Annotated in this window: 53 protein-coding genes, 1 other RNA gene and 1 riboswitch (1 of these 55 running past the window's edge); of the genes, 25 read left to right on the top strand and 29 right to left on the bottom strand. The window is 67.1% G+C overall.

The features are described 5' to 3' along the window. The 4 genes from hemW to pepQ all read left to right on the top strand — a co-directional run. Nucleotides 1-1,006, top strand: partial view of a radical SAM family heme chaperone HemW gene (gene hemW, locus V3B41_RS17865; RefSeq protein ID WP_295549838.1) — the 3' portion only. 221 nt of this gene lie to the left of the window's left edge; only the last 1,006 of its 1,227 coding nucleotides appear in the window; its start codon lies off the left edge, out of view; it ends in the stop codon at nucleotides 1,004-1,006. Between the two features lie 120 nt (nucleotides 1,007-1,126). Next, nucleotides 1,127-3,403: a DUF1631 family protein gene (locus tag V3B41_RS17860; RefSeq protein ID WP_049426695.1), complete on the top strand. Its 2,277-nt coding sequence runs from the start codon at nucleotides 1,127-1,129 to the stop codon at nucleotides 3,401-3,403. Then, nucleotides 3,400-3,774 carry a PilZ domain-containing protein gene (locus V3B41_RS17855; protein WP_049426705.1) on the top strand — a complete coding sequence of 125 codons (375 nt, stop codon included), beginning with the start codon at nucleotides 3,400-3,402 and terminating at the stop codon, nucleotides 3,772-3,774. The genes V3B41_RS17860 and V3B41_RS17855 overlap by 4 nt, the downstream gene beginning before the upstream one ends. 75 nt (nucleotides 3,775-3,849) lie before the next feature. Next, a complete protein-coding gene (gene pepQ, locus V3B41_RS17850) occupies nucleotides 3,850-5,181 on the top strand; it encodes a Xaa-Pro dipeptidase (protein ID WP_100443673.1) in 1,332 nt (443 codons plus the stop codon). Nucleotides 5,182-5,755: 574 nt separating this feature from the next. Here pepQ and V3B41_RS17845 read toward each other — a convergent pair. Both V3B41_RS17845 and V3B41_RS17840 read right to left on the bottom strand, forming a co-directional pair. Then, nucleotides 5,756-7,078 (bottom strand): aminopeptidase P N-terminal domain-containing protein, encoded by a 1,323-nt coding sequence (locus V3B41_RS17845; RefSeq protein ID WP_197620185.1) that lies wholly within the window; start codon nucleotides 7,076-7,078, stop codon nucleotides 5,756-5,758. 5 nt (nucleotides 7,079-7,083) lie between these two features. Further along, complete coding sequence (locus V3B41_RS17840; RefSeq protein WP_197632758.1) at nucleotides 7,084-7,632, bottom strand: UPF0149 family protein; 549 nt, start codon at nucleotides 7,630-7,632, stop codon at nucleotides 7,084-7,086. Nucleotides 7,633-7,786: 154 nt separating this feature from the next. Here V3B41_RS17840 and V3B41_RS17835 point away from each other — a divergent pair, with 154 nt between their 5' ends. The 8 genes from V3B41_RS17835 (at nucleotide 7,787) to V3B41_RS17800 (ending at nucleotide 11,857) form a co-directional block, all read left to right on the top strand. Next, nucleotides 7,787-8,008 carry a TIGR02449 family protein gene (locus V3B41_RS17835; RefSeq protein WP_005410898.1) on the top strand — a complete coding sequence of 74 codons (222 nt, stop codon included), beginning with the start codon at nucleotides 7,787-7,789 and terminating at the stop codon, nucleotides 8,006-8,008. Further along, nucleotides 8,005-8,301 (top strand): cell division protein ZapA, encoded by a 297-nt coding sequence (locus tag V3B41_RS17830; RefSeq protein ID WP_049428297.1) that lies wholly within the window; start codon nucleotides 8,005-8,007, stop codon nucleotides 8,299-8,301. Before V3B41_RS17835 ends, V3B41_RS17830 begins: the two co-directional genes overlap by 4 nt. A 97-nt stretch (nucleotides 8,302-8,398) precedes the next feature. Continuing rightward, nucleotides 8,399-8,584, top strand: a non-coding RNA gene (gene ssrS, locus V3B41_RS17825) — 6S RNA. 83 nt (nucleotides 8,585-8,667) lie between these two features. Continuing rightward, entirely contained in the window at nucleotides 8,668-9,261 is a 594-nt protein-coding gene (locus V3B41_RS17820; RefSeq protein WP_197620182.1) for a 5-formyltetrahydrofolate cyclo-ligase, read from the top strand. After that, a complete protein-coding gene (locus V3B41_RS17815; protein WP_099588704.1) occupies nucleotides 9,258-9,737 on the top strand; it encodes an EVE domain-containing protein in 480 nt (159 codons plus the stop codon). The genes V3B41_RS17820 and V3B41_RS17815 overlap by 4 nt, the downstream gene beginning before the upstream one ends. 23 nt (nucleotides 9,738-9,760) lie before the next feature. After that, nucleotides 9,761-10,408: a ribose-5-phosphate isomerase RpiA gene (gene rpiA, locus V3B41_RS17810; RefSeq protein WP_329861746.1), complete on the top strand. Its 648-nt coding sequence runs from the start codon at nucleotides 9,761-9,763 to the stop codon at nucleotides 10,406-10,408. 21 nt (nucleotides 10,409-10,429) lie between these two features. Further along, entirely contained in the window at nucleotides 10,430-10,876 is a 447-nt protein-coding gene (locus V3B41_RS17805; RefSeq protein ID WP_049428291.1) for a DUF192 domain-containing protein, read from the top strand. Between the two features lie 135 nt (nucleotides 10,877-11,011). After that, nucleotides 11,012-11,857 carry a SirB1 family protein gene (locus V3B41_RS17800; RefSeq protein WP_005410904.1) on the top strand — a complete coding sequence of 282 codons (846 nt, stop codon included), beginning with the start codon at nucleotides 11,012-11,014 and terminating at the stop codon, nucleotides 11,855-11,857. A 70-nt stretch (nucleotides 11,858-11,927) separates the two neighbouring features. Here the strand turns inward: V3B41_RS17800 and V3B41_RS17795 are convergent, their stop codons facing one another. Then, nucleotides 11,928-12,152, bottom strand: coding sequence for a rubredoxin (locus V3B41_RS17795; RefSeq protein ID WP_014038358.1), 225 nt, complete (start codon nucleotides 12,150-12,152; stop codon nucleotides 11,928-11,930). 34 nt (nucleotides 12,153-12,186) lie between these two features. Here V3B41_RS17795 and thiE point away from each other — a divergent pair, with 34 nt between their 5' ends. Together thiE and hemL are read left to right on the top strand one after the other, a co-directional pair. Next, complete coding sequence (thiE, locus tag V3B41_RS17790; protein WP_197632755.1) at nucleotides 12,187-12,813, top strand: thiamine phosphate synthase; 627 nt, start codon at nucleotides 12,187-12,189, stop codon at nucleotides 12,811-12,813. Between the two features lie 16 nt (nucleotides 12,814-12,829). Then, entirely contained in the window at nucleotides 12,830-14,119 is a 1,290-nt protein-coding gene (hemL, locus tag V3B41_RS17785) for a glutamate-1-semialdehyde 2,1-aminomutase (RefSeq protein WP_164115865.1), read from the top strand. Between the two features lie 174 nt (nucleotides 14,120-14,293). Here hemL and azu read toward each other — a convergent pair whose 3' ends face one another. Next, nucleotides 14,294-14,743, bottom strand: a complete 450-nt coding sequence (gene azu / locus V3B41_RS17780) for an azurin (RefSeq protein WP_049428283.1) — start codon at nucleotides 14,741-14,743, stop codon at nucleotides 14,294-14,296. A 122-nt stretch (nucleotides 14,744-14,865) separates the two neighbouring features. On the opposite strand from azu, the gene V3B41_RS17775 reads away from it, so the two are divergent. Continuing rightward, nucleotides 14,866-15,468 (top strand): HAD-IA family hydrolase, encoded by a 603-nt coding sequence (locus V3B41_RS17775; RefSeq protein WP_329861745.1) that lies wholly within the window; start codon nucleotides 14,866-14,868, stop codon nucleotides 15,466-15,468. A 93-nt stretch (nucleotides 15,469-15,561) separates the two neighbouring features. Here V3B41_RS17775 and V3B41_RS17770 read toward each other — a convergent pair whose 3' ends face one another. Then, on the bottom strand, nucleotides 15,562-16,788 hold the full coding sequence (locus V3B41_RS17770; protein WP_006467246.1) for an acetylornithine transaminase: 1,227 nt from the start codon (nucleotides 16,786-16,788) through the stop codon (nucleotides 15,562-15,564). Nucleotides 16,789-16,851: 63 nt separating this feature from the next. On the opposite strand from V3B41_RS17770, the gene V3B41_RS17765 reads away from it, so the two are divergent. After that, nucleotides 16,852-17,724, top strand: coding sequence for an ion transporter (locus V3B41_RS17765; RefSeq protein WP_329861744.1), 873 nt, complete (start codon nucleotides 16,852-16,854; stop codon nucleotides 17,722-17,724). A 75-nt stretch (nucleotides 17,725-17,799) separates the two neighbouring features. On the opposite strand, the gene V3B41_RS17760 is transcribed toward V3B41_RS17765, so the two are convergent. From V3B41_RS17760 to V3B41_RS17750, 3 genes are all read right to left on the bottom strand, one after another. Then, the gene (locus V3B41_RS17760; RefSeq protein ID WP_329861743.1) at nucleotides 17,800-18,753 is read right to left on the bottom strand and encodes a YiiG family protein; all 954 of its coding nucleotides are present in this window, start codon (nucleotides 18,751-18,753) and stop codon (nucleotides 17,800-17,802) included. Nucleotides 18,754-18,782: 29 nt separating this feature from the next. Continuing rightward, the gene (locus V3B41_RS17755; protein WP_329861742.1) at nucleotides 18,783-19,775 is read right to left on the bottom strand and encodes a YiiG family protein; all 993 of its coding nucleotides are present in this window, start codon (nucleotides 19,773-19,775) and stop codon (nucleotides 18,783-18,785) included. 93 nt (nucleotides 19,776-19,868) lie between these two features. Next, entirely contained in the window at nucleotides 19,869-20,687 is an 819-nt protein-coding gene (locus tag V3B41_RS17750) for an NAD(P)-dependent oxidoreductase (RefSeq protein ID WP_049427294.1), read from the bottom strand. A gap of 108 nt (nucleotides 20,688-20,795) precedes the next feature. On the opposite strand from V3B41_RS17750, the gene V3B41_RS17745 reads away from it, so the two are divergent. Continuing rightward, entirely contained in the window at nucleotides 20,796-21,479 is a 684-nt protein-coding gene (locus V3B41_RS17745; protein ID WP_005414380.1) for a hypothetical protein, read from the top strand. A 51-nt stretch (nucleotides 21,480-21,530) separates the two neighbouring features. Here the strand turns inward: V3B41_RS17745 and V3B41_RS17740 are convergent, their stop codons facing one another. Continuing rightward, entirely contained in the window at nucleotides 21,531-22,037 is a 507-nt protein-coding gene (locus tag V3B41_RS17740; RefSeq protein ID WP_329861741.1) for a DUF2867 domain-containing protein, read from the bottom strand. Next, entirely contained in the window at nucleotides 22,034-22,696 is a 663-nt protein-coding gene (locus tag V3B41_RS17735; RefSeq protein WP_295549876.1) for a serine/threonine-protein kinase, read from the bottom strand. Before V3B41_RS17735 ends, V3B41_RS17740 begins: the two co-directional genes overlap by 4 nt. A gap of 85 nt (nucleotides 22,697-22,781) precedes the next feature. Here V3B41_RS17735 and V3B41_RS17730 point away from each other — a divergent pair, with 85 nt between their 5' ends. Next, nucleotides 22,782-24,779: a VTT domain-containing protein gene (locus V3B41_RS17730; RefSeq protein ID WP_329861740.1), complete on the top strand. Its 1,998-nt coding sequence runs from the start codon at nucleotides 22,782-22,784 to the stop codon at nucleotides 24,777-24,779. Between the two features lie 178 nt (nucleotides 24,780-24,957). On the opposite strand, the gene V3B41_RS17725 is transcribed toward V3B41_RS17730, so the two are convergent. The 3 genes from V3B41_RS17725 to V3B41_RS17715 all read right to left on the bottom strand — a co-directional run bounded on the left by V3B41_RS17725 (nucleotide 24,958) and on the right by V3B41_RS17715 (nucleotide 27,788). After that, the gene (locus V3B41_RS17725) at nucleotides 24,958-25,536 is read right to left on the bottom strand and encodes an LON peptidase substrate-binding domain-containing protein (RefSeq protein ID WP_329861739.1); all 579 of its coding nucleotides are present in this window, start codon (nucleotides 25,534-25,536) and stop codon (nucleotides 24,958-24,960) included. Further along, complete coding sequence (gene mpl, locus V3B41_RS17720; RefSeq protein WP_295549885.1) at nucleotides 25,533-26,897, bottom strand: UDP-N-acetylmuramate:L-alanyl-gamma-D-glutamyl-meso-diaminopimelate ligase; 1,365 nt, start codon at nucleotides 26,895-26,897, stop codon at nucleotides 25,533-25,535. The genes V3B41_RS17725 and mpl overlap by 4 nt, the downstream gene beginning before the upstream one ends. Nucleotides 26,898-27,224: 327 nt before the next feature. After that, nucleotides 27,225-27,788 (bottom strand): adenylate kinase, encoded by a 564-nt coding sequence (locus tag V3B41_RS17715; RefSeq protein ID WP_014038375.1) that lies wholly within the window; start codon nucleotides 27,786-27,788, stop codon nucleotides 27,225-27,227. A 136-nt stretch (nucleotides 27,789-27,924) separates the two neighbouring features. On the opposite strand from V3B41_RS17715, the gene V3B41_RS17710 reads away from it, so the two are divergent. Both V3B41_RS17710 and V3B41_RS17705 read left to right on the top strand, forming a co-directional pair. After that, nucleotides 27,925-29,181: a 6-phosphofructokinase gene (locus tag V3B41_RS17710; protein ID WP_049429931.1), complete on the top strand. Its 1,257-nt coding sequence runs from the start codon at nucleotides 27,925-27,927 to the stop codon at nucleotides 29,179-29,181. 114 nt (nucleotides 29,182-29,295) lie between these two features. Then, nucleotides 29,296-29,685 (top strand): DUF488 family protein, encoded by a 390-nt coding sequence (locus tag V3B41_RS17705; protein WP_197620176.1) that lies wholly within the window; start codon nucleotides 29,296-29,298, stop codon nucleotides 29,683-29,685. 72 nt (nucleotides 29,686-29,757) lie between these two features. On the opposite strand, the gene V3B41_RS17700 is transcribed toward V3B41_RS17705, so the two are convergent. Beyond that, nucleotides 29,758-30,261, bottom strand: coding sequence for a hypothetical protein (locus tag V3B41_RS17700; protein WP_329861738.1), 504 nt, complete (start codon nucleotides 30,259-30,261; stop codon nucleotides 29,758-29,760). 308 nt (nucleotides 30,262-30,569) lie between these two features. On the opposite strand from V3B41_RS17700, the gene V3B41_RS17695 reads away from it, so the two are divergent. Then, nucleotides 30,570-32,597, top strand: coding sequence for a sodium-translocating pyrophosphatase (locus V3B41_RS17695; protein ID WP_329861737.1), 2,028 nt, complete (start codon nucleotides 30,570-30,572; stop codon nucleotides 32,595-32,597). 86 nt (nucleotides 32,598-32,683) lie between these two features. On the opposite strand, the gene V3B41_RS17690 is transcribed toward V3B41_RS17695, so the two are convergent. From V3B41_RS17690 to V3B41_RS17670, 5 genes are read right to left on the bottom strand one after another with little or no spacing between them, the layout of a single operon-like run. Beyond that, nucleotides 32,684-33,403: an energy transducer TonB gene (locus V3B41_RS17690; RefSeq protein ID WP_329861736.1), complete on the bottom strand. Its 720-nt coding sequence runs from the start codon at nucleotides 33,401-33,403 to the stop codon at nucleotides 32,684-32,686. Next, nucleotides 33,400-33,825, bottom strand: coding sequence for a TonB system transport protein ExbD (gene exbD / locus V3B41_RS17685; protein ID WP_295549894.1), 426 nt, complete (start codon nucleotides 33,823-33,825; stop codon nucleotides 33,400-33,402). The genes V3B41_RS17690 and exbD overlap by 4 nt, the downstream gene beginning before the upstream one ends. Nucleotides 33,826-33,834: 9 nt before the next feature. Continuing rightward, nucleotides 33,835-34,563, bottom strand: a complete 729-nt coding sequence (exbB, locus tag V3B41_RS17680) for a tonB-system energizer ExbB (RefSeq protein WP_049429937.1) — start codon at nucleotides 34,561-34,563, stop codon at nucleotides 33,835-33,837. Further along, a complete protein-coding gene (locus tag V3B41_RS17675; protein ID WP_197632741.1) occupies nucleotides 34,550-35,017 on the bottom strand; it encodes a DUF454 family protein in 468 nt (155 codons plus the stop codon). Before V3B41_RS17675 ends, exbB begins: the two co-directional genes overlap by 14 nt. Nucleotides 35,018-35,048: 31 nt before the next feature. Beyond that, nucleotides 35,049-35,636 carry a biliverdin-producing heme oxygenase gene (locus V3B41_RS17670; RefSeq protein WP_049429939.1) on the bottom strand — a complete coding sequence of 196 codons (588 nt, stop codon included), beginning with the start codon at nucleotides 35,634-35,636 and terminating at the stop codon, nucleotides 35,049-35,051. A gap of 106 nt (nucleotides 35,637-35,742) precedes the next feature. Here V3B41_RS17670 and V3B41_RS17665 point away from each other — a divergent pair, with 106 nt between their 5' ends. Beyond that, nucleotides 35,743-36,000: a DUF2789 domain-containing protein gene (locus V3B41_RS17665; protein ID WP_049429940.1), complete on the top strand. Its 258-nt coding sequence runs from the start codon at nucleotides 35,743-35,745 to the stop codon at nucleotides 35,998-36,000. Nucleotides 36,001-36,138: 138 nt separating this feature from the next. On the opposite strand, the gene V3B41_RS17660 is transcribed toward V3B41_RS17665, so the two are convergent. From V3B41_RS17660 to V3B41_RS17645, 4 genes are all read right to left on the bottom strand, one after another. Beyond that, nucleotides 36,139-39,057, bottom strand: a complete 2,919-nt coding sequence (locus tag V3B41_RS17660) for a TonB-dependent receptor (RefSeq protein ID WP_329861735.1) — start codon at nucleotides 39,055-39,057, stop codon at nucleotides 36,139-36,141. A 210-nt stretch (nucleotides 39,058-39,267) separates the two neighbouring features. Further along, nucleotides 39,268-40,200, bottom strand: coding sequence for a FecR domain-containing protein (locus V3B41_RS17655; protein WP_329861734.1), 933 nt, complete (start codon nucleotides 40,198-40,200; stop codon nucleotides 39,268-39,270). Nucleotides 40,201-40,304: 104 nt separating this feature from the next. Beyond that, nucleotides 40,305-40,805 carry an RNA polymerase sigma factor gene (locus tag V3B41_RS17650; RefSeq protein ID WP_049429943.1) on the bottom strand — a complete coding sequence of 167 codons (501 nt, stop codon included), beginning with the start codon at nucleotides 40,803-40,805 and terminating at the stop codon, nucleotides 40,305-40,307. 72 nt (nucleotides 40,806-40,877) lie between these two features. Continuing rightward, the gene (locus V3B41_RS17645) at nucleotides 40,878-41,351 is read right to left on the bottom strand and encodes a hypothetical protein (RefSeq protein ID WP_329861733.1); all 474 of its coding nucleotides are present in this window, start codon (nucleotides 41,349-41,351) and stop codon (nucleotides 40,878-40,880) included. A 184-nt stretch (nucleotides 41,352-41,535) separates the two neighbouring features. On the opposite strand from V3B41_RS17645, the gene ppa reads away from it, so the two are divergent. After that, nucleotides 41,536-42,072: an inorganic diphosphatase gene (ppa, locus tag V3B41_RS17640; protein ID WP_005410935.1), complete on the top strand. Its 537-nt coding sequence runs from the start codon at nucleotides 41,536-41,538 to the stop codon at nucleotides 42,070-42,072. Between the two features lie 151 nt (nucleotides 42,073-42,223). Further along, nucleotides 42,224-43,345 carry an HDOD domain-containing protein gene (locus V3B41_RS17635; RefSeq protein WP_049429945.1) on the top strand — a complete coding sequence of 374 codons (1,122 nt, stop codon included), beginning with the start codon at nucleotides 42,224-42,226 and terminating at the stop codon, nucleotides 43,343-43,345. 56 nt (nucleotides 43,346-43,401) lie between these two features. Here the strand turns inward: V3B41_RS17635 and V3B41_RS17630 are convergent, their stop codons facing one another. From V3B41_RS17630 to thiC, 6 genes are all read right to left on the bottom strand, one after another. After that, on the bottom strand, nucleotides 43,402-43,608 hold the full coding sequence (locus tag V3B41_RS17630) for a hypothetical protein (protein WP_197620172.1): 207 nt from the start codon (nucleotides 43,606-43,608) through the stop codon (nucleotides 43,402-43,404). A gap of 179 nt (nucleotides 43,609-43,787) precedes the next feature. Then, the gene (locus tag V3B41_RS17625) at nucleotides 43,788-46,751 is read right to left on the bottom strand and encodes a TonB-dependent receptor (RefSeq protein WP_049429947.1); all 2,964 of its coding nucleotides are present in this window, start codon (nucleotides 46,749-46,751) and stop codon (nucleotides 43,788-43,790) included. A 49-nt stretch (nucleotides 46,752-46,800) separates the two neighbouring features. Beyond that, nucleotides 46,801-47,700: a helix-turn-helix transcriptional regulator gene (locus V3B41_RS17620; RefSeq protein WP_049429948.1), complete on the bottom strand. Its 900-nt coding sequence runs from the start codon at nucleotides 47,698-47,700 to the stop codon at nucleotides 46,801-46,803. A gap of 114 nt (nucleotides 47,701-47,814) precedes the next feature. Continuing rightward, nucleotides 47,815-50,145 carry a winged helix-turn-helix domain-containing protein gene (locus V3B41_RS17615; protein ID WP_049429949.1) on the bottom strand — a complete coding sequence of 777 codons (2,331 nt, stop codon included), beginning with the start codon at nucleotides 50,143-50,145 and terminating at the stop codon, nucleotides 47,815-47,817. A 271-nt stretch (nucleotides 50,146-50,416) separates the two neighbouring features. Further along, nucleotides 50,417-51,088 (bottom strand): ion channel, encoded by a 672-nt coding sequence (locus V3B41_RS17610; RefSeq protein WP_100443676.1) that lies wholly within the window; start codon nucleotides 51,086-51,088, stop codon nucleotides 50,417-50,419. A 115-nt stretch (nucleotides 51,089-51,203) separates the two neighbouring features. Further along, nucleotides 51,204-53,048, bottom strand: a complete 1,845-nt coding sequence (thiC, locus tag V3B41_RS17605; RefSeq protein ID WP_329861732.1) for a phosphomethylpyrimidine synthase ThiC — start codon at nucleotides 53,046-53,048, stop codon at nucleotides 51,204-51,206. An 82-nt stretch (nucleotides 53,049-53,130) separates the two neighbouring features. Next, a riboswitch (TPP riboswitch) is annotated at nucleotides 53,131-53,231 on the bottom strand. 254 nt (nucleotides 53,232-53,485) lie between these two features. Here thiC and V3B41_RS17600 point away from each other — a divergent pair. Further along, nucleotides 53,486-55,063, top strand: coding sequence for a BCCT family transporter (locus V3B41_RS17600; protein ID WP_197650484.1), 1,578 nt, complete (start codon nucleotides 53,486-53,488; stop codon nucleotides 55,061-55,063). Nucleotides 55,064-55,241: the final 178 nt, after the last annotated feature.

The following is a 55,241-nucleotide window of genomic DNA, read 5'->3' as shown; positions in this document are numbered from 1 at the left end:
CCTGCCGCTGGTCTGGGGCCGGGTGGTGCACAGCGTATTCTTTGGCGGCGGTACACCCAGCCTGTTCCCGCCGGAAGCGATCGACCGCTTCCTGCAGCAGGCCAGCGCGCGCCTGCGTTTCGCGCCCAATGCCGAGATCACCCTGGAGACCAACCCGGGCACCGCCGAGCACGGCCGTTTCGACCGCTATCGCGCGGCCGGCGTGAACCGCCTCAGCTTCGGCATCCAGAGTTTCGACGACGCGATGCTCAAGCGCCTGGGCCGCATCCACGACAGTGGCGAAGCCGAGCGCGCGGTGAAGATGGCGCAGGACGCGGGCTACGACAACTTCAACATCGACCTGATGTACGCGCTACCGGAACAGACCCTGGCCGGTGCCGAGGCCGACCTGGAGCGCGCCTTCGCGCTGCAGCCGGCGCACATCTCGCATTACCAGCTGACCCTGGAACCGAACACGGTGTTCTTCGCACGGCCGCCGCAGGGCATTCCCGATGAAGACAACGCCTGGGACATGCAGGAACACTGCCAGGCACTGCTCGCGCAGGCCGGTTTCGGCCAGTACGAAGTCAGCGCCTATGCGCGCCCCGGCCGGCAGAGCGCGCACAACCTGAACTACTGGCGCTTCGGCGATTACCTGGGCATCGGTGCCGGTGCGCACGGCAAGATCAGTTCAGGCGCCGAAGAACACGTGCTGCGCCGCTGGAAGTTGAAGCACCCGCAGGCCTACCTGGACAGCGCGGGTACCCCGGCCTCGTTCGGTGGCGACAATGTGATCGCGCCGGAGCGCCTGCCGTTCGAGTACATGCTGAACCTGCTGCGCCTGCACGAAGGTTTCAGCCTGCGCGATTTCGAATCGCGTACCGGTCTGCCGCGCAGCGTGCTGGACGCACCACTGGCCGAGGCCGTCCAGCGCGGCTGGCTGCAGGTGGCCGATGGCCATGTACACCCGACCGAACTCGGCCGCCGCTTCACCAACGATGTGGTGAGCCTGTTCCTGGAGGACTGATCCTGCCGCCGGGCATGGTCCGGCGGATGCGGTTCACGTTCAGCGCTAAAGTAGCGCCGACATCGGCCGACACGGTAGATTCACCAGATCGATCCGCGGGAATCCGGGTACCGCTCGCAGATGTCAGCTGTCTTTTCCCCAACCCCTGCCGACAAAGCCCGCCTGGCTGCAGCCGACCTGCCGCCGCGGGTGCGCGAACTGCTGGGCGCGTTGATCGGCCTCTGCCGGCAGACCCTGGCCGCGCCTCTGATCCTGACCGTTGAAGCGCTGGAACAAGCGCTGCTGCACGACGCGGATCGCGCGCGCAATCCCATGCAGCAGGCGGACCTGATGGCCCAGCGCGGCCAGCTGCACGCCTTCGCCGGCCATTTCCCTGATCGCATGCTCGACGCAGTCGCCGAATCCCTGGCACGCCTGCGTGACCCTGCGGCGGCGGCGCCGGCGCTTTCCACGCCACCACCGCTGCCCGGCATGCTGGGCCTGTCCCTGGTCGCCGAACACGATGTCGACCGTGATCTGCTGCTGACCGAGATGGTGCGGCGTGAAACCCTGCGTTCAACCAACTCGCTGAACCTGCTGGGCCAGCGGTTGGGCGTACTCGCCGCTGCGCCGGCATTCGAGACCGACGCCCTGCCCCTTGCACCGCAGGCCTTGTGTGCAATGGTGCGCAGGCTGGCCGAACAGGACGGCCTCAGCACCGAAGTGCAGCTGGCGTTGTACCGCAGCTTCGAACGCCAGGTACTGGAGCGCCTGGGCGATGTACTTGATCGTGCCAATGCCCTGCTGTCCCAGCAGGGCGTCCTGCCCGGGCTGGTCTACACCCCTTACCTGGCACGTTCGGCGAGCACGCGGCGCATCATCACCCAGTCGGTGGGTGGTGGCCGCGCGACGCAGCCCGCCAAACGTACCGCAGCGCCGCTGACCGGCTGGAACGGGCCGGCTCCCTCCGGCTCGTGGTCGAACCTGCTGCAGGATGCGGTCAGCGACAGTGGTAGCGCCGGCTCGGCCATCCCCGGGCTGACCACCTCCGCCGGCAGCGCCTTGCACGAACTGCTGCAGCAGGCCCGGCAGGCCAGCGCAGCGCCCGCGCAGAGCGTCGCCGTGCCCAGCGCCGCCGTAGATGCCGTACTCGCGCGATTGCAGGCCCAGTCCAGTGCCGCCACCGGCGTTGCCGATCTGCAGGCGGCCGTTGTCGCCCAGCTCCGCAGCGAACATGGCGCACAGGCGCAGCTCGGCAGCCATGACCGTGACAACCTCGACCTGCTGCGCCTGCTGATGCAGCAGGTGCAGCAGCAGCAACGCCCAGACCCGGTGCCGGCGGCCCTGCTGGCACGCCTGCAGGTGCCACTGGCGCGCGCCGCCATGGCTGACCCCGGCTTCTTCGTGCGTGACGAGCATCCCGCCCGCGAACTGCTCAACCAGGTCGCCGAAGCCGGCGCCAGCTGGCTGGGCGATGATGATGTCGATCCACAGCTGCTGCAGCGCATGGCGCAGAGCGTGCAGGGCCTGCTGGGCCAGGACGTCCGTACCCCGGAAGCCTTCGCCACCGCCAACGAGGACGTGCAGCAGCACCAGCGTGCGGCGGTTCACCGCGCCGAGCTGGCCGAGCGCCGCCACGTCGAAGCCGCGCGCGGCAAGGAACGCCTGGAACTGGCCCGGCGCCAGGCCAATGCACAGATCGACCAGTGCTGTGATGCGCAGGCACCGCCGCGCTTCGTGCAGACGCTGCTGCGCCAGGCCTGGGCCGATGCCCTCACCCTGACCCGCCTGCGCCACGGCGATGATTCACCGCAATGGCAGGAGCGCCTGCAACAGACCCAGCGCATTGCAGCGGTGACCGCGCAGGCCGTGGATGCCCCCGGTGGCACCGATGCCGCGCTGGCCGCCGATGTGGAAGCCGCGCTGGTGCAGGTGGGCTACCACGCCGAGGAAGCCGCTGCGGTCGCGCGCAGGCTGGCCACGCCCGGCGGCGAGGATGACAGCACCTCGCGTACCGAGCTCAGTGCGCGCCTGAAGGCGCGCGCGCGGCTGGGAGAACAGGCCGGGCCCACCACCACGGCACCATCCAGCCCGCGCAACGCCGCCGAGGAAGCCGCTTACCAGCAGCTGTCCGCGCTGCCGTTCGGCAGCTGGTTCGACATCGACAATGGCGATGGCACGCTGCGCCGCCAGCGCCTGTCCTGGTACAGCCTGCTGACCGGCCATGCCCTGTTCGTCAATCCGCGCGGACAGAAGATCGCCGATACCGACCTGGATACGTTGGCCCGGCAGATCAGCGCGGGCCGCGCGCAGCTGGTCACCGAAGACAAGGGGCGGCTGGTTGATCGCGCGTGGCAGGCCAGCCTCGACGCACTGCGTGCACTGGCCGACGGCCACGCCGGGGAGACATCCGCATGAACACCCAACCGCCCCAGGACACCCGTCGCGCGCCACGCCGCCAGGTCTCGGACCTGGTACCGGTCACCGACCAGATGCGCGACTGCGTGGTGGGTCGCCTTGGCAACGTGTCCGAAACCGGCATGCTGATGCTGGCCAGTACGCCATTGCGCGAGGACGCGCTGTACCAGCTGCGTTTCCCGTTGCCGATGGGCGATGGCCGCCAGGAGGCCATCGACGTGGGCGTGCACCTGCTGTGGAGCGAGCCTGCGCACGCCCCTGGGCAGAGCTGGACCGGCTTCCGCTTCCTTACCCTGTCGCGCGAACATCGGCAGCTGCTGCGGCAGTGGGTAGGCGAGGACAGCGACGAGGGACCGGTTTCGACGGCCTGAGTGCCGGTTCCGGCACAGCGGTTTTCTGCGGTATGCGGCAGAATCTAGGGCCGTTTTCCGTGTCGAGCCACCGCAATGATCCAGCAAGACCCCGGCGCCCTGTATTCCGACCATCTGGCCGTGCTGTGCCGACGCGCCGAACAGGCGCTGGCCCGCGGCGGCTTCGACCACCTGGTGGTGCCCAGCGGCACCCTGCACTACCAGGTGTTCGACGACCGCGACTATCCGTACGCGGTAAATCCCCAGTTCAAGGCGTGGCTGCCGCTCACCCGCGTGCCCAACAGCTGGATCGTGTTCACCCCGGGCAAGCGCCCGGCGGTGATCTTCCACCAGCCCTTCGACTACTGGCACGTGGTGCCGGACGCGCCCAGCGGCTGGTGGGTGGAGCACTTCGATATCCACATCATCCGCAAGCCCGAAGAGGCGCTGGCCCTGCTGCCGGCCGATGCGGCGCGCTGCGCGATCCTGGCCGAGCCGCAGAGCGCGCTGGGTGCTTTCGTGCCGAACAACCCGGCGCCGGTGGTGAACTACCTCGAATGGCATCGTGGCAGCAAGACGCCGTATGAGATCGCGTTGATGCGCCAGGCGCAGGTGCTGGGCGTGCGCGGCCACCGTGCCGCCGAAGCCGCGTTCCGCAATGGCGCCGACGAATTCAGCATCCACATGGCTTATTGCCAGGCCGTCGGCCAGGATGCCAACGAACTGCCCTACGGCAACATCGTGGCCCTGAACGAGCACGCTGCGGTGCTGCACTACACCGAGCTGGGCCGCAAGGCACCGCAGCCGCTGCGCAGCTTCCTGATCGACGCCGGCGCCAGCGCGCACGGCTATGCCAGTGACATCACCCGCACGTACGCCGCGCACGGCCACGACGAATTCGCCGCGATGATCGCCGCCGTCGACGCCGCCCAGCAGCAGATGTGCGCAGCAGTTCGCCCGGGCTTCGACTACAAGCAGCTGCATGTGGATGCACATCTTTCGCTGATGGGCGTGCTGAAGGACTTCGGCGTGATCAAGGTCTCGCCGCAGACTGCGCTGGAAACCGGCGTCAGCGCCGCGTTCTTCCCGCACGGCATCGGTCACCTGATCGGCCTGCAGGTGCATGACGTGGCCGGCTTCGCCGCCAGCGACGAAGGTGGCCGCATCGAGCGCCCGGCCGGTCATCCCTACCTGCGCCTGACCCGCGTGCTGGAGCCGGGCATGGTGGTGACCATCGAACCGGGCCTGTACTTCATCGACATGCTGTTGAACGAAGTGAAGGATGCCGGCCATGGCGATGCGATCAACTGGGACCGCGTGGACTTCTTCCGCCCGTATGGCGGCATCCGCATCGAAGACGAAGTGCTGTGCACCGAGGGCGAGGCGGACAACCTGACGCGGCCGGAGTTTGCGGCGGCCAACGGCTGAGCCCCTCGTGGTTGGGCGCTGAATTCAAAATGCCGTGCTTGGCGGGGCGGGTGAGCCATGCAGGGGACGCTGCAAGTACCCCTCCGGGGCCCGGCCCAGCCGCTGGCGGCTGTGCGTTCGGTCGCTTGCGAAGCAGTGCTTCGCAAGCAAAGCGCCCTCACCCCTGTAAGCTCGATGGCGCCATCCATGGCGCCAACGCCCCTGCATGGCCTACCCGCCCCACCTTTGACAGTTTCCTGCCGCGTCCAACCACGGAAAAGAAAAAAGAAAAGCAAAAGCGGGTCGCTCGCTGCGCTCGCTCTGTGTCGACCAAGGTCGACACCCACCAACAGCCGCGCGTGCCAAAACACCCGCCGTTACCAACAGCCGCAGGAATCTGTCAGAGGTGGGGCGGTGTGGGTGGGCAGGACCGTTGGCGCCATGGATGGCGCCATCGAGCCCCTATGGACGGGTTTACGGCGTGTCCTGACCACCCACACCGCCCCGCCATCCCATGCAATGCCGCTCTTGCTTTGGCCGTTGCCGTTGCTTCGGCTCGTAGCGGGTGCAGGGCTGCAAGCCCTGCCGATAACCCTTACCCCGCCATCACCGCTTCGATCTCGTCGGCACTGCGCGCCAGCCCTTCGGTCAGCACCCGATGGCCGTCGCCGGTAATCAGCACGTCATCCTCGGTACGGATACCGATGCCGCGCCAGCGCGGTTCCACCGTCGTGTCATCCACGCCGATGTACAACCCCGGCTCGATGGTGAACGCCATGCCCGGCTCCAGCAAGCGCGAGTCGCCCGCCAGGCGGTAATCGCCCACGTCGTGCACGTCCATGCCGATCCAGTGCCCGGTCTTGTGCCGGTAGAAGCGCTGGTACAGGCCTTCGGACAGGTTCTTTTCCAACGTGCCCTTCAGCAGGCCCAGCCGCAGCAGGCCCTCGGTCAGGGTCTGCACTGCGGCGAGGTGGCCGGCCTCGTACGGCACGCCCGGCTTGGCCTGCGCCAGCGCCGCGGTCTGCGCCTCGCCCACCAGATCGTGCAGCGCGCGCTGCTCGGCACTGAAGCGGCCATTCACCGGGAAGGTGCGGGTGATGTCGCTGGCATAGCCGCGGTACTCGGCACCGGCATCGATCAGCACCAGCTCACCATCGCGCGAACGCGCGTTGTTGTCGCGGTAATGCAGGATGCAGCCGTTGCGGCCGGCGCCGACGATGCTGCAGTACGCAGGCACGGCATCGTTGGCGCGGAACACGCGCTCCAGCTCGGCCTGCAGTTCGTATTCGTGGATACCCGCCTTCGCTGCCTGCATCGCAGCCAGATGCGCACGCACGCTGATCTGCGCGGCGTGGTGCATCAACGCGACTTCCGCGCCCGACTTGAACAGGCGCTGCTCATGCAGCAGGTGGCCCAGTTCGAGGAACTCATGCGGTGGCTGGGCACCATGGCGCACCTGCGAACGCACGCGGTTGACCCAGCCGATCAGTTTCAGGTCGAAGTCGGCATCGCGGCCGAAGTGGTAGTAGACGCGCGAGCGCCCTTCCAGCAGGCCCGGCAGGATGTCGTCCAGATCGTCGATCGGGTAGGCATCGTCCATGCCGTAGTGCGCCACCGCCCCTTCCTGCCCGGCACGGCTGCCGTCCCATGCCTCGCGCTCGGCATCGCGCTCGCGGCAGAACAGGATGGCCTCGCCGTGGCGACGGCCCGGGATCAGCACCAGCACCGCTTCCGGCTCCGGGAAACCACTCAGGTACTGGAAGTCCGAATCCTGGCGGAACGGGTAATGGGTATCGAGGCTGCGCACCTTTTCGGCCGCGGCCGGCAGCACCAGGATCGCGTCTTCGCCGGCCATGTCCATCAGCTGGCGGCGGCGACGCTTGTACTCGCCGGCCGCGATGCCGGTGCGCTGCTTGATATCCATCAGTTCAGGCGCTGCCGATGGCGCGAGGCCAGCACCACGTCGCCGTGCAGCAGCAGCACCGCCACGCGGATGAATTCCTCGATCTCCGACAGGGCTTCGTCATCATCATCGCCACCGGCCTCGAAATCCTCACTGGAGGCACGGGCCAGGCTGGCCATGTCGGTCAGCGCTTCTTCGCCTTCCTCGGACAGGGTCGGGCGGCGGCCGCCGCTGCCCAGGCCGAAGCCGCCCAGGAACGAGCGGGTCCAGCTGAACATGGCATCGGCCTGCGCGGACACGTCGTCGGTGTCGGTCAACAACAGTTCGAAGGCGAAGTCGCGGTCTTCCAGCTGCTTGATGGTGGCCTGCAGCAGCTGCCCCAGCACGCTGCCGGCGGCCACCGGCGGCAGGTTGTCGTCGGCCAGCACGCGCGCCGGCCAGTCGTTGCCGGGGGCGCCGCCGGCGGCCAGCCAGCCGCACAGCGCGCCGTGCAGTTCGGCAGCGGTGGCGCCCAGGCCCAGTTCCTGGCTGGCGCGGGTAACGTCGTCGACGGAGGGAAGTTCGGTCATCGTGCGGCTCGTTCGGATAAGGAAACCCGGGACGCGCACGCGCGCGCCCGTGAGACCCGGTAGTGTAGCAACCCGACGGCATCCTCTCCGCAGCTGTCCAGCCTTGCTGCGACAACGCTTGACCGCCCTTACCCGGCTTGCCTATCGTGCCCGCATGGAACCCGCCGATCCCCTTGCCCAGCTGCAGGACTTCGCCGCCCGCGTGGAGGCGTTGCTTGAACGCAACCAGCGCCTGGCCGAGGAGAACCGCAGCCTGCGCCACCAGCAGGAACAGCTGGTGGCCGAGCGTTCCACGCTGCTGGCCAAGAACGAGCAGGCACGCTCGCGGGTGGAAGCAATGATCAGCCGGCTCAAATCCCTGGAGCAGCACACATGAGCGCCGAACCGGTCAGTGTCCGCATCCTCGATCGTGAATACACGGTGGGCGTCGGTGGCGATGAACGCGACAGCCTTATGGCGGCCGCGCGCCTGCTCGATGCGCGCATGCGCGAGATCCGCGGTAGCAACCGCATGGCCGCCGTCGATCGCGTTGCCGTGCTGGCCGCGCTGAACCTGGCCCACGAACTGCAGCAGCTGCGCGACGAGAACGCCCGCCAGGCGGTGGCCCTGCAGCAGACGCTGGCCGACCTGAACCGGCGCCTGGACCGCGCCATCGACAGCGGCGCCTGAAGATCGTGCACAACGCGTCTTCTCATATCTGAATTGGCACGGACTGTTGCCGACGAACGGCCTATCCAGATTCTGCTCGCTGGCTATAATGGCCACGCGTTCTCTGCGGTACTCGACGGCATGTGCAAACATTCGCCTTGTCCCTTAAGAACGACACCGGGAGCGCGACAGCGCCGGGAGTGCAGGTCCGCCTTGTAGCGGGAAGCCCGATGGTTCTCCAGCGTTCCCACTTGAGCCCCCGGGTTCAAGGTCGTTTCGCATGCATCGACATTGCGGAGAATGCAATATTCCAGCAAGGGCGGCGTCTTCGGGCGTCGCCCTTGTTCTTTGCGGCACAATGACGGCTGTTCCTTGCCGCACGCTGCCATGACCGACCCGCGCCAGGCCCTGCGCCACGACCTGCGGCAACGCCGCCGCGACCTTTCCGCCGCTGCGCGCATTGCCGCCGCCGAATCGCTTGCCGACGCCCTGCTCGCCCTGCCGTTCGCCCCGCGCGAAGGCGCCGTGGCCGGCTACTGGGCGCTGGATGGCGAAATCGCCCTTCACCGCTGGCAGCTGCAACTGCCCGAAGGCCTCACCTACTGCCTGCCGGTGCTGGCCGGTGAGGTGCTGCGCTTCGCACCGTGGCGGCCGGGGCAGCCGCTGACCAGCAACCACTACGGCATTCCCGAACCGGACGTGGCGCTGGAAGACACCCTGGAACCGGCACAGATGGCGCTGGTAGTGACCCCGCTGGTGGGCTTCGACGCGCAGTGCCGCCGGCTGGGCATGGGGGGCGGCTGGTATGATCGCAGCTTCGCCTTCCGCCACGACCGGCCGGCGCCGCCCTGGCTGGTCGGTGCTGCGTTCGCGGTGCAGCAGGTCGAGGCCTTGCCGGTGGCGTCGTGGGACGTGCCGGTGGACGCGATCTGCACCGAAGACGGCACCCTGTTCCCCTCCGCTGCCCCCGTGAACGCATGACCGCCCGCAAGCGCTACTGGCTGATGAAGTCCGAACCGGACGCCTTCTCCATCGATGACCTGGCCAAGGTCAAGGTCGAACCCTGGAACGGGGTGCGCAACTACCAGGCGCGCAACTTCATGCGCGATGGCATGCAGGTGGGTGACGGCATCCTGTTCTACCACTCCAATACCAAGGTGCCCGGCATCGTTGGCCTGGCCACCGTGGCCAGCCCGGCCTATCCGGACGACACCCAGTTCGACCCGACGTCCGACTACCACGACCCCAAGAGCACGCGCGAAAACCCGCGCTGGATGCTGGTGGACGTGGCCTTCGACCGCAAGCTCAAGCAGGTGATCGCGCTGGACGAGATCAAGCTGCACGCTGATGAGCTCGGCGAAGGCTTCCCGCTGGTTGCCAAGGGCAACCGCCTGTCGGTGTTCCCGGTGACCGCTGCGCAGTGGAAGCTGCTGCTGTCGCTGGAAAAGAAATCCTGATTCCCTGCCTGAGAGTTCTTCCCATGTCCGAAGCCAAGCGCCTGGCCGCCGAGAAAGCCATCGAGTACGTAGAAGACGGCATGATCGTCGGTGTCGGCACCGGTTCCACCGTGGCCTATTTCATCGATGCCCTGGCCCGCATCCAGCACCGCATCAAGGGCGCCGTGTCCAGCTCCGAGCAGAGCACCGCGCGCCTGAAGCAGCGCGGCATCGAGGTGATCGAGCTGAACCACAGCGGCAACCTGTCGCTGTACGTCGACGGCGCCGATGAGTGCGACGCCAACAAGTGCCTGATCAAGGGCGGCGGCGCCGCGCTGACCCGCGAGAAGATCATCGCCGAGGCCAGCGAGCGCTTCATCTGCATCGTCGACCCGAGCAAGCAGGTGCCGGTGCTGGGCAGGTTCCCGCTGCCGGTGGAAGTGATCCCGATGGCGCGCAGCCTGGTAGCCCGCCAGATCCGCGACATGACCGGCGGCCAGCCGACCTGGCGCGAAGGCGTGGTCACCGACAACGGCAACCAGATCCTGGACATCCACAACCTGCAGATCACCGATCCGGAAAAGCTGGAGCGCGAGCTCAACCAGCTGCCGGGCGTGGTCTGTGTCGGCCTGTTCGCGCGCCGTCGCGCCGACGTGGTGATCGTCGGTGGCGAGCCGCCGGTCGTGCTCTGACCCTTTCGAAGGATCCTGACGATGTCGCTGTTGCGTTCGCTGCTGATGCTTCCGCTGCTGGCCCTGGCCGGCTGTGCCACCGATGCGGCCCGTCACTGGGTCGAGCTGGATGGCGCCCGCTACCAGGTGGAGCTGGCCACCAACGATGAAACCCGCGCACGCGGGCTGATGTTCCGCGACCAGATGGCGGCCGACCACGGCATGCTGTTCATCCACGACCGCGAGGAAATGCAGGCGTACTGGATGAAGAACACCAAGATCGCGCTCGACATCCTGTACTTCGACAGCGAGCGCAGGCTGGTCAGCCAGCAGCGCGACGTACCGCCGTGCTCGGCCGGCGACATGTGCCCGCCGTATCCCAGCGGTGGCCCGGCCCGGTACGTGCTCGAGCTCAACGCCGGCCAGGCCGAGAAGCTCAAGCTGAAGGACGGCACTGCGCTGACCTTCGGCCCGGGCATCGAAAAATAATGGTAGTGCCGGCCGCTGGCCGGCAATCCAACCTGACCGGGGTCAGATCCCTTTCGCAAGCGAAAGGGATCTGACCCCGGAATTTTTCACGCGACACCGCTTGAAACCGTCTGCAATTGCCGCCAGTCTGTGGCCATGCAGGACCGGATCACACTCCCCGACTGGGATGCACTGGCCGACCTCGAAGACGAGGCGCTGCCACTGTTGCCGACCGCGCTGCTGATCGCGCGCGATGAATACCCCGATCTGCAGCCGTCCACCTACGACGCGCTGATCCAGAGCCATGTCGACCACCTGCGCTCGGAAGTGGAGAGCATCGACAACAGCCCCTTGAAGATGGCGGCGATCAACCGCCACCTGTTCGACGAGCTGGGCTACAGCGGGGACCACGACGAGTATTACGACCCGCGCAACAGCTACCTCAACCAGGTGTTCGAGCGGCGCCTGGGCAACCCGATCTCGTTGGCGCTTGTGCAGATGGAAGTCGCGCGCCGGCTGGGCATCCCGCTGGATGGCGTGTCCTTCCCCGGCCACTTCCTGGTGCGCCTGCCGGTGGACGACGGCGTGCTGGTGATGGATCCATTCAATGGTGGCCGTCCGTTGGACGTGGACGAGCTGCGCGAACGTGCCAAGTCACACCTGGGCGGGCAGATGCCCGACGACCAGGTGCTGGCGCAGATCCTCGACCCGGCCCCCGCGCGCGCCATCCTCATGCGCATGCTGCGCAACCTGCATGGTGTCTACGCCGAAGCCGGCGAATGGGACCGTGCCGCGCGCAGTGCCGACCGCCTTCTGAAGCTGGCCCCGGAGCAGGACGACGCGCTGCGCGACCGCGGCCTGGCCTACCTGCAGCTGGAGTACCTGGCCGGTGCCCGCCATGACCTGGGGCAGTACCTGAAGCGCAATCCCGAGGCCAGCGATGCGCAGTGGCTGCGCGAGAAGCTGATCGACCTGGGTGGACCGGTGCCGCGGCTGCATTGAAGGAGTCGGTGTGTGGACCAACGGTCCGCACCCACCGGTAGCGCCGGGCCATGCCCGGCGACCCTTGCGATCAGTCGACCTCGACCATCTCGAAATCGGCCTTGGTCACCCCGCAGTCCGGGCAGGTCCAGGTCTCGGGAATGTCCTCCCAACGCGTCCCGGGCGCGATGCCCTCTTCCGGCAAGCCTTCCGCTTCGCTGTAAAGAAAGCCGCAGACCACGCACATCCAGGTTCGCAGGGTAGTGGGGGTGGCGTCGCTCATCGGATAATCGGGGCTGGATTCACGGGCCGCCATTGTCCCATCGCGGCCCACGCACCGGTAGCCATCGATGACTTCTGCTTCCCCGGCGCCCCGCGGCGTCTACCTGATCACCCCGGATGAGCCCGATACCGCGCGCCTGCTGGCCCGCACCGCGCCGCTGCTGGCCGCCGGCGCCACCTGGCTGCAGTACCGCAACAAGACCGCCAGCGACGCGCTGCGGCAGGAGCAGGCGATCGCGCTGCAGGCGCTGTGCGCACACTACGGTGTACCGCTGATCATCAACGACGACCCGGTGCTGGCCCAGGCCGTGGGCGCGGCCGGCGTGCACCTGGGCGGCACCGACGGCGACATTCCCAGCGCGCGCGCCCTGCTCGGCCCTGACGCCATCATCGGCGCCTCCTGCTACGACCAGCTGGCCAATGCCGAGAAGGCCGTGGCGGCCGGCGCCAGCTACGTGGCCTTCGGCGCCTTCTTCCCGACCACCACCAAGGTCACCAGCAGCCGCGCCCACACCGACCTGCTGCGGCAAAGCGCCGCACTGGGCGTGCCGCGGGTGGCGATCGGCGGCCTGACGCCGGACAATGTCGGTCCCATCATCGACGCCGGCGCCGATCTGGTGGCCGTGGTCAGCGGTATCTATGCCGCACCGGACCCGGTCGCGACCCAGCGCGCCTACCTCGCCCAGTTCGCGTAATGCCCAGGAAAGCCCCATGAACCACGACCAGTCCCACGCCCTGTTCTCCCGTGCCCAGCAGCTGCTGCCGGGCGGCGTCAATTCGCCGGTACGTGCGTTCAAGTCGGTCGGCGGCGAGCCGTTCTTCGTCGAGCGCGCCGACGGCGCCTACCTGTACGACGTCGACGGCAACCGCTACATCGATTACGTCGGTTCCTGGGGCCCGATGATCGTCGGCCACAACCACCCGGCCGTGCGCCAGGCGGTGAAGAAGGCGATCGACAACGGCCTGTCGTTCGGCGCGCCGTGCGCGGCCGAAGTGACCATGGCCGAAACCATCACCCGGCTGGTGCCGTCGTGCGAGATGGTGCGCATGGTCAACTCCGGCACCGAAGCCACGCTGTCCGCGATCCGCCTGGCGCGCGGTGCGACCGGCCGCAACCGCATCGTCAAGTTCGAAGGCTGCTACCACGGCCACGGCGACTCGTTCCTGGTCAAGGCCGGCAGCGGCATGCTGACCCTGGGCGTACCGACCTCGCCTGGCGTGCCAGCCGGCCTGAGCGAACTGACCCTGACCCTGCCCTACAACGACTTCGAGGCTGCCACCGCGCTGTTCGAACAGCAGGGTGACGACATCGCCGGCCTGATCATCGAACCGGTGGTCGGCAACGCCAACTGCATCCCGCCGCGCGAGGGGTACCTGCAGCACCTGCGCGAACTGTGCACGAAGCATGGCGCGCTGCTGATCTTCGATGAAGTGATGACCGGCTTCCGCGTCGCCCTCGGCGGTGCGCAGGCGCACTACGGCATCACCCCGGACCTGACCACCTTCGGCAAGATCATCGGCGGCGGCATGCCGGTGGGCGCCTATGGCGGTCGCCGCGAGCTGATGCAGCAGATTGCCCCGGCCGGCCCGATCTACCAGGCCGGCACGCTGAGCGGCAACCCGGTGGCAATGGCGGCTGGCCTGGCGATGCTGGAACTGATCCAGCAGCCGGGTTTCCACGCCGACCTGGCCGAACGCACCGCGCGCCTGTGCGCCGGCCTGGAAGCCGCCGCCGCCGAAGCCGGCGTGGCCGTGACCACCACCCGCGTGGGTGCGATGTTCGGCTTGTTCTTCACCAGTGAAAAGGTGGAAACCTATGCGCAGGCCACCGCCTGCGACATCCCGGCATTCAACCGATTCTTCCACGCCATGCTGGACCAGGGCGTGTTCCTGGCACCGTCGGCGTACGAGGCCGGCTTCCTGTCCAGCGCGCACGACGATGCGGTGATCGAGGCGACGCTGGCCGCCGCACGCGTGGCGTTCAAGGCTGCCAAGGGCTGAGCCCAGCTCTGGCAGGTGCCAACCTTGGTTGGCATTGCGGTGCACCGTATCCACGCACGGCGTGGATCTACTGCACTGCGTACGGCGATTTATCTGTAGAGCCGAGCCATGCTCGGCTCATCGCGCGCAGCGCGGAAAAGAACAGTCGAGCATGGCTCGACGCTACAAGCGGCATCAACCGAAGACGAACTTGCCCTTCATCATCGCGAAGTGGCCGGGGAACGAGCAGAAGAAGGTGTAGTCACCGCCCTTCTGCAGCCCCTGGGTGGAGAAGCGCACGCGCGTGCTCTCACCGCCACCGATCACCTTGGTGTGCGCCAGCACGCGCTTGTCGGCCTTCGGCAGGTAGCTGTCGGCCAGGGTCATGCGCATGCCGGCCATCGCCACCGGCTGGTAATCGGCGGTGCGGGTAAGTACCCAGTTGTGGCCCATGGCAGTGGCGGCCAGCTTGCCGGTGTGGCGCAGGGTCAGGTCCACTGCGGTGCAGTCGGCGGCGACCTTGATCTCGCGGCTGCTGAAGCTCATCTGGTCGGTGCTGTCGATGCTCACCGCACACACCCGCGCCATCGCCGACGGCGCCAGCATCAGCGCCCCCAGTCCTACTGCCACCATCCAAGCCTTCATCGTTGCGTCTCCTGCAGGTTCAAGCGCCATTCTAGGCAGGCACCTGCAGCCGTGTCTGCGACCGTCTGTCGCACGCGCACTCCAGGGTTTCCGCACATCGGCCACGATGGCATGCTCGGCCGATGCGGATCGATCTGTTGCTGCTGGATGTGGATGGCGTGCTGGTGCAGTACCAGCGCACGCAGCGTGTACTGCACCTGGCGCAGGCGCTGGGGGTTCCGACGCAGGCCGTGCAGGCTGCGCTGTACGACAGCGGCCTGGAAGCCGCGCATGACAATGGCGCGCTGGATGGCCCGGCCTATCTGGCGCGATTGGGAGAGCTTCTGCACAGGACCGTCGACGTGCACACCTGGACAGCAGCGCGGCAAGCCGCCAGCCATCCGCAGCCCGCAGTATTGCAACGGCTGCAGGCCCTGCAGCTGCCGATGGCGGTGCTGACCAACAATGGCGCGTTGATGAAGCAGGCGTTGCCTTCCCTGCTGCCGGAGCTGTTCCCTGCCCTGGTGGGGCGCGTGTTCTGCAGCGCCGATTTCGGCCTGCGCAAACCGGCGCCGGAGGTGTTCCTGCGCGCGCTGCAGATGCTCGATGCCGCGCCTGCGCACACGCTGTTCGTTGATGACCTGTTCGCGAACGTACGCGGTGCACGCGCCGCCGGCCTGCACGCGGAAACCGTGCGCGATGGCCGTGGACTGGGCAAGGTGTTGAAGCGCTATCGGATTGCGTGAACCGCCGTAGAGCCGAGCCCATGCTCGGCTGCTGTTGCCTGGCATCGCGATGAGCCGAGCGTAGGCTCGGCTCTACAGATGCCTCTGCTGGCGTCAGCGCGCGGCAATGAACGCAGCAATCGCTGCGCGCAGGCGCTTCAGGCCTTCGGCCACTTCTTCGTCGGTGATGTTCAACGACGGCACGAAGCGAAGCACGTCCGGGCCGGCCTGCAGGGTCAGCAGGCCCTGCTCGGCGGCATGGTCGAGGATCGCTCCGGCCTGGCCAGCGAAGTCCTTGCTCAGCACCGCGCCCAGCATCAGGCCGCGGCCACGCACGTCGCTGAACACACCGAACTCGTCGTTGATGCGGGCGAAGCCATCGCGCAGCGCCTTCGACTGGCGGCTGACATTGGCCGCGATCTCCGCCGAGGCCAGCTTGCGCAGTGCCACGCGGGCGACCGCAGCAGCCAGCGGGTTGCCACCGAAGGTGGTGCCGTGCGCGCCGAACTGCATGGTCTCGGCCACCTTCGGGCCGGCCAGCATCGCGCCGATCGGGAAGCCACCGCCGAGTGCCTTGGCCAGGGTGACCATGTCCGGCACCACGTCGTCCTGCCAGTGCGCGAACAGCGTGCCGGTGCGGCCCATGCCGGCCTGGATCTCATCCAGCACCAGCAGCGCGTTGTGCTGGTCGCACAGCTCACGCACGCGCTTGAGGAAGCCGGACTTGGCCGGCATCACGCCGCCCTCGCCCTGGATCGGCTCCAGCATCACCGCTGCCACGTCACCGGCGGCCATCGCGGTTTCCAGCTGCACTTCATCGTTGAAATCGATGTAGCGGAAGCCACCGGGCAGCGGCTCGTAGCCTTCCTGGTACTTCGGCTGGGCAGTCGCGGTCACTGCGCCCATGGTGCGACCGTGGAAGCTGCCGCGGAAGGTGATGATCACCCGCTTGTCGGCCGGGCGGCCCTGGCTGGAGGCCCACTTGCGGACCATCTTGATCGCCACTTCATTGGCTTCGGCGCCGGAATTGCACAGGAACACGCGCTCGGCGAAGCGGCTGGCCTTCACCAGCTCCTCGGCCAGGTGCAGTGGCGGCGCGCTGTAGAACACGTTGCTGGTATGCCAGAGCTTGCCGGCCTGTTCGACCAGCGCGGCCACCAGGTCCGGGTCGTTGTGGCCCAGGCCGCACACGGCGATGCCGGCGGCCAGGTCGATGAACTCACGGCCCTGGCTGTCCCACACGCGGGCGCCCTGGCCTCGCTCCAGTACCACCTGGCGGGGCTTGTAGACCGGCAGGTAATAGTGCGAAAGGGAGATCAGCGGATCGGTAGCGGCGGTCATGGCAGTCGGCAGGATTCAGGAATCCCCATTCTCGCGCCGGAACCCCTGCGGCACAATGCGCCCATGCGACCGTTTTCCGCCCCCCAGCTGAACCCCGCCACCGAGACCGGCTGGCGCCGCCGGTGGTTCGACATCATCTACCGCCACGACACCCGCCCTTCGCGCAATTTCGACCTGATCCTGGTGGTGGCGATCGTCGCCAGCATCCTGGTGGTGATGATCGACAGCGTGCAGCACCTGCACGCCGAATGGTCCACCGGCCTGTACATCCTGGAATGGGGCTTCACGATCATCTTCACCGCCGAGTACCTGCTGCGGCTGGCGGTGGTCAAGCGCCCGCTGCGGTATGCGGTGAGCATCTGGGGCATCATCGACCTGCTGTCGATCCTGCCCGCCTACCTGTCGATGTTCATCCCCGGCGCGCAGAGCCTGCTGGTGGTGCGCGCACTGCGCATCCTGCGCGTGTTCCGCATCCTCAAGCTGACCCGCTACATCGAAGAAAGCGGCGTGTTGATGACGTCGCTGTGGCGCAGCCGGCGCAAGGTGCTGGTGTTCCTGTTCACGGTGATCACCATCACCATCATCGCCGGTGCGCTGATGTACGTGATCGAGGGCCCCGAACACGGCTTCACCAATATCCCGGCCAGCATGTACTGGGCGGTGGTGACCATGGCCACGGTCGGCTTCGGTGACATCGTGCCGCAGACCGTGCTCGGCCGCTTCGTCACCTCGGTGCTGATCCTGATCGGTTACAGCATCATCGCCGTGCCCACCGGCATCTACACCGCCGAACTGGCCAGCACCATGCGCGAGGCCGAACAGGCCGCGCGCCGCGATGCGCGTGGCTGCCCGGACTGCGGGCTGGAAGGCCACGAACCGGATGCACGGCACTGCCGCAAGTGCGGCGGTGAGCTGCCCGATGCGTTCAACCATTGAGGCACATGCCGGCCAGCGGCCGGCACTACCGGACCAACCTGGTGCGCGCCGGGCATGGCCCGGCGTGGAACCAGCTCAACGCATGCGGTTGCTGGTGGTCACCAGGTCGTTGTAGGCCGCCAGGATCGTTGACTGTGCCCCTTCCGGGTCGGTCGTAAGCCAACTGCCCGATGCCTTGCGCTCTGCCGCCAGCGCTTCGGCGGTGATCGGCTTGTGCTGCTCCAGACGCTCGACGCCGCGTCCCGCGGTACGCACCAGCTTGTCCGCCGAACGCTGCACGTGGCCCCACATCGGGTCGTCCTTGCCGACACCGCCATTCTGGATTTCCGTCACCAGAGCCTGATAGTCAGCCAGCTGCGCGCGCAACGCTGCAACGTCCGGTGCGTCGTGCTGGAACGCGGTGGCCAGTTGCTTGCCATCGCCCAGCAGGCGAAGGTGGTAGTAGGCCAGCGAACGCCCTTCGCTTTCCTCGATCTGCTTCAGCTGCGCGGCACGGCGATCGTTCTCGTTCTTTTCCAGCGCCACATCCATCGCTTCGCTGGCCTTGAAGAAATCGGCGTAGGCCTGCATCAACGGGGCATGCTGGCTGCGCATCCCTTCACCGCCATCACGGCGATAGTCCTCGCGGGTGAAGTAGCCATCGGCACGCTCGACCAGGGTGTTCAATGCCTGGAATGCCTGCTGATAGTCACGCGCGGGGCCATCCATCGGCAGTGCCGGGGTCTTCGCCAGCGCGTCGGTCAGTGGCTGGCCGCAGTACTCGACGCGGTGCGACAGCACCTTTCCGGGCGAACGCGGCTGCGCTTCCTTGCCGGTCGGGCCGGCTTCGGGGTCCTTCATCCAGCTGGTGTAGGCCTGGAAGCCCTCGTGGACGGGCTGTTCGACGCCGTTGTAGCACTCGATGTAGGCGTTGACCTTCTCCAGGCCAGGATCGGCCACAGCCAGTCCAGCCGGCTTGCTGCAGCCTGACAGGCCGGTCACAGCGCCAACCAGCAGCAGCGGCGCGATACGCAGAGTGGAAGTCCTCATGGCCTCTCGCGGGGGGACTGATGCGCGGGTCACTGGCGGTTGCTCTGGAAAACGAGCGTGTTGTATTCCTGCATCAGCTTGCTGGCCGAACCGCGCGGCGCCATCGAGGGCGAGTCCAGCATGCGTCGCTCGAAATCGCTGTAGGGCGTCTTGGTACTGACCCGCTGCAGGCGCTCCTTGCCCTCGCGCCGGAAATTCTCGGCCCCACGTTCGAAGCCTTCCCAGTCCGACTTGCCCGGCTCCTGGTCGGCAACCTTGGCATGGGCTTCATCGGAGATGCGATTGAAGGCATCCAGGCGTTCGCGGGCCTTGGCCTGATCGAAATCATCTTCGCTCATCAGATCCATGAGGGCCTTGGCCTCCAGCATCATCGCCAGACGGTAGTACTCGCGCGTGCGGCCCTCGGCCTGCTCCAGCGCCTTGAGCTGCTCGCGCTGGGCGGCATCGTTCTGATGCTCCAGCTCGGCATTGAAGGTTTCGCTGGCAGCCACGAAATCCTTGAAGGCGGCCATCAACGGCGCGTGCAGCTGCTTGCCCTTGGCAAACTGGTCGTCTTCGTAGTCCTGGCGATCGTAGTAGTCGTGCGCGTCCTTGCTGACCGGCACCAGCGCCTTCAGCGCCTGCTGGTAACGGCCTGCAGCAGCATCGAGTTCGGCCAGCGCCGGCTTGGCAGCGATCGCCTCGGTCACCGGGGCGTCGCACTGCTTCATGTCGTAGTCGCTGATCTCGAACGGGCCGTACACGTGCGTCTCACGCCCGGTCGGGCCAGCGTCGACATCCTTGATCCAGCGCGTGTAGGACTGGATGCTGCCGTGGGTCTTCGAATCCAGCGCGTTGAAGCAACCGATGTAGGCGTTGAGCTTGGCGGTCAACTGCTGCTGTGTATCGGACGAGGCCGCGCTGGCGTCCGGCGTGCCGGAGGAATCAGCGCCGCCCGCAGCTGCGGGGGCCTTGCCACCGCAGGCGGTCAGGATCAACGACAGCGAAGCGGCCAGCGCCGCGACGGAAAGAGTGCGTGACATGTGCTCACATCCTTGTTGGAAACGATTACAGCCGCGCATTCTAGCGCAGCAGGCCGAGCGTCGCAGCCCTCGGCCTCTTCCGGTAGTGCGATATCAATCCAGGAACAGATCCGGCAGCAACGGCCGCGACGGGTCCACCGCGTAGCCCGAAAGATCGGTGACGCCGGCCTGCGCCAGCACTTCATCATCGATCAGGAACTGGCCATGGAAACCGGCCGCTTCGCGCACCAGCACCGCATGCGCCGCGTCGGCCATGATCTGTGGCGTGCGGCAACCGGCCGCATCCACGCCCGGAATCATGTTGATCGCATCGGTGGCGATCACCGTGCGCGGCCACAGCGCGTTCACCGCCACGCCCTGCGGACCGAACTCCGCAGCCAGCCCCAGGGTGACGAAGCTCATGCCCATCTTTGCCAGCGTGTAGCCGGTGTGCGGTGCCCACCACTTCGGCTCCAGGCTCGGCGGTGGTGCCAGGGTGAGGATGTGGGGATTCGGCGCCTGCAGCAGGTACGGCAGGCAGGCCTGCGCGCACAGGAAACTGCCGCGCGCATTGACCTGCTGCATCAGGTCGAAGCGCTTCATCGGCGTATCCAGCGTGCCGCGCAGCCAGATCGCGCTGGCGTTGTTGATCAGGATGTCGATGCCACCGAAGGTATCGACCGTGGCCGCGACGGCCGCCTGCACCTGCTCTTCCTCGCGGATGTCGCACTTCAGCGCCAGGCCCTGCCCGCCTGCCGCCGTCACCGCTTCGGCAGCGGTGTGGATGGTGCCCGGCAGCTTCGGATTGGGCACCGACGACTTGGCCGCGATGGCCACATTGGCACCGTCGCGCGCAGCGCGCAGTGCGATGGCCAGGCCGATGCCACGCGAGGCACCGGTGATGAAAAGCGTTTTGCCCTGCAGACTGCCCACGTTCCACACTCCAGCGTATGCAATGAGCCGCTAGTATGCCGCGCCGACGCGGAGTTCACCCGGCCTTGACGATACTCGGGCCTCCAGCCAACGCACGAGGTTCACGCCATGCGCCGTTCCCGCCTGTTGCTGCCTGCCTTGGGGCTTGCCCTGCTGACTGCCTGCCAGGGCCGTTCGCCGGAACCCGGCAAGGAGCCGCCCGCCGGTGACGCGCCCAGCGCGGAGAAGGCTGCCGCCGACGGAAAGATGCGCTGGAGCGAGGCCGTGGTCTGGGATGGCGATCTGAACGCATGCCGCCAGGGTGAGAATGCGGCCACCCGGGATTGCCTGCGCGATGCAATGCGAGCGGGCGGAGCGAGCGCCGAGGCGATCACCGCCGCCGAGCAACTGTCCAGCGCCGGGGAACTGGCGTATGTCACAGCGTGGCATGAGAACGAGGGGCTGGGCATTGCCACGGTCGAGTATCCCTTCCGGGCCAACACCAACGAAGGCACCCGCCTGGTCGACGCCAGCGGCAAGCGCATCGATGTGGATGCCGTGCAACTGGACGACACGCTGCGTGCCGACCCGGCCGTGCAGGAGCTGCTGAAGGCCAACCCGCAGGCCACGCCGTTCGCGCCTGCGCAGTCGGCCGGAGCGACACCGCTTGAGGGCGGCGGCATCCGCCTGCTGTACCGCACGCCGCTGCGCGACTGCCACGCCTGCCCCGACGTGGGCCAGCTGCAGATCGCCTATGACTTCGATGCCAAGCGCAACTTCATTGGCCAGCAGGTGGTACCGGCGACGCCGTAACCCGGAAACGCCGCGTGTCGTCGGGCCACGCCCGGCGCACGCAGTGTCGCGTCACCGGTAGGCCTGCACCTGCTTCTGCAGCAGATGCGGCACGATCAACCGGTGCACGGGCGCGACCGGCAGCATGTAGAGGCGCCCGAACGCGTTGTGCGTATGCACCACCGTCGCCACTTCCAGCACGTCACCCTGCCATTGCAGGGCCAGCTGTACGCGCAGATGGCGATCATCGTCTTCCAGCACGATGGCATCGTCATCCAGCAGCTGCAGGGTGAAGATGCCCAGCCGCTGGCCGTGCGCCGGATCGACAGTGCCCTGCACCGCCCGCAACGACCCCAGATGCTTCATGCCCAGCAGGCGCATGCCGTGGTTGCGCAGTGCCATCAAGCCATCGAACCAGCCGGGAATGGACGCCGCCATGTCGCGGTAGGCCTGCAGTGCGGTACGCCCGTCGCGCCGGGTGGTGGCCTGGCAGGCGTGCACGAAATCCGCACCGGGCAGCTGAGTGCGCAGCACGCTGCCCGCGCTCGGCGGGGCGCTCATCACCTGCGATGCACTCACGGCTTCGGTCCCTGCCCCTCGTTGTCTTCCCAGTGCAGGATGCGGCGGGTGACGAAGCGATAGACCGGCTTGCCGGTGGCGAACCACAGCTCACGCACCCACGAGGTACGCTTGAGCACGCGCTTCTCCACCGGGGTGAGCGATTCACGGCAGTACATGCGCTTGTGCTTGAGCAGGTGGCGCAGGTCCTCGCGCGCCAGCAGGCGCATCCAGCGCGAGCGCGGGTTGCCGATCACTGCCAGCTGGAAGTCGATCAGCGCCGGGCGGCCGTCTTCGGTGACCAGCCAGTTGGCCTCCTTGGCCAGATCGTTGTGGGCTACACCGTTCCGGTGCAGCTGCTGCAGCAGGCGCCGTGCGGAACGGAACCAGGCCAGGTCGCCGCGCGGCGGACGCTGGTACATGGCATCGCCGGCCATGAAGCTGCGGTCGAGATGGCGGCCATCCCATGCAAGCAACTGCGGCACATCGGCCATGCCGTGGATATGGCGCAACGCACGCGCTTCACGCCGCGCCAGCCACCACGCGGGCAGCCGCAGCCACAGCGGCGTAGCGCCCAGATCGCGGCGCACGAACGGTCCGTCGGGCCCTTCAACCAGAAGGATCCGGCCGAAACTGTCGGCCTTCAAAGCATGGTGGGGAGCGTCTGGCGTATGCGGCATGACCCCATTCTAGGCGATGACGCCGGTTGCAAACGGTCACGAAGCGGCTGGGAACCAGTCACCTTCACGCCCCTATAATCGGGCAATGGACTCTTCATGGATCGACGCCACGCTCGCGTGGATTGCCGCTCACCCCGTGCTGGCGGGCGCCGTTATCTTCCTCATCGCCTTCTGCGATGCGGTGATCATTCTCGGCGCCATCGTGCCGGCCCTGCCATTGCTGTTCGCGGTGGGCGTGTTCATTGGCCTGGGCCAGATCTCCGGGCCGTACGCGGTGGCGGCTGCGGCATTGGGCGCGTTTGCCGGCGATGGCATCAGCTACTGGATCGGCCGCCGCTGGGGCGACCGGCTGCGTGGCGTGTGGCCGTTCAGCCGCTATCCGCAGCTGCTCGACCGTGGCGAGAACCTGTTCCGCCGCAATGCATTCAAGAGCATCCTGGTGGCGCGCTACGTCGGCGCGATCCGCCCATTCGTGCCAGCCATCGCCGGCATGATGAAGATGCCCGCCAGCCGCTACGTGCAGGCCAGCGGCATCGCCAGCATTTCCTGGGCAGTGCTGTTCCTGGCCCCGGGCTGGATCCTCGGCGAAGCGTATGACGCGGTGGCTGCCGTGGCCGGGCGACTGGTGGTGGTGGTCGGCCTGCTGGCGGTGATCCTTGGCCTGGCCTGGGCCATCGTGCTGTATGGCTACCGCTGGTCGGCCGCACGCATGGACAACTGGCTGGCACGCCTGCTGGACTGGTCCAACCGCCACCCGACGCTGGGCCGCTACACCGTGGGCGTGCTGGACCCGAAGCGCCGCGAATCGGTACCACTGGCGATGCTGGCGTTGATGCTGCTCCTGCTGGGCTGGGGCTGGTTCGCGCTGCTGACCGTGGTGGTCGCACACGGCGAGCCGCTGGCCATCGACCTGCTGGTGCACCAGGCCATGCTGGCGCTGCGCAACCCGCTGGCCGACTACCCGATGGCCGCGCTGGCGTCGCTGGGGGCGTGGCAGGTACTGCTGCCGGCCACCGCTGCGGCGATGGGCTATTTGATCTGGCGCCGGCGCTGGATGGCGGCCGCGCACTGGCTGGCCGCCCTCGCCTTCGGCCTGGCACTGACCATGCTGCTGGGCGCCACCGTGGATGTGGTGCGCCCGGTCGATGCCAGCAGTGGCTTCGGCTTCCCGTCGGTGTCGGTGACCATGGCCACCATCACCTTCGGCTTCTTCGCGGTGCTGATCGCACGCGAGATGCCCGGCCGCACCCGCGTCTGGCCGTACCTGGTGTCGGGCATCGTGGTCAGCCTGATCGGCTTCTCGCGCCTGTACCTGGGCGCGCACTGGCTGAGCGACGTGATCGGCGGCATGCTGTTCGGCACGTTCTGGCTGCTGGTGCTGGGCATCGCCTACCGCCGCCGCTTCAACCGCTCGTTCTGGGTAAAGCCAGTCGCCTGGCTGTTCTACGGCGTCTTCGCCGTGGCAGCGATGTGGTACGCGCCGCGCCACATTCCGGTGAAGCTGGAACGCTTCGAACCGACCCTGCCGGCACCGCAGGCGATGGACATGCAGGCCTGGTGGCAGCACGACTGGGCGCAGTTGCCCGCACGCCGCAACGAATTCGACGACGATCAGCGCTGGCCGCTGGACGTGCAGGTGGCCGGCCCATTGGCACCCCTGCAGGCGCAGCTGGAAGCACGTGGCTGGAAGCGGCAGGAACAGGCCGGCTGGCAGCAGGCGCTGCTGATGCTGGACAAGAACACCGGTGCCGATGAACTGCCGGTGCTGCCGGCGACGCTGGAAACCCGCGTGGAAGCCCTGCTGATGGTGCGCCAGGGCGCGAAGCCGGATGAGCGCTATGTACTGCGGCTGTGGCCAGCACCGGCCCAGCTGCAGCCGGGCCACGCGCCGCTGTGGCTGGGCAGCGCGCAGACCCTGCGTTACGAACGCCACTTCGAGTGGATCGGCATGTGGCACCCGCTGCGTGGCGTCGACCCGGCATTGAATGCCGTGAAGGAAGCCGTGCAGGACCTGCCGCAGCGCGAGGATGTGCACAGCGAAACCGGGTTGCCGGTGCTGCGGTTGAAGACTACAACGCCCTGACCGGTACCGGTGCGCGATCACCCACTGTAGAGCCGAGCCCATGCTCGGCTGCGCTTCCCACGATCCAACAAGCCGAGCATAGGCTCGGCTCTACAGTAGATCCACGCCATGCGTGGATGCGGATTCCACGGATACCCCGGCGTGTGCCCCAAGGTGCACAACCACCCGAGGATGGCTTCTACGGCATCCAGCCCAGCAACTGCTGCAGACGCTGGTGCGGATCATCCAGCTGCAGCAGCTGCAACCGCTGCTGCTCGCTCAGCGGCAGCAGCTCGGCCAGCCGCCAGCCGACCCAGCTGGCCTGGTCCAGCAACGCCGGATTGGCCGGCGCATAGGCCTCACCAGCCTGCTCGATGATGTGCCCCAGCACCGTGGCCAGCAGTGCATGCTGCGGCCGCAGTTCGTCATCGGGGTCTTCCTCGCACCAGCGCACATCGGCCACCACCAGCCCGTTGTCGCGCACGCGGGTGCGCTCGACATGGAAACGGCGGGTGCCGCGCAGGCGCAACTGCAGCACACCGTCGGCGCCGACATCGAAGTCTTCGATGCGCACCTGCACGCCATAGGCCGCCGGTGTTGCCGGGGCTCCCACTTCCTGGCCGTCGAGGATCAGGCAGACACCGAAGCCTTCGCCACTGCGGCCGCTTTCGCGCACCAGATCAAGGTAGCGCCGCTCGAACACGCGCAGGCCCACCGCCGCACCCGGTACCAGCGTGGTGTGCAGCGGAAACAGCGGCAGCGAACCGTCGACGCTCATCGGGCCTGCAGCGCGGCGAGGAAGCGGCGCGGTGCGCCGTCGAAGCCACCATTGGACATGAACACCACGTGGTCGCCGCGGCGCGCGCTGGTCTGCAGCTGCGCCAGCAGCGCGTCGGTATCCGGCACCGCGTGCGCTTCACCACGCACCGCGGCGATCACAGCGGCGGCATCCCAGGCCAGTTCCGGGCGGTGCAGGAACACCACGTCATCGGCCAGTGCCAGCGAAGGCGCCAGCGCCTGCGCATGTGCGCCCAGCCGCATCGAATTGCTGCGCGGCTCCATGGCAACCACGATACGCGCATCGCCGACCTTGGCACGCAGACCTTCCAGCGTGGTGGCGATCGCGGTCGGGTGATGGGCGAAATCGTCGTAGACGGTGATGCCCTCGTGGCTGCCGATCACTTCCATGCGGCGTTTGACGCTGCGGAAGCGCGCCAGCGCCGGGATCACCTCGGCCGGTGCCACGCCCACCGCATGCGCGGCGGCCAGCGCGGCCAGGCCGTTGAGCACGTTGTGCCGGCCCAGCAGCGACCACTGCACATCACCCAGCGCCTGCCCGCGGTGGTACACGCGGAACGCGCTGCCATCGGCAACCAGCAGTTCCGCATGCCATTCCAGGGTCGGGTCGAAACCGAAGCGCTCGACCGGGGTCCAGCACCCCATCGCCAGCACCTCGGCCACGTGCTGGTCCTCGCCGTTGACGATCAGGCGGCCACGCGCCGGCACCGTGCGCACCAGATGGTGGAACTGGCGCTGGATCGCCGCCACATCGGGGAAGATGTCGGCATGGTCGTATTCAAGGTTGTTGAGGATGGCCACCAGCGGCCGGTAGTGCACGAACTTGCTGCGCTTGTCGAAGAAGGCAGTGTCGTACTCATCGGCTTCGACCACGAATTCGCGGCCCTGGCCCAGGCGCGCGGAAACGCCGAAATCCTCGGCCACGCCGCCGATCAGGAAGCCCGGCGAACGCCCGGCGCTTTCCAGCAGCCAGGTGAGGATGGTGGTGGTGGTGGTCTTGCCATGGGTACCGGCCACGGCCAGGGTGTCGCGGCCCGGCAGTACCTGTTCAGAAAGCCATTGCGCGCCCGAAATGTAGCGCTGGCCGGCGTCGAGCACGGCCTCCACGGCCGCATTGCCGCGCGAGAGCGCGTTGCCGATCACCACGTCATCGGTTCCGGCCGGCACGCTGTCGGCGCGATAGCCCTGGTCCAGGGTGATGCCCAGCTGTTCCAGCTGGGTCGACATCGGCGGATAGATGGCCTGGTCGCTGCCACTGACCGTATGGCCGAGTTCCCGCGCCAGGGCGGCCACGCCGCCCATGAAGGTGCCGGCGATTGCAAGGATATGTACGCTGCTCATGACCGGGGATTGTGACCGATGACGACTGTATAGGGCCAATGTCCGCCCCCGGGTAAGACAAGTCCTACACGGGATGTGAGAAAACTCCAATCTTCTGTCAGGGAATTCCCGATAGCGATGTTCTGTGAACCCGGACACAATTCGAACTGCCAGCCGCAGTACCCGAACCGGTCCTACTCCCCAAGAGGCCATCCCCAAGGGAGCTCATGCTGCGGGGCCCTGAGCAAGCCCTCTGCTGGCGCCTATGAAACGACACAGGCCTGATCCTCGCGGACCAGGCCTGTGTTTTTTCGCCCGAAGGGCCGGCAGCGGGCCGGCCCCGCCGGATCAGGCCTTGATCGCCGCCAGGATTCGGGCTTCGATCTCGTCCAGTTCGCCGACGCCGTCGACGCGGGCCAGGGTGCCACGGCCGGCGTAGAAGTCGACCACCGGGGCGGTCTGGTCGTTGTAAACCTGCAGGCGCTGGCGCACCGCTTCCGGATTGTCGTCGGCACGACCCTGTTCCTTGGCGCGACCGGCGATGCGGTCGACCAGCAGCTCGGTGGCCACGTCCAGCTGCACCACGGCATCCAGCGGCTGGCCGATCTTGGCCAGCAGGCCGTCCATCGCATTGGCCTGGGCCACATTGCGCGGGTAGCCATCGAGGATGAAGCCCTTGGCGACATCGGCCTGGGTCAGGCGCGACTCCAGCATGCCCAGCAGGATGTCATCCGACACCAGGTTGCCGGCATCCATCACCGTCTTGGCCTGCTTGCCCAGCTCCGTGCCCGCGGCGATTTCCGCGCGCAGCATGTCACCGGTCGAAATGTGGGCGATCCCCAGCTTTTCCTTCAGGCGCGTCGCCTGTGTCCCCTTGCCCGAACCGGGCGGTCCCAACAGAACCAATCGCATTGACCTGACTCCAACGTGTTGAAAACAAAGAAGGTTCGCGTCCCGGACGGACCGGTATCGCTGCACCGCAATAGCGCCACTTTACCGCATCCGGGTAATGTCCCTGCAATGTCCTTTCCCCCGAGCAGGTAGACGCATGCGCAACGGTACTCTCCTCTACGCCCAATCCGGTGGTGTCACCGCCGTCATCAACGCCACGGCGGCGGCGGTGATCGAGCAGGCCCGGACCAAGGGCATCAAGGTGCTGGCCGCGCGCAACGGCATCCTCGGCGCGCTGCGCGAGGAACTGATCGACACCAGCAAGGAGAGCGCTGCGGCCATCCGCGCCCTCGCCCATACCCCGGGCGGCGCCTTCGGCTCGTGCCGGGTCAAGCTGAAATCGCTGGACGCCGACCGCGCCCGCTACGACCGCCTGCTGGAGGTGCTGCGTGCGCACGACGTGCGCTGGTTCCTCTACAACGGCGGCAACGACTCGGCCGATACCGCGCTGAAGGTCTCGCAGCTGGCCAAGGCCTCCGGCTACGACCTGACCTGCATCGGTGTGCCCAAGACCATCGACAACGATCTGGCAGTGACCGACACCTGCCCCGGCTTCGGCTCGGCGGCCAAGTACACCGCCGTGTCGGTGCACGAGGCGGCGCTGGACGTGGCGGCGATGGCCGAGACCTCCACCCGTGTCTTCATCTACGAGGCGATGGGCCGTCACGCCGGCTGGCTGGCTGCGGCCGCCGGCCTGGCCGGCAATGGCGAAGACGAAGCCCCGCACATCATCCTGCTGCCCGAGCGCGCCTACGACGAGACTGCGTTCCTGGCCAAGGTGAAGGCGGTGGTCGAGCGCGTCGGCTACTGCGTGGTGGTGGCATCGGAAGGCATCGCCACCGCCGACGGCCGCTTCGTCGCCGACGCTGGCGGCGGCAAGGACTCGTTCGGCCACTCGCAGCTGGGGGGCGTGGCCGCGCACCTGGCCGGCCGGGTCAAGGACCAGCTGGGCCTGAAGGTCCATTGGGCGCTGCCCGATTACCTGCAGCGCTCGGCCCGCCACCTGGCCAGCAGGACCGACTGGGAGCAGGCGCAGGCGGTCGGCAAGGCCGCGGTGCAGCTGGCGCTGAAGGGCCAGAACGGCGTGATGCCGGTGATCGTGCGCAGCAGCGACGCTCCCTACCGCTGGAAGATCGAAGCGGCGCCACTGTCGAAGATCGCCAACCACGAGAAGAAGATGCCGGCCGGCTTCATCCGCCGCGATGGCTTCGGCATCACGGCCAAAGCGCGTGCCTACCTGTCGCCGCTGATCAAGGGTGAAGCCCCGCTGCCCTACGGTGCCGATGGCCTGCCGAAGTACGTCACGCTGAAGAACGTGGCGGTGAAGCAGAAGCTGCCGCCGTTCGAGGGCTGACCCGAAAAAGGGGACGGAGGGGATTAAGTCGTATCTGCCCTCTGCCCCCTTCAGCGCCAGCAAAACGTCGAATACGACTTAATCCCCTCCGTCCCCTTTTCGTGGAGGAACATGATGGCACTGCGTGTTGTTCGACTCGGTACGCCGCGCGCCGCTGGCGAGGGCCTGCGCATCGGCACGGTGCGCAGGCCGCCACGTGGCGTGCCGCGCAGCGAGTTCGCCCGGCAGGACTGGTATGACGTCTGGTTCCCGACACTGTCACCCAGCGCGGAACTGGTGAAGCAGGCGCATGAGGCGAAGACGGCCGCCGACTGGAATGCGTTCTTCCGCCACTACAAGGCGGAGATGAAGGCGCCGGATGCGTCCCACTCGCTGGACCTGCTGGCTGCGATGTCGCAGAACAGCGACCTCAGCGTCGGGTGCTACTGCGAGGATGAGGCGCACTGCCACCGCAAGGCGCTGCGCGAGCTGCTGGTGGCGCGTGGGGCGACGCTGGCAGAGTGACGATTGCAGGGTTGCCGGCCAGCGGCCGGCACTACCCGCGGATGACCGCGTGGGTACACCGCCCACGCAATTTCAATTGCAGGCCTTGCCTTCCACCTGCAACTGCGCCGCAAACATCGTCACCTGCGGAATCTGGCCGGCCGCCGCCTGCTTCTTCGCCTCTTCCAGGTAGATGCGCGACTGGCCCTGCCCGTCCAGCTCGACCTTGTTGCTCGACGGCAGCCGCCACACGCGCACCACCGCCTGCTGCGCCGGGCACGCAGCGCTGGGCACACGGATCACATCATTGAGCTTCCAGCCCTTGTCGGCACTCGGCTGGGCCTTGGTGTAGTCGACGAAGCGCGCGCGCGGCTGGCATTGTTCGCTCGTACGCACCGCAGAGAAGCGATACGGTTCGGCGGCCTGGCCGGTGAATGCACCTTCCAGGCGCGCACAGGCCTCGGGGATCTGCCGCAGCGTATGCACCGCGCCTACCGCCTGTGGTGCACCCACGGCGCGCTGCAGTTCCGGGGTTTCCGCCGCGAAGGCCGGCAGCGCCGGGACCAGGGCGGCGAGCATCAACAGGGACAGGCGCATGGGGAATCTCCTTCAGGACTGTGCGCAGGCTTGCAGAGATTGGCTTAACGGGGTGCAAAGGCCGTTGGCTCGCGAATCATGCCCAGGGCCCGACGGCATGCGCCGCGGCTCCCAGGCGCCAGTCGAGCATGGCTCGACTCTACAAGTGGCGGCACGCATACTGCGGGCACCAGGGAATGCTGAACACCGCCATACGTCGGACGACCGCCAAGGTCGGTACGGGTTGGTTCCAGGCTGCAGCCCGTCGTCCCCCTCTTGGTGCCGTTCATCGCCACTGGATGCCTACATCCATTCTGCGGAGGGGTCTAATGCTGGAACGTCACGGGCTGTCATTGGCGCTGGGCTGCGCCATCCTCGCAATCCTGTTCGGAATCGTCTCGGCGCGCTGGATCCTGCGCCAACCCACTGGCAATGAACGCATGGTCGCGATCGCCACCGCGATCCAGGAAGGTGCGCGTGCCTATCTCAACCGCCAGTACCTGACCATCGGCGTGGCCGGCGTGGTGCTGTTCGTGCTGGTCGGGGTGTTCCTCAGCTGGTACACCGCGACTGGTTTCGCGGTCGGCGCAGTGCTGTCCGGTGCCGCAGGCTACATCGGCATGAACGTCTCGGTACGCGCCAACGTACGCACCGCCGAGGCCGCACGCCATGGCATCAGCGCGGCGATGGACGTGGCGTTCCGCGGCGGCGCGATCACCGGCATGCTGGTGGTCGGCCTGGGCCTGCTGGGTGTGGCCGGCTATTACGCGCTGCTGCTGCGCATGGGCCTGCCGATGGAGCAGGCGCTGCACGCGCTGGTCGGCCTGGCCTTCGGTTCGTCGCTGATCTCGATCTTCGCGCGCTTGGGCGGTGGCATCTTCACCAAGGGCGCCGACGTCGGCGCCGACCTGGTCGGCAAGGTCGAAGCCGGCATTCCCGAGGACGATCCGCGCAACCCGGCGGTGATCGCGGACAACGTCGGTGACAACGTCGGCGACTGCGCCGGCATGGCTGCCGACCTGTTCGAGACCTATGCGGTGACCGTGATCGCCACCATGCTGCTGGGCAGCCTGATGCTGGCCGAAGCTGGTGCCAATGCGGTGCTGTACCCGCTGGTGCTGGGCGGCGTATCGATCATCGCTTCGATCATTGGTGCGCTGTTCGTCAAGGTGAAGCCTGGCGGCTCGATCATGGGCGCGCTGTACAAGGGCGTGATCGTCTCCGGCGTGCTGGCCGCGATCGCGTTCTACCCGATCACCACCGGGCTGATGGCCGACAACGTGCACGGGCCGATGGCGCTGTACGGCTGCGCGCTGATCGGCCTGGTGCTGACCGGCCTGATCGTGTGGATCACCGAGTACTACACCGGCACCCAGTACAAGCCGGTGCAGCATGTGGCCCAGGCCTCGACCACCGGCCACGGCACCAACATCATCGCCGGCCTCGGCATCTCGATGAAGTCCACCGCGCTGCCGGTGGTGGCCGTGTGTGCGGCAATCTGGGGCGCGTTCGCACTGGGTGGGCTGTACGGCATCGCCATCGCCGCCACCGCGATGCTGTCGATGGCCGGCATGATCGTTGCCCTGGATGCCTATGGGCCGATCACCGACAACGCCGGCGGCATCGCCGAGATGGCCGAACTGCCCTCGGAGATCCGCGACATCACCGACCCGCTCGATGCCGTGGGCAACACCACCAAGGCGGTGACCAAGGGCTATGCGATCGGCTCGGCGGCGCTGGCCGCGCTGGTGCTGTTCGCGGACTACACGCACAACCTGCAGGCCGCACATCCCGGGCAGGAATTCCGCTTCGACCTCAGCGACCACACGGTGATCATCGGCCTGCTGATCGGCGGCCTGATTCCGTACCTGTTCGGTGCGATGGCGATGGAAGCAGTCGGTCGTGCGGCCGGCGCGGTGGTGGAAGAAGTGCGGCGCCAGTTCCGCGAGATCCCCGGCATCATGCAGGGCACCGGCAAGCCGCAGTACGACAAAGCGGTGGACATGCTGACCCGCTCGGCGATCCGCGAAATGATCGTGCCCTCGCTGCTGCCGGTGGCGGTGCCGGTGGTGGTCGGCCTGCTGCTGGGACCGCGCGCGCTGGGCGGGCTGCTGATCGGCACGATCGTGACCGGCCTGTTCGTGGCCATTTCGATGACCACCGGCGGCGGCGCCTGGGACAACGCCAAGAAGTACATCGAGGATGGCCATTTCGGCGGCAAGGGCAGCGAAGCGCACAAGGCCGCGGTGACCGGCGATACCGTCGGTGACCCGTACAAGGACACCGCGGGGCCGGCGATCAATCCGCTGATCAAGATCATCAACATCGTGGCGCTGCTGCTGGTGCCGCTGCTGTAAAGGCCTTCTGTAGGGCCGAGCCCATGCTCGGCTCAACGGCTTCGCGGGATCGGAGAACAGCCGAGCATCGGCTCGGCTCTACAAGGTCACCGCCCGCGCAGGAAGAACGACACCGGCACCATCACTTGCACCGGGTCGCCGGCCACTTCGGCCGGCGGCGCCGGTACCGGGCTGGCGCGCTGCACGGTATCCAGCGTCTCCTGGTCGAGCAGTTCGAAGCCGCTGCCGCGGCCCAGCTTCAATCCGGATACCGCACCATCGCGGGCGACGGCAAAACGCACGTACACCACGCCCTGCTGGCGCAGTCGTTCGGCCTGGCGCGGATAGCGCCGGTGCTTCTGCAGATGCCCCAGCAGGCGGCCTTCCCAGGTCGCCTCGGCACGACTGCGTTCGCCGGCCGTGGTCTGCGGCGCGGTATAGCGTGCGGCCGCATCGGCGGCGACCTGCGGCGGTGCGCTGGTCTGCGCGACATTGGCGTCGGCAGTATCCGGCGAGGGCGCCGGCTCAGGTGTGCGCGGCGGCGGCAGGTCACCCTGCGGCTGCACCGGTGCCTTCGGCTGCTCGCGTAGCGCCGGCTTCGGCGCCTGCCGCTGCTGTTGCTGCTGCAGGGGCCCGGTTGCCACCTCGCGCCGCGGCACCGGGGGCGCCTGTGCCATCGGCGCCAACTCCAGCATCAACGCCGCGGGCGCCGCTACGGTAGCCACCGCCGGTGCGCACGCCGCCCACCAGCAGGCCACGCCAATCAGCAGCGCATGCACCAGCAGTACGATCGCCAGGCTGGTCGCCCAGCGCCGCAGTCCGCTCATCGCGCGCCCTGCTCCAGTCCAACCAGTGCCACCTTCAGGTAGCCCGCAGCACGCAGCGCATCCAGTGTTGCCATCAATTCACCGTAAGGCACGCGGGTATCGGCGCGCAGGAACAGGCGTTGCGAGGTGTCACCGTGGGTGGCTACCTGCAGCGCAGCCGCCAGCCCGTTGCGTGCCACCGCTTGCTCACCAACCCGCAGCGACAGATCGGCCTGCACTGTGACGTACACCGGTGCCTGTTCCGGCGGCGTGGCACTGGCACTGCTGGCCGGCAGCTGCACCGGTACCGACACGGTGGCCAGCGGTGCCGCCACCATGAAGATGATCAACAGCACCAGCATCACATCGATGAAGGGCGTGACGTTGATCTCGTGCGCTTCTTCCGGCGTGTCGTCGCGGTCGGACGCGGTCCTGATCGCCATCGCCGCGCCTCAGTGCACCGCACGCAGCGGCGTCGCTGCGCTGCGCGAAGCGGCACGATCGAGATCGCGCGAGACCAGCTGCTGCACGGCCGCCGACAGATCGCCAAGCAGCCCCCGCAAGCCGACCAGCACGCGGCTGAAGTGGTTGTAGACCAGTACCGCCGGAATCGCGGCGACCAGGCCGAGCGCGGTGGCCAGCAGCGCCTCGGCGATGCCGGGCGCGACCACCGCCAGATTGGTGGTGTTGCTGTGGGCGATGCCGATGAAGCTGTTCATGATGCCCCACACCGTGCCGAACAGGCCCACGAACGGCGCCACCGCACCGATGCTGGCGAGCACGCCGATACCGCGCCGCTGCACGCGTGCGGTTTCCAGCTCGATGCGATCCAACCGCGACGCCACGCGTTCCTTGGTGCCGTCGCGGCTGTCCAGCTCCTGCGACAGGCGCAGTTCGGTGCGTGCGGCGTCCAGCATCGCCAGTGCGGTGCCTTGCTGCAGGCTTGCCGCTTCGCTCTGCGCCGGCAGCTGTGCAGACTGCAGCAGCAGCGCGCGCGCCGCCCGCAGCTGCCGCGCTTGCCGGGCCAGTTCCCAGCCCTTGGCCAGCAGCACGGTCCACGTGGCCAGCGACGCCAACGCCAGCGCGATCATCACGGCCTTCACCACCACATCGGCGGCCAGGTACATGCCCCACGGCGTCAGTGCGGGGGCAGCCACGGGGGCCAGGTCAGCAGGCAGCATCGTCTCGGGTTCCATCTGTATCGGGGGGCACGGCACGGCGGCGGGCCGCGCGCGGATCGTTGGCGTCGTCCACTTCCACCAGCGGCGTGGGTTCAATGCGTGGTGCGGGTCGACTGAGCACATAGCCGGCACTGACCGCGAAGAACAGTCCCACGCCCAGCAACAGGCGCCACGACGGATGCGCGCCCCAGCAGAACATCGCGAAGCCGACCACCATGCCGGCGCTGGCAAAGGCCTTGCCCTTGCGCGACACCGCGCCCTGCTCGCGCCACAGCCGAAGTGATGGGCCGTAGCGCGGATGCGACAGCAGGCGCTGCTCGAACTTCGGCGAGCTGCGCGCGAAGCAGCCCACCGCAAGGATCAGGAAAATGGTGGTCGGCATCACCGGCAGCAACGCGCCGATCACGCCGAGGCCGACCATCACCCAGCCCAGCGCGAACCAGAGCCAGCGCATCAGCGCTGCACCCGCGGGTGGCGGGCGTTCATCAGGCGAATTCCACTTCAACGTGCCCGTGCACGCTGCGGAACGCGGCATCGGCAGCGTCGATCACCTGCTGCTCCTGCTCGGCGCTCAGCGGCACCGCGTCCAGCGCGGCGGTGAACTCGCGCCAGTGACGGGCGGCGCCATCCGGATGCGCGGCCAGGTGGCGGGCACCGAAGTCACGGTCCAGCCCGAGCTTGGCCGCCATCTTGTACAGGATGGTACCGCCCAGGTTGGAGCCTTCGGCCACGTACAGCCAGCCCAGCGCGGCCGGCAACGCGAGATCCGACGGCAGCGCGGCGATGTCCGCCCCCGGCAGGGTCTGCTCCAGGTCCTGCAGGTCACGTGCCACCTGGGTCAGGCGGCGGCGCTCGCCGAGATCGGGCAGCAGTGCGTCCAGTGCAGGGTTGGCGTACAGCGCGTCGATGCTGCGGTGGAAGCGGTACTGCACGCGCAGGAAACGGGCGAAGTTGCTGCGGTCGGCGAAGATGTCGCCGGCCATGATGCGCTTGTCCAGGGCGCCGTGGCTGTCGCGGGTGGCAGCCTTGAGCCGCAGGCTGCGGCTGTCTTCAGGGGCAATGTGTGCGTTCATGGGGGATGCCAAAGGGGTCGTCGTGCTGTAGACGTTCGCCGCGGGGCTTTCCCCAAGCTCGTCTGCGCCGATAATGAGGCATCCCTTCTTCCCGCAGGAACCGACGATGATCACCACCGAACCGCGCATGACCAACCTGTTCCTGCAACTGGGCCTGGATGCCAGTGCCGAGGGCATCGCCCGCTTCATCCGCGAGCACCAGCTGGCCACCGATGTGGATGTGGTCGAGGCACCGTACTGGAACGATGCCCAGCGCCAGTTCCTGTCAGAATCGCTGCAGGCCGATGCAGCGTGGAGCACCGTGGTGGATGAGCTGAACGAGTCGCTGCACGAAGATGCAGTGAAGGCCGCGACCGGGCTGTAAGCGTTCGCCGGGCATGGCCCGGCGCTACCGATTACGCGGCACTGTAGATCCACGCCATGCGTGGATGGCCGGACCCGATGGGGTCAGAGCCCTTTCCGCAGGAAAAGGATCCGACCCCGCTGGCAGATCACCCGTGGATCAGTACTTCCAGGTCAACGCCAGGCGCGCGGTGCGGCCCGGGGCCGGCATCACGCCCAGGGCGAGCGGGTCCAGGTAGTAGCGGTCGGTCAGGTTGTCCACGCCCGCTTCCACCGACCACTGGTCATTGAAGTTCCAGCTGGCGAACAGGTCGACCAGCGTGGTCGGCCGGTACAGCTGCTGGATCGCCGAGAGGCCAACGTTCCATTCCTTGTCCAGCTTGCTGATCGGGCCGGCGTTGTGGATCACACGGGTACCGAAGGTCAGGCGCTCGTCGAACAGGCGCGAGCCCAGGGTCAGGTTGACCATGTAGCGAGGCGGGTTCTGCGTGTTTGTGTACGAACCCTCGAAGCCGCCATCCACGCAGTCCGGCGTGCCGGCCAGCTCTGCGTTCCTGCGCTGCACGCCATAGGCGCGGCGCTCGGCGGCGATGTCCGGCGCGCAGGTCTTGGCCTTGAAGTAGTAGTGCGCGGACAGATCGGCGAACACCTTGCCGCTGTCATAGCTGGACTGGAACTCCAAGCCCGACACCTTGAACTGGTCGACATTGCGGATCAGGCCCGCCGACAGCGTGCGGTAGTCGCGGGTGATCAGATCGTCGATGCGGGTATCGAAGTAGGCCAGCTTCAGCGCCAGGCGATCACCGGCAGTGAACAGGTCGTAGCGGATGGTGCTCGCGCCGATTTCCCAACTGCGCGCGCGCTCCGGCTTCAGCTCGCCCACCGGCTTGGCGGCAGTGAACAGGCCCAGCGTGGTCTCGAACAGGCTCGGCAGCTTGGTGCCCTCGGCGTACTTCACGTAGACCATGGTGTCTTCGCTGAAGCGGTAGGCGACGCTGGCGGTCGGCGAGAACGCGTTGTCGCGACGGCGGATCGGCTGCGACCAGGTCCAGCTGACCGGCACTTCCAGATCCTGCGGCTTGCCGGCGTCATAGAAGTTCCAGCCCGCGATGTCGGCCACGGTGCCCTTCTTGTACGGCGACGCCAGCAGCGAGGCCTGGGTGAAATTGCCGTTGGCGTCCGGATACCAGTTCAGCAGCGCGATGCGCTTGGCACGCCACGACGGCAGCGCCGGGTTGCCATTGAGCAGTTCGGTATAGCGGTACCGGCCCTGCACCTCGTAGGCATCCGGCGTTGCCAGGCGGTTGCGGTCGTGCACATCCACCCGGTTCCAGCGGCCACCGGCCAGCAGCTCCCAGTGTTCGTCGGGCTGCCACTTCAGCGACGCCACGGCACTGTATTCCTTGCGCTCGGCGTTGCGCAGGAAGCGGTTGTTGACCAGGTCATCGTGCATGACCGGGCCGGAGCTGCCTGGTGCAATGTCCTCATCGCTGTAGGACAGGCCGTAGTCCAGCGTGAACGCCCCGGCACGGGTGTCGAACTTCGACGTGTTGCTTGCATCCAGGTTCAGGCGCTTCTGCCGCAGCGGGTTGCGATACGCATCCTTGTAACCGGGGTCACCGCTGAAGCTCGGGGCGTCATACCACTCGGTGCGGCGGTCGAAGTACCACGGGGTGATGCCGGTCAGGCTGTTGTACATCACGCTGTCGGTATCGGTGTACGCAGCATTGACACGCAGGTCGACCAGATCGCTGTCCGGGTTGAAGCGGTAGCGCAGGTTGTAGCTGTCCATGTCGACATGGCCCGGGTCCCACTGCGGAATGCGATCGCGGTCGACGCGGATGATCTGCGAGGCCATGATCTCGCCGGCGGTGCCTTCGTAGCGACGGTAACCGGCTTCCAGCGTCTGCGCGTCATCGATGCGCCAGGTGCCTTTGAGCAGCGCCGACTTCGAGCGCGACGAGGTGTTGAACACTTCGGTACGCGGCGGATTCAGCGGCGCCAGCGTGCGACGGGTCTGCGGGAAATCATCGTAGCCGTGCTTGCCGGAGAAGTAGTTGCCGTTGTCACGGTAGGCATAGGCGGCGACCAGATCGAAGCGGTCCCAGTGGCCGGCGCCGGCCACGTTGAAGAACTGGCTGCCGGTAGCGCTGCGGTCGCTGCGCGGCGCGGCGCTGTAGGCCGGCAGGTTGTTGGCGCTGCCATTGGCCAGGCCGCCACGCACGCGCACGCCGAAGTCGCGCCCCTCGCGCAGCACGTCACCGATCTTCAGCGTCTCCATTTCGACCACGCCGCCAATGCCACCGGAGGCGTTGGCCTGCAGGCTCGGGCCCTTGGTGATGGTCAGGCTGGAGATCAGGTCCGGGTCGAGATAGGTGCGCTGCGACTGGCCGGCATAGCCACGGTAGGTGTCCATGCTGGACTGGCCACCGTCGATGATCACCGGCACGCGGCCCTGGCCCTGGATACCACGGATGTTGACGTCGAACCCATTGCCCACGCGCGGGTCACCGGCGGTGACGCCGGCCACGCCCTTGACGATGTCGCCGTTGGAAGTGCCGCGGAAACGCTCCAGCTGCGTGCGGTTGAGCGTGGTGGTGGAACCGACGCTGCGATAGCTGTCGAGCAGCCGCGCTTCGTCACTGCCTGCGCCGCCGTCGACACGGTCGCCGGCCACGCTGAGCGTATCGGTGACGATCACACCGCTGTCGGCCTGGACCGGCGTTGCCGCTTCCATGGTCACCGCATCGGCACTGACCCGGCGCATCGCCAGCCCGCTGCCCTGCAGCAGCTGCTGCAGCGCCTCGTTGGCCGACAGGCTGCCGTTGACTGCGCGCGAGGTCACTCCCTGGGCGAGGGTGGCCGGATACACGACCTGCACGCCGGACTGGCGCATGAAGCTGCGCAGTGCTTCGTCCAGCGGCTGCGCCGGAATGTCAAAGCGCTGCACGGCAGCGTGATTGCCGGTGGCGCTCTGTGCCAGCACGGACGGTGCGGCGCTGGCCAGGCCGGCGGCCAGCAGGGCGATGCACAGGCGGGACGGGCGCAGCACGCGGCCCGGGCGGTGGGAGTCGAACATGGGGAACCTGTCAGGTAATCGGTGCCGCAGGCGCGGCGTCATCCGCAACACAGGCGGACACGGCGACGTACGTGGCGGCGGCGGGTACGTTCGCGGGGTAAGACGGGTGGCGCGGCAGGAACCCCAAGAGGGATTTGCGATCGCGGTGGGTGCCGACCGTTGACCGGCACAATGGGATCACCGCGACGATCATCCACGCATGGCGTGGATCTACTGGACGATGGCGACGCCGAATGGAAGGCGGGTAACCTGCAATCCCGCCGTTGCCGCCAACGCGTCCAGCGCCTGTTCCGGGCGATCGATGCGCAGCGCGGCACTGACCGCCGGCAGCCGCGACAGATCGCCGCGCACGAAGGTCGGGCCGGCACGGTAACGCCCCACCCACTGCACGGCGTCGGCGACGCTGGCCTGCTCCAGCAGCAGTTCGCCCTGCCGCCACGCGCCGACACTGTCGGCAGCCACGTCCTGCAGGCGCGTCACGCCACTGTGTTCGCCATAGATGGCACGCTGGCCCACCCGCAGATACGTCCAACCACCGTCAACCGGGCTGGCCACGCGCACCCTGCCCTGTCCGACCTGGGTTTCCACCTGGTCGCTGTCGCGTGCGACGGAGAACGCGGTCGAGATGTCCTCGACCACGCCATTGCCCGCACGCACGCTGAAACGCCGCTGCGCATCCGGGCTGACCTCGAACCACGCGCGCCCGCGCAGCAGCTCGATCTGGCGTGCATCCGCATCGAACCGCACGGCGATCGCGCTGTCCGCATCCAGCACCGCGCGGCTGCCATCGGGCAGCCGTACGTCCTGCACGACATGCGTACTACGGTGATCGGCCTGCAGGCGCAGCCAGGCTTCCGGCCATGCCACCAGCATCGCCAGCGCGGCCGCCGCAGCCATCGCCCATCGCAGCCGCTTCGGGGGCCGGCGTTCGACGCGCCCGGCCTGCGGCCGCGGCCCGACACTGCGCCACAACGCGCGCTCGTGTTCGAAGGCGCGACGGTGCCCAGGCTGCTGGAGCCAGTGTTCGAACTCATGCATGCGCACATCGCTGATATCGCCTGCGGCCAGCCAAGCGATCCAGCCCCGGGCCTGTTCGGCCAGGGCATCGTCATTGGCGGCGGGCAGCATGTTCGGCGGGCTCATCGGCTGGCAGACAGGCGCATTCAAGCGCGGGCGGGGGAACTAGACCGCATCCTCGGTCCAGTGATCAAGACGTTTCAGCGCGGGCCAGCCCCAAGCCGGGGTGATCATCGGCCGCTGCGCGCCCAGGCCAGGCGTTGCAACGCGGTGCGCACATGGTTCTCGACCGTGGTCACCGACACGCCCAGGCGGCGTGCGATCTCGGCCTGGGTCAGGCCCTGCAGGCGGTTGAGCCGGAAGATGGTGCGGGTCGGCTCCGGCAGGTGTCCCGCCGCGTCGAGCACCCGCTGCAGCTCGTCCTGGGCCATCGCCTGTTCCTCGGTCGAGATCACCTCGTCCGGTCCCCACAGGTAATGGTCGGCCAGCAGGCGGTTGCGCCGGGTCGATTCGCGGCCATGGTCGGTCGCCAGGTTGGCGGCCAGCCGGTAGAGATAGGCGCGCGGGTTGTCGATGGCCTGGCTGTCGTCAACCCTGCGGGCCTTGAACCACACGGCCTGGATCACGTCCTCGGCGCCATTGTCGCCCCCGAGGATGCGCTGCACCCGGCGCAGCAGCGCAGGCCGCTCGCGGATCAGCAGTTCAGTGAGGGAGGCGGCATTGGAGGACATGCGCGGAACCGGGACGACAGGCGGAAGGCGCCGCGCATGCTACTCCGTTAATGAGAATCAGTCACGTTCGCATCAGTGGATGCAGCCGGTCAGCCCGTCATAGACGCTCTCCGACGTTCCGCGCAAGGGATCGTGCAGCGGATTGCGGGCCGCCAGCGCCGCGTGGAAGTCCTCCACCGGAGTGCCGGGCACCAGCGGCAGCCGGCACAGCCAGGTCGGCTGCCGGGCCACGATCGCACCGTCATGCCGCGACACGGCCAGGTCACTGGCGGCAAATGCCCAGAGGCACTCATGCACCGTGCCGCGCACCGCGTCCACCGAACACCGCAGGCGCAGCGCACGGATGTCGCTGTACTCACCCTCGCAGAAGGTGTCTCCGCAGATCCTGTCGAAGCCATGCTGCAGACGGCCTTCCAAGGCAAAGAAGCGATCCCAGTTGGCTTCCTGCCGCGGGTAATCGATCAGGTCGACGTAGGGGAAGGCCTGGGCTGCGGGGGCCATCAGCAGCGCGCAGAACAGGCCGGAAGACAGGGCAGGAAGTCTCATGCGGCAACTCCTCGGGAAGGTGCATCCAGCCTGCGCCCCCATGCCTGCCGGCCCCATCGGTCCATCCCTGCCAGCAGCGTCGGCCCCTGCCTCGACCTGCCGTCAGCCCCCTCCCCTGCACGGCGCCCGGCAAAGGCATAAAATGGGGAGCTATCCGTCTACATCCCCCACCTGGAGCACGACCATGGGTCTGGAACTCGTCTCGCCCGGCAAGAACCCGCCGGAAGAAATCAACGTCATCATCGAGATCCCGAAGGACTCGGAGCCGGTGAAGTACGAAGTGGACAAGGAAACCGGCGCGATCTTCGTCGACCGCATCCTGTCCACCCCGATGCGCTACCCCTGCAACTACGGCTACGTGCCGAGCACCCTGTGCGGCGACGGCGACCCGGCCGACGTGCTGGTGGTGCTGCCGCTGCCGCTGGTGCCGGGCTCGGTCGTGCGCTGCCGTCCGGTCGGCGTGCTGAAGATGAGCGATGAGGCAGGCAGCGACGAGAAGATCCTGGCCGTGCCGGTGTCGAAGATCTTCAGTGGCTACGCCCACGTTGAAGACATCGCGCAGGTCTCGAGCCACTGGCTGGAGCGCATCGGCCACTTCTTCGAGCACTACAAGGACCTGGAGAAGGGCAAGTGGGTCAAGCTCGATGGCTGGGGCGGCGCCGCCGAGGCCAAGCAGATCCTGATCGAGGCGCACCAGCGCCATCTCGACAGCAAGGCCTGAGCCTGAACCGGATCGCTCCGGCATGCCGTGCCGGAGCGATGCGGGTCACGTTTCATGATGACGGCACATCACTCTTGCCGTCGTATTAGGTAAATTGCGTCACTTCACACGTCATCGACATCCATCGTCGAGACAGCCAGGGGAATGTGTCGTGCGTATTCTGCTTGTTGGGGATGCAGCCAGCCTGCCGGCTGAGCTGACCGAATTCATTGCCGATCTTGGGGAAGACTGGCAGCCGCTGACCGCCACCGATGGCCAGGCCGCGATGACCGCGGTTGCCACCCAGGGCGTGGACGCGGTGATTGTCTGCCCGCAGCTGCCGGACCTCAATGCCACCACGCTGCTCGGCCAGATCCGGACGCTGCGTCCGGAAACCATCCGCATCGCGCTGGTGGATGCACAGCACGGCAACCGGCCGCCGCCGGCGCGCCTGATCGGCGTTGCCCATCGCTTCCTGCCGCTGCCACTGGCGCCGGAAGTGCTTCTGGAAGCGCTGACCAGCCTGGAAGAGCTGCGCGAAGTGCTGGACAGCCCGCGCCTGCGCGATGCCATCGGCCGCATCGAGAAACTGCCGTCGCCGCCGCACCTGTACCTGAGCCTGACCCAGGCGCTGGAGCATGACGACGATGCCGACAGCGCCGACGTCGCCAAGCTGGTGGCCGCTGATCCGGCCATCGCCGCCAAGGTGCTGCAGCTGTCGAATTCGGCGTTCTTCAGCCAGGGCCGCACCATCGCCGACCTGCGTACCGCGGTGACCCGGCTGGGCCTGGCAACACTGCGCGACCTGGTACTGGCCAGCGAAGTGTTCTCGGCGCCGACGCTGTCGACCGCCGAACGCAACTCGCTGCAGCAGCGCGCCCTGCTCGCCTCGCGGCTGGCCGCACGCCTGCTGCCCGAATCCAGCGCCGAACTGGGCGCAACCGCAGCACTGCTGGCCGACATCGGCCTGCTGCTGCCCGGCGTACGCAACGAGCGCACCGAGCCGTCGCTGGCCGGCGATACCCGTCCGGGCCACGCCGAAGCCGGTGCCTACCTGTTGGGGCTGTGGGGCCTGCCGATGCCGATCATCGAGGCGGTGGCGTTCCACCTGCAGCCGCAGCGCGCCAACACGCGCAGCTTCTGGGTGACCGGTGCGGTGCATGTGGCGCTTGCGCTGGTCAACGGCGATCCGGTGGATGAGGACTACCTGCAGCGCGCGGGCGTGCTCAACAAACTGCCGCAGTGGCGCGAACATGCCAACAGCCTGATGGGGCTCACGCCCAGCGAAGCCTGAGCACACCGGCAATGCATGCGATGAAGGCGCGCCCGCAAGGACGCGCCTTCGTTGCATCAGGGCTGCGCGCAGTGGTCGTACACGCAACGTTCGAAGAGAAGCTGGCAGTACGCCGCATCTTCGCCGGCCTTGATGCAGTCACTGCGCACTTCGGCGCAATAGCGTCCATTGGCACACACCAGCGGGCTGGCCGACACACTACCGGCCAGGCTCAGGACGGCAAGAACTGCAGCAGCGAACATCCGTGGCATCGCGTTGTTCATTTCGCGCTCTCCTTGGTCCGGAATGGACCTCCGCGACCGTACCAGCGGTCCAATTGCGACAAGCGTGACCCCTGTCGCTGAACCGCCCGATTCAGAGTTTCCCGACCCGGCTCTGCCAAACGCAAAGAGGGCGGGCCTTGCGGCCCGCCCTCCTCGTCTTGCCTTCAGGCTTCGATGGATCAGAAGCGCTGGTTGTACTGGATGAACAGGAAGCGGTCGTAATCCAGCATCGGGTCCAGCTGCACGGCACTGGCGTTGGTCACCGCGTAGGTGATCGGCGGGGTCTTGCCGAACACGTTGCGGGCACCGACGGTCACGCTGCCGTTCCACGGGGCCTGCCAGGTGGCCGAGATGTCGTGATAGACGATTGCGCCCTTCTTGTTGGCACCCAGGCCACCGCTCCAGCCACCGTTCTCGGTGTAGTAATCCGGCTGGTTGCACTCCAGGCCATTTTCCTGGTCGTAGCAGAAGTCGCGGAAGCCGCCGTAGTAACGCATGGTCCAGGTGGCCGACAGGTCGCCCTTGGTCCAGGTAGTCGCCAGGGTGCCGCGGACACGCGGGTAGTTCCAATAGCCTGCGTAGTCATCCCATGCAGCACCCTTGGTGGCCTGCTGACGGAAGCTGGTCAGGTAGTTGGTGTCCAGGTTGAACGACAGGGTACCGAAGCTGTATTCCGGCATACGGTAGCGGACGCCGAAGTTGTAGCCTTCGGTTTCCAGCGAGCCCAGATTGGCGTTGCCGCGGCTCAGGCCGGTGACCTGCTGGCCATTGGCAACGTCGCCACGGCTGTACTGGTCACAGAAGGCCTGCACACCGTTCTGGTAGCACTGGTTCAGCACGTAGTTCGCCGACAGCGCGGTGATCACGTTGTCCACGGTGATCTTGTACCAGTCCAGCGAGACGTTCAGGCCGCTGACGAAGCTCGGGCTCCACACCAGGCCCGCGGTGCGGGTCTTGCTGGTTTCCGGCTGCAGCTTGTCGTTGCCCACGCCCGAGTTGAACGGGTTGTTACCCTGGGTGTCACGGGCACTGATCGGACGACCAGCAGCGTCGGTCTGACGGAAGTCGGACGCCAGGCCTTCAGCACCGCAACGGGCGGCAACGGCCGGGTTGCTGCGCTGGCCGAACACGGCATCACACGGATCGGTGAACTTGTCGAAGGTCTGCGAACCACCACCGAAGGTGTCGTCCAGGGTCGGGGCACGGAAGCCCTCGCCGTAGGTCGCACGCACCAGCAGGTCGTCGATCGGCTTCCAGGTCACGCTGAACTTGCTGTTGACCGTGTTGCCGAACTTGTCGTAGTCCGAGTAGCGGCTGGCGACATCCAGCGACAGCTCCTTGGCACCCGGCAGGTCACGCAGCAGCGGCACCATCAGTTCCAGGTAGAACTCGTTGGTCTTGTACTTGCCTTCGGTCGGCTGCGCGGCCAGCTCGGTGGTGTAACCCGAGGAGGACAGTGCGTCCGGATGATCGTAGCCCGACACTTCGCGATGCTCGTAACCGGCAGCGAAGGCGAACTCGCCCGCATCGCCCGGCATGTCGAACAGCGAACCGGTGATGTTGGCGAAGTACTGCTTGCTCTTGCTCTGGCCGGTCGAGTTCAGCAGGGTGTTGATGTACTTCAGCGCATCCGGGGTCGCGGCGCTGGCGCCGCCCAGCAGGTCGAACGGGACGCAGCTGCCCGGGCTGGTGCCCAGCGCGATCGGGTTGGCAGCGGTGCCGCACTGGGCGACGCCGTTGGCGTTGATGAACGACGGGCCGAGGGCATTCTTCAGGGCCAGCAGGTTGATGTTGCCCGAGCTGGTCTGGGTCACGTCGAACTGGTTGTAGTTGATGCCCACATCCCAGTCGAACGGACGGTTGTTGAAGTCGAAGTTGCCTTCCAGGGCCGCGTCGAAGTGCAGCGACTTGACGTTGTTCTGGGTGATGCGCGGCAGTTCGAAGATACGACGGCCCCAGCCACCGATGTCAACGCCGGCGCCCGGGTTGGCCCAGTTGCCCAGCGGGTTGTAGATGCTGTCCTTGCTGATCGCCACTGGGAACTGCGGCTGCGAGGTGCCGGTCAGCGGGTAGCCGGCGATCTGGCGCTTGGAATCGCGCTCGGAGTACATCGCCGTCGACTTCAGACGCAGGTTGTCGTTGATGTCGTAGCTGGCCGAGGTGAACATGGTCTTCGACTCAGCGCCCTGGTTCAGCATCATCTGCTGCGAGGCGTTGTAGTAGTCGTCCAGACCAATCAGGTGGTAGTTGTTGAAGTTGTTCGACGGCTGGCCAACGCCGACCGGGGTGTCCCACGAACCGGTGTGGTTGACCACCCAGGTGTTCGGGACCCACTTGCCAGCCTTGTTGTATTCGCCAGCACCGGCGGTGCCTTCGGCACGCGGATCGGTGAAACGGCCCCACGGGCCAGCCGGGCTCAGACCGTCTTCCTTGTGGCCCTGGCCATAGGAGTACTGGGTCAGGCCACGATCCTTGGCCCACACCGGATCTTCCTTGATGTAGTTCGCGCCGAACACGATCGAGGAGCGCTCGCCGCTGGCACCCAGGGTCAGGCTGTACTGGGTCTTGGAACCGTCGCCGTGGCTGTTCTGGCCATAGTAGGCACTGGCCTCGGCGCCGTCGAAGTTCTTGCGCAGGATGATGTTGACCACGCCGGAGATGGCGTCGGAACCGTAGATCGCCGAGGCGCCGTCCTTCAGGACTTCAATGCGCTCGATCAGCGAGGTCGGGATGGTCGACATGTCGGTGAAGCCGGCCAGGCTGGTGCTCCAGCGCTTGCCGTTGACCAGCACCAGCGTGCGCTGCTCACCCAGGTTGTACAGGCTGACGTACTGGCCGCCCTGTTCCGGGTTGGACGCCAGCACGGCCGCCTTGCTGAAGGTCTGGGTGCCTGCCACGGACAGGTTCTGCAGCAGGTCGCCGACGCTGACCAGGCCCGAACGCTGGATGTCCTCATGGCTTACGGTGAGGACCGGCTGGGAGGTTTCCACATCCACCGAGCGGATGCGGGAGCCGGTGACTTCCAGGCGATCAAGGGTGGTCGGGGCACTGGCTTCCTGTGCGGAAGCAAATGCCGGTGCCAGCGCCAGCGCAATGCCGGCGGGCAGCAGGCCCAGCCGCACGGCAGGGGTGCGAACGTTCATCAATCTCTCCAAGGTACGTGTTAGTAGCGTGTTAAAACGCTCCAGCACGTTACGATTGCGTTGCGATGCTGTATTTGCGCGACCCAACCGGAGACTTTGCAGAATGTGGCGGGAGCAAGCCACCGTTCTCCCTGAACCGGGAAGCAGACTGCCCGTAGCGGGCGCGGAAGGCCCTGGCGAAGCTGCAGCAGTTGTCGAATCCGCTGGCTGCAGCGACCTCGCCCACCATCATGTCGGTGTCGCGCAGCAGATCGGCGGCCCGCTCGAGGCGCAACCGTGCCGAAAGCGACTGGGGGCTCTCTTCATACAGGCTCTGGAAGGTCTTGGAGAGGTACCAGCTGGAGAAGTTGGTCAGCTCGGCGAGTTCGCCGATCCGCACTACGCGGTGGCTGTTGCCCTCCAGATAGAGACGGGCACGCTGCATGCGGCCGAACACCTGGCGCTTGCGGCTGCGCGAGCGACCGGGGCAGCGCTGTACGTTGTCGGCCAGGTCACGCTGCAGGCCGGCCAGATGCAACAGCAGCGGGCGCAGCGCCTGCGCAGGCAGGCCGCTGTCGAGCGCATCGCGCCACAGGCGCAGGGCAACGCGGGCGTCGCCGCGGCTCATGCGACCGCGACCGGCATACAGGCCGCAATCGGCCATCTCGGACAGCACCCGCATCGCCTCCGCATTCAGGCTGAGGCCCACGCACAGTCCGTTACGGCCGGCCTGCACCAGCGGGCGCGACTCCTTCTCGAAGGCGATCCACTCACCATGGCGCAGGCGGAAACGCCCTTCCTTGGCTTCCACCCAGGAACTGCCCCGGACCTGAAGCCAGACCGTGAAGCTTGACCCTGCCGTCTGCAGGCTGCCGAGCCGGGCCACGCCCATGCAGGTCGGCGCGAGATCGTCGAGCGCCTTGTCGAGGGAGACGGTTTGGCCACGATCGGCCAGCGAGAGTTGACGCATGGGGCACCACGGGTTTGCCTGATACAGGCTTCCGTTTTGCCTAATCAGGCGTCAGCCCGTCAGGAAAATCCGCCGAGATCGCCACGAATTCGCGGCGAGAACTCCACGAAGAAATCACGAAGAGATATTTTTCTTCAGGATCAATGACTTGAGAAATGCCGGGAACAGTGCTGGCGTCGACCGGGGCAGCTGCATGACGCCGATGTCGGCACCATCGCTGACCGCCAGGGCGACGTACAGATCCCGGCCATCGGCGCTGGCACTGATACCGTTGCCCGCGCTGAGCCGCTGCCGGTCCAGGCAGCGCTCGGGGGCTTCGGTCCCGGCCTGGATATGGATCAAGGTCGTACCGCACTCGGTCGAGTTGCCGAGATACCCGATGCCGCCGGTGCCTGCCACCGTCCAGGTGCGATAGCGCCAGCGGCTGGGCCTGTCTTCACTGACCTGCTGCACGCTGGCCGGGGACAGCGCCGCATCCACCGACCACAGGCCACCGGACGCCAGGCGGGTGAACAGCACGCGGCCATCGCCCCGATCGAAACGTGCCTGGGAGACGCCGTCGATGCTGGCCAGGCGGCGCCAGGGGGTCACGCTGCGATCGAACAGGCTCAACCGGGTGCGCTGCTCTGCATCGCGCTCGACCACCAGCAGCTGTTCCGGGGTTGCCCCGTACAGGGCCTGCAGGGGCTGATCCACCGGAACCGGCAACGACTGCAGGTGTTCGTCGCGCGGGGCGATCTCGTAGACCACCGTACGCCCATGCTCATCGCGCCCGACCACCAGCAGCTGGCGGCTGTCGGCCGACCAGTCCGGCGCCTGCCGCCCCTCCGGGCGCAGGCCCTCGATCGGCCGCAGTGAATCGGGCCGCTGCATGTCCGCCCACCAAAGCGCGAAACTGCCGGAACGATCGGAGGTGAAGACCAGTTGGCGACCGTCGGGCGCCGCCATCGGCTGCCCGTCACGCCCGCTGGACGCAAACAGCCGCTCGGCGCTGCCACCGGCCATCGGCACCTTGAACACGCCGAACTGGGCACGGCGGTGAACGAAAGCCAGCACGTCGCCGTGGCGTGACACCGCAGGCCATTGTGCGTCGTCGAGGCCGGCATCACGCAAAGTGCGGCGCTCGACATCCAGGTAGTACAACCGCACTTCGCTGTCCACGCGCCGGCCGAACACGATGGTGCGCCCATCGCCCAGCCAGGCCCAGCCACGCTGTTCGGCCGATTCGTTGGTCAACTGCTCCAGTTCACCGCCTCCGGCCGGCATCCGCCACAGGTCGCCCATCTGCGGATTGCGCACGAACACCAGCCACTTGCCATCGGGCGAGTAGCGTGGCGCGTAGTCAAAATCATCCTGGTCGACCGCATAGTCCAACGCCCGCCACTGGCCGCTGGCCAGGTCGAGCACACGGATGCCACGATGGGCATAGCGGCCCACCATGCTGCCAAAGACCAGGCCACGGCCATCCGGCGTCCAGTCGAAGCTGAGCAGCTCGGTTCCGTCGCAACGGGTCGCCTGGCGCACACCGCCGCCGGTAGCGCTGGCGATCAGCACCTGGCAACCGCCGTCGGCTCCAAAGCGGGCAAAAGCGATCTCGCGCCCGTCCGGTGACCAGCTCGGGAAGCGGTCACTGGCCCCCTTCGGCGGCAGCGCCAGCTGCCGGGCCGGCGCATTGCCTGAGGTCTGCACCTTGATCGCGCCACCACCGGTGCCATCCTCGTTGGCGCCTTCGTAGGCAACCTGGGAGCCATCCGGCGAAAGCGTGGGATAGGTTTCAAAACCACTGGTGGCGGTGATCAGGCGATAGGGACGCTGCGGGCTGCCGATCACCCGCACGCCGTTCTCGACCGCGGCATCCACCGGTGAACTCGACTCCGGCCCACGCCGGAGCAGCAATGTGGCCATGACCAGCAGCGCGGCCAGCATCATCACCCCCAGCACCCACAACAGCTGGCGGCGCAGCTGGCGCCAGCCACGCCGGCGCGAAGGCGCTGCCGGCACGGCCATCGCCGGAATCACGCCGGCACCGTCCGGCGACGGCATCACGCCCGCAACGGCCACCGCGTCCACTTCCGCCACGGGATCGACGTCGTCCAGCGCCTGCACCGGTACCAGCAGCCGATAACCGCTCTTGGCGATGGTCTCGATGTAGGCCTGGCCGTTGTCGTCGTCGTTGGCGAACGCCTTGCGCAGCTGGGTGACGGCCTGGGTCAGTACGTCATTGGTCGGCAACGTATCGGGCCAGACCTCGGCAAACAGCTCTTCACGGGTGACCACTCGCCCAGGCTGCCGCATCAACACGCGCAGTACGCCCAGCGCTTTCGGCGTCAGCCGCCGGGGACGGCGCGCGCCTTCAACCTCGACCTCACGCGAGGACAAGGTAATGACGCAGTCGCCGACCTGCACTCGGTCGGCCTCAATGGGCGCGAGTTCGCTGCTGTTCATTTTCCGCTATACAGTAGGGACGGGACCTGGGCAGGGCTCACCAGCAATACCGTCCCCACCGTCCCTGGACAGGGTCATCGAAAAGCCAGATTCCGCACAAAGCATCGGCGCATACCGCAAAAACAATAACGCCCCCGGATATTAGCCTAAGCCGGTTACCCCGCCTATGACGGGGTCGACACTCAGGCTCTCTCTCTCGCCGACGCATTCACATAATCTGCATCACTATTCGCGCCCTTTTGGGCGCGAAATTTTTATCTGGCGTTCATTTTCACATGCGCCGAAGCATGGTCAACCCGACCAGACGCGACACCACAAGGCCGATATACATGACGCCTGCGAACTGTTCGAGCATCACCAGGGCCCGTGCCTGCGGGTGCAGCGGCACGACGTCGCTCAATCCAACGCCGGACAACAAGCTGAAGCTCAGATAAAGCAGCTCCATCCAACTGCGCTGATCACCGCCGCTGGCGCCATGGAAACTGCCGGGATACCACTGCTGGCACACCGCGAACGCGAAAGCAAACGCCCAGGCCAGCAGGGTGAAGGTTGCCCCGGCCGCGAACAGTTCGTCGCGGGTGACTTTATGATCCTGCAGCATGTAGGCGATCAACGCGCCCGCCGTATAGAAGTACAGCAGGCTCTCCAGCAGCTGGGCGGTGGTCAGCAGCCCGCTGCGGTCCAGCAGGGCACCGGCCAGTGAGAACACCACCGAGGGAATGGCCAGCAGCAACGCCAGCCAGGTTCCCAGCGGGCTGCGCTGGACCACCCACAGCGCCAGGCCCAGTACCGCCATGCCGAACATGCCCAGCGCTGCACGGCCACCGGCAGTGTCGTCGAGCGCCGGGTACAACAGCACCGCCAGCAGTTGCGCACCCAGCAGCCAGGCCGAGGGGTGGCGGCGGGCGATCGCCAGCCAACGGGTGGTCAGAGCAATGGGCATGGCGTCCTTTCCACGGGGCGATGGCCGGAGCATAGCGGGTAGCGCCGGGCTACGCCCGGCGGCTTTCCGGGACCGATGCGCTCGCCGGGCGGCGCCCGGCGCTACCTGCGCGGCATCACCCCTGGTGGTAGACCTCTGCACCTGCGGCGCGGAATTCGGCGGACTTCTCCTTCATGCCGGCCTCGGCGTAGTCACGCACATCCTGGGTGATCTTCATCGAGCAGAAGTGCGGGCCGCACATCGAGCAGAAGTGGGCCAGCTTGTGCGCATCCTTCGGCAGTGTCTCGTCGTGGAATTCCTTGGCCTTCTCCGGATCCAGCCCGAGATGGAACTGGTCCTCCCAGCGGAACTCGAAGCGCGCCTTGCTCAGTGCATTGTCGCGTACCTGCGCGCCCGGGTGTCCTTTGGCCAGGTCCGCCGCGTGCGCGGCAATGCGGTAAGCCATGATGCCGTCGCGCACGTCCTGGCGGTTGGGCAGGCCGAGGTGCTCCTTCGGCGTCACGTAGCAGAGCATGGCCGTACCGAACCAGCCGATCATCGCCGCACCGATCGCGCTGGTGATGTGGTCGTAGCCCGGCGCGATGTCGGTGGTCAGCGGCCCCAGCGTGTAGAACGGCGCTTCGCCGCACTCACGCAGCTGCTTGTCCATGTTCTCCTTGATCAGCTGCATCGGCACGTGGCCGGGGCCTTCGATCATGGTCTGCACGTCGTGCTTCCAGGCAATCTTCGTCAGCTCGCCCAGCGTCTCCAGTTCACCGAACTGCGCTGCATCGTTGGCATCGGCGATGCAGCCCGGGCGCAGGCCGTCTCCCAGCGAGAAGGTCACGTCGTAGGCCTTCATGATTTCGCAGATCTCTTCGAAATGCGTGTAGAGGAAATTCTCCTTGTGGTGCGCCAGGCACCACTTGGCCATGATCGAGCCACCGCGGCTGACGATGCCGGTGACCCGCTTGGCGGTGAGCGGCACGTAGCGCAGCAGTACGCCGGCGTGGATGGTGAAGTAGTCCACGCCCTGCTCGGCCTGCTCGATCAGCGTGTCGCGGAAGATTTCCCAGGTGAGCGCCTCGGCACGGCCATCGACCTTTTCCAGCGCCTGGTAGATCGGCACGGTACCAATCGCCACCGGCGAGTTGCGGATGATCCATTCACGGGTTTCGTGGATGTGCTTGCCGGTGGACAGGTCCATCACCGTGTCGCCGCCCCAGCGGATCGCCCACACCAGCTTCTCCACTTCCTCGGCGATGCCGGAAGACACGGCGCTGTTGCCGATGTTGGCGTTGATCTTGGTGAGGAAATTGCGGCCGATGATCATCGGCTCGCTTTCCGGATGGTTGATGTTGTTGGGCAGCACCGCACGACCACGGGCGATCTCGTCGCGCACGAACTCAGGGGTGATGATCTTCTGGATCGACGCACCGAACGCTTCGCCCGGGTGCTGCTGCAACAGGCCGGCATCGCGGATCGCGTCCAGCCGCTGGTTCTCGCGGATGGCGACGAATTCCATTTCCGGGGTGATGATGCCGCGCCGCGCGTAGTGCATCTGGGTGACGTTGGCGCCGGAACGCGCACGTCGCGGCAGGCTGCGCGCGGGGAAGCGCACGGCATCGAGCTTCGGGTCATGTTCGCGGTCGCGGCCGAATGAAGAGCTGAGGCCGTCGAGCTGTTCGGTGTCCCCGCGTTCCTCGATCCACGCACGGCGCAATGCCGGCAGGCCCGCGGAAAGATCGATGCGGGCCTGCGGATCGGTGTACGGGCCCGACGTGTCGTAGACCGTCACCGGCGCATTCTCTTCGCCGCCGAACAGCGTGGGCGTGCGGGTCAGCGCGATCTCGCGCATCGGCACCTGCAGGTCCGGGCGCGAACCGGGCACATGGATCTTGCGCGAGCCGGGAATGGGCCGGGTCACCGATTCGGAGAGTTGCTGGGCCTGTTGCTGCAGGGCGGAGAGCTGTGCGTTCATCGGGCATCGTCCAGGAAGGTCAGGGACGAAGCGGCGGCGCACGGCACCCGCGCACGGGCGGTCCTTGGGCGGAGTCCGGGCACGGCTGCATTGCAAAGCTTCCCTACGCCGGTATGAGCCGGATCAGGTTCCAAGGGACTGTCTCAACCGTGGCCACATGGCTCGGTACCCCCGCTTCTTGCTGCGCATTAGAGCATAGACCGCCCGCCTCCGGGGTCGGATCCGCTTTCCCGCGGAACGCGGATCCGACCCCGATCGGCATTCGTTAACGGAACCATGACGCCGCGTTCAGTAACGTGCACGCCCATCGCGTCGCTGAGATCGATGCGTTCCCCGCCGCCTTCGCGGCCCCTGCCCGGCGCGTGCTGCATGCCGCCGGCCCTTCGCTGCAAGCTCTGCTCGCTCCCCTCAATCCCCTTGATCGGAGAAGCTCCTTCATGGTGTTTCGCGTTTCCATCGCGCTGGTTCTGTTGCTGGTGCTGCTGGCCGGCATCGCGCCCGGCCCCTTCAATACCGTTGTGCAGTCCATGCTGGCCGAGGTCATCCGCAGTGTCGGCTGGCTGTACCTGCTGGTGGTGTTCCTGGCGCTGGTGTTCCTGATGTACCTGGCCTTCGGCCGCTTCGGCAACTTGCGCATCGGTGGCGAAGATGCCGAGCCCGAGTTCTCGCGTGCCAGCTGGATGTCGATGCTGTTCGCCGCCGGCATGGGCATCGGCCTGGTGTTCTGGGGCGCGGCCGAGCCGATTTCCCACTTCGCCAAGCCGCCCGAGGGCCTGGCGCCGCAAAGCCTGGATGCGGCGCGCGCATCGATGCGCTATGCGTTCTTCCACTGGGGCCTGCATCCGTGGGCGATCTATGCGCTGATCGGCCTGGCGATGGCCTGGTTCCAGTTCAACCGCAATGGACGCGGCCTGGTCAGCGACATGCTGCAACCGATCATCGGCCGTCACCATCGCGGCTGGATCGGTCGGGTGGTCAACATCGCCGCCGTCGTTGCCACCGCGATCGGTGTCGCTACCACGCTCGGCTTCGGCACCATCCAGATCGCCGCCGGTATCGAACGCGTGTTCGGCGTGCAGGCCACGGTCGCGGTGCAGATGACCATCATCGCCGTCGCCTTCGTGCTGTACATGGCCTCCACCGCCAGCGGCGTGGAGCGCGGGGTGAAATGGCTGTCCAACTTCAACCTGGCGTTGGCTGCGCTGCTGGCAGCCATCCTGCTGGTGCTTGGACCGACCGGCTTCATCTTCGATACGTTCACCACCACGCTGGGCTCCTACCTCAACCAGCTGGTGACGATGAGCCTGCGCATGTCACCGTTCTCCGGCAGCACCTGGGTGGCGGACTGGACGATCTTCTACTGGGCCTGGTGGATCTCGTGGGCACCGTTCGTGGGATCGTTCATCGCGCGCATCTCGCGCGGCCGCAGCGTGCGCGAGTTCGTGATCGGCGTAGTGCTCGCGCCGACGCTGCTGGGCTTCTTCTGGTTCGCGGTGTTCGGCGGCACCGCGCTGTGGGCACAGATCTTCGGCCACGCCGATCTGGTGCAGGCGCTGGGCAATGGCTACGAAACGGTGCTGTTCACGCTGTTCGACAGCATGCCGCTACCGCTGTTGCTGTCGTGCATCGCGCTGGTGCTGCTGATGATCTTCTTCGTGACTTCGGCCGATTCGGCGGTACTGGTGCTGGCCAGCATGTCCACCGACGAGGCTGGCGACCCACCGTTGAAGCGCAAGCTGGCCTGGGGCATTGCGGTGGCATTGATCGCAGCGGCGTTGCTGCTGGCCGGTGGACTGGACGCGCTGCAGGGCATGATCACGATTGCCGCGCTACCGTTTGCCTTGCTGATGGTGCTGGTGATGGTGTCGCTGTACCGGGTGCTGGACCAGGAGTACACGCGCGAGCGGCGGCAGGCGCAGCGCCAGCGGCACATGATTGACGCGTGGATCGCACGCGAGATGGCGGCGCAGGAGGAGACCCAGGCGGAGGCGGCGCGCGCGCAGGATCGGGATTGAGGGTGTTTTGCAGCCTGCGGCTGCACCGCTTCTTTCAAGCAAGTGCAAGTGCAGAAGCCAAGGCGGCTCTGGGTTTCTGCTGGTTGGGGGGGGAGCGGTGTGGGTGGACAGGACACGCCGTAAACCCATCCCTGGGGGCTCGATGGCGCCATCCATGGCGCCAACGGTCCTGCCAACC

It is taken from the genome of Stenotrophomonas sp. SMYL89 (assembly GCF_036319985.1).
Taxonomy (GTDB): domain Bacteria; phylum Pseudomonadota; class Gammaproteobacteria; order Xanthomonadales; family Xanthomonadaceae; genus Stenotrophomonas; species Stenotrophomonas maltophilia_Q.
This window is presented reverse-complemented; position numbering and strand designations above follow the sequence as displayed.

Excerpts from the sequence above, each read along its gene's own strand:
- azu (WP_049428283.1), bottom strand. The coding sequence starts at position 14,743 with ATGAAGGCTTGGATGGTGGCAGTAGGACTGGGGGCGCTGATGCTGGCG.
- V3B41_RS17840 (WP_197632758.1), bottom strand. The coding sequence starts at position 7,632 with ATGACCGAACTTCCCTCCGTCGACGACGTTACCCGCGCCAGCCAGGAA.
- V3B41_RS17625 (WP_049429947.1), bottom strand. The coding sequence starts at position 46,751 with ATGAACGTTCGCACCCCTGCCGTGCGGCTGGGCCTGCTGCCCGCCGGC.
- thiC (WP_329861732.1), bottom strand. The coding sequence starts at position 53,048 with ATGAACGCACAGCTCTCCGCCCTGCAGCAACAGGCCCAGCAACTCTCC.
- V3B41_RS17665 (WP_049429940.1), top strand. The coding sequence starts at position 35,743 with ATGATCACCACCGAACCGCGCATGACCAACCTGTTCCTGCAACTGGGC.
- V3B41_RS17835 (WP_005410898.1), top strand. The coding sequence starts at position 7,787 with ATGGAACCCGCCGATCCCCTTGCCCAGCTGCAGGACTTCGCCGCCCGC.
- V3B41_RS17670 (WP_049429939.1), bottom strand. The coding sequence starts at position 35,636 with ATGAACGCACACATTGCCCCTGAAGACAGCCGCAGCCTGCGGCTCAAG.
- exbB (WP_049429937.1), bottom strand. The coding sequence starts at position 34,563 with ATGCTGCCTGCTGACCTGGCCCCCGTGGCTGCCCCCGCACTGACGCCG.
- V3B41_RS17690 (WP_329861736.1), bottom strand. The coding sequence starts at position 33,403 with ATGAGCGGACTGCGGCGCTGGGCGACCAGCCTGGCGATCGTACTGCTG.
- V3B41_RS17630 (WP_197620172.1), bottom strand. The coding sequence starts at position 43,608 with ATGAACAACGCGATGCCACGGATGTTCGCTGCTGCAGTTCTTGCCGTC.
- V3B41_RS17800 (WP_005410904.1), top strand. The coding sequence starts at position 11,012 with ATGCAGGACCGGATCACACTCCCCGACTGGGATGCACTGGCCGACCTC.
- V3B41_RS17765 (WP_329861744.1), top strand. The coding sequence starts at position 16,852 with ATGCGACCGTTTTCCGCCCCCCAGCTGAACCCCGCCACCGAGACCGGC.
- V3B41_RS17735 (WP_295549876.1), bottom strand. The coding sequence starts at position 22,696 with ATGCCGCATACGCCAGACGCTCCCCACCATGCTTTGAAGGCCGACAGT.
- V3B41_RS17855 (WP_049426705.1), top strand. The coding sequence starts at position 3,400 with ATGAACACCCAACCGCCCCAGGACACCCGTCGCGCGCCACGCCGCCAG.
- V3B41_RS17730 (WP_329861740.1), top strand. The coding sequence starts at position 22,782 with ATGGACTCTTCATGGATCGACGCCACGCTCGCGTGGATTGCCGCTCAC.
- thiE (WP_197632755.1), top strand. The coding sequence starts at position 12,187 with ATGACTTCTGCTTCCCCGGCGCCCCGCGGCGTCTACCTGATCACCCCG.
- V3B41_RS17655 (WP_329861734.1), bottom strand. The coding sequence starts at position 40,200 with ATGAGCCCGCCGAACATGCTGCCCGCCGCCAATGACGATGCCCTGGCC.
- V3B41_RS17795 (WP_014038358.1), bottom strand. The coding sequence starts at position 12,152 with ATGGCGGCCCGTGAATCCAGCCCCGATTATCCGATGAGCGACGCCACC.
- V3B41_RS17710 (WP_049429931.1), top strand. The coding sequence starts at position 27,925 with ATGCGCAACGGTACTCTCCTCTACGCCCAATCCGGTGGTGTCACCGCC.
- V3B41_RS17755 (WP_329861742.1), bottom strand. The coding sequence starts at position 19,775 with ATGTCACGCACTCTTTCCGTCGCGGCGCTGGCCGCTTCGCTGTCGTTG.
- V3B41_RS17760 (WP_329861743.1), bottom strand. The coding sequence starts at position 18,753 with ATGAGGACTTCCACTCTGCGTATCGCGCCGCTGCTGCTGGTTGGCGCT.
- V3B41_RS17695 (WP_329861737.1), top strand. The coding sequence starts at position 30,570 with ATGCTGGAACGTCACGGGCTGTCATTGGCGCTGGGCTGCGCCATCCTC.
- V3B41_RS17820 (WP_197620182.1), top strand. The coding sequence starts at position 8,668 with ATGACCGACCCGCGCCAGGCCCTGCGCCACGACCTGCGGCAACGCCGC.
- V3B41_RS17700 (WP_329861738.1), bottom strand. The coding sequence starts at position 30,261 with ATGCGCCTGTCCCTGTTGATGCTCGCCGCCCTGGTCCCGGCGCTGCCG.
- ppa (WP_005410935.1), top strand. The coding sequence starts at position 41,536 with ATGGGTCTGGAACTCGTCTCGCCCGGCAAGAACCCGCCGGAAGAAATC.
- V3B41_RS17600 (WP_197650484.1), top strand. The coding sequence starts at position 53,486 with ATGGTGTTTCGCGTTTCCATCGCGCTGGTTCTGTTGCTGGTGCTGCTG.
- V3B41_RS17610 (WP_100443676.1), bottom strand. The coding sequence starts at position 51,088 with ATGCCCATTGCTCTGACCACCCGTTGGCTGGCGATCGCCCGCCGCCAC.
- V3B41_RS17645 (WP_329861733.1), bottom strand. The coding sequence starts at position 41,351 with ATGAGACTTCCTGCCCTGTCTTCCGGCCTGTTCTGCGCGCTGCTGATG.
- V3B41_RS17815 (WP_099588704.1), top strand. The coding sequence starts at position 9,258 with ATGACCGCCCGCAAGCGCTACTGGCTGATGAAGTCCGAACCGGACGCC.
- V3B41_RS17830 (WP_049428297.1), top strand. The coding sequence starts at position 8,005 with ATGAGCGCCGAACCGGTCAGTGTCCGCATCCTCGATCGTGAATACACG.
- V3B41_RS17745 (WP_005414380.1), top strand. The coding sequence starts at position 20,796 with ATGCGCCGTTCCCGCCTGTTGCTGCCTGCCTTGGGGCTTGCCCTGCTG.
- V3B41_RS17805 (WP_049428291.1), top strand. The coding sequence starts at position 10,430 with ATGTCGCTGTTGCGTTCGCTGCTGATGCTTCCGCTGCTGGCCCTGGCC.
- V3B41_RS17620 (WP_049429948.1), bottom strand. The coding sequence starts at position 47,700 with ATGCGTCAACTCTCGCTGGCCGATCGTGGCCAAACCGTCTCCCTCGAC.
- hemL (WP_164115865.1), top strand. The coding sequence starts at position 12,830 with ATGAACCACGACCAGTCCCACGCCCTGTTCTCCCGTGCCCAGCAGCTG.
- rpiA (WP_329861746.1), top strand. The coding sequence starts at position 9,761 with ATGTCCGAAGCCAAGCGCCTGGCCGCCGAGAAAGCCATCGAGTACGTA.
- V3B41_RS17775 (WP_329861745.1), top strand. The coding sequence starts at position 14,866 with ATGCGGATCGATCTGTTGCTGCTGGATGTGGATGGCGTGCTGGTGCAG.
- pepQ (WP_100443673.1), top strand. The coding sequence starts at position 3,850 with ATGATCCAGCAAGACCCCGGCGCCCTGTATTCCGACCATCTGGCCGTG.
- exbD (WP_295549894.1), bottom strand. The coding sequence starts at position 33,825 with ATGGCGATCAGGACCGCGTCCGACCGCGACGACACGCCGGAAGAAGCG.
- V3B41_RS17660 (WP_329861735.1), bottom strand. The coding sequence starts at position 39,057 with ATGTTCGACTCCCACCGCCCGGGCCGCGTGCTGCGCCCGTCCCGCCTG.
- V3B41_RS17675 (WP_197632741.1), bottom strand. The coding sequence starts at position 35,017 with ATGCGCTGGCTCTGGTTCGCGCTGGGCTGGGTGATGGTCGGCCTCGGC.
- V3B41_RS17770 (WP_006467246.1), bottom strand. The coding sequence starts at position 16,788 with ATGACCGCCGCTACCGATCCGCTGATCTCCCTTTCGCACTATTACCTG.
- V3B41_RS17860 (WP_049426695.1), top strand. The coding sequence starts at position 1,127 with ATGTCAGCTGTCTTTTCCCCAACCCCTGCCGACAAAGCCCGCCTGGCT.
- V3B41_RS17615 (WP_049429949.1), bottom strand. The coding sequence starts at position 50,145 with ATGAACAGCAGCGAACTCGCGCCCATTGAGGCCGACCGAGTGCAGGTC.
- V3B41_RS17650 (WP_049429943.1), bottom strand. The coding sequence starts at position 40,805 with ATGTCCTCCAATGCCGCCTCCCTCACTGAACTGCTGATCCGCGAGCGG.
- V3B41_RS17715 (WP_014038375.1), bottom strand. The coding sequence starts at position 27,788 with ATGCGATTGGTTCTGTTGGGACCGCCCGGTTCGGGCAAGGGGACACAG.
- mpl (WP_295549885.1), bottom strand. The coding sequence starts at position 26,897 with ATGAGCAGCGTACATATCCTTGCAATCGCCGGCACCTTCATGGGCGGC.
- V3B41_RS17705 (WP_197620176.1), top strand. The coding sequence starts at position 29,296 with ATGGCACTGCGTGTTGTTCGACTCGGTACGCCGCGCGCCGCTGGCGAG.
- V3B41_RS17725 (WP_329861739.1), bottom strand. The coding sequence starts at position 25,536 with ATGAGCGTCGACGGTTCGCTGCCGCTGTTTCCGCTGCACACCACGCTG.